A 57671-nucleotide genomic window follows, 5' to 3' on the forward strand; every position below is an offset into this window, starting at 1 on the left:
AAGATCTTTAACCATAGAAACTTCATAACTGCATCTACCTATTGATTGTTTTTATTTGGAAGCTAATGATATGCAAAAGAAATTTGGTGGACAAGGCGTGCTACATAAAGCTTCTGGTGAGATCAAAAAAGCAGAGCCACTATTACATGGCTCTGCTTACTTTATTGGCTTAAATCGTATGACTGTTAATAGTCAGTTGGATTAGTTAGCTGGACGCCAAACACCCCATTGGTCTTTTTCGTAAGTCGCTTGTGGGTTGTCACCGCCTTGAACCCACCATTGCGCTTTCCAGTTTTGGTCTGCGTAAGATACGATCTCACCACCAAGGTAAGTCTTAGTTGCGCTCCAATCACCTTCATCTGGGTCTGGCGTTGGTGGCGGAGTCACTTCATCATCGGCAATCACTTCGAAGCTGAACGTCTCTACTCGCTCGCTATTGATCGCGCTTGCAGCGAATGTCAGTGTCTCGTTTTGAGCGACAGGCGTTGTATCAATCAAGACTGAAGCCGTACCATTGTTCTCAATCGTAACTGACGTACCAGACGTTTGTGTGAAGTTTGCTGGTTCTTCAGTTGCAATCACCACTTTGTCGCCGGCGTTAACCACTTTGTCACTCTTAATCAACTCGTAGATATCGCCTTCTAATGGCTCTACGTTTCCGTCACCATCTTTAATCAGCGTGATCTCGCCTGAAGCACGGCTGTCTCTTGAGTTGAAGAAGTTACGTGATGGATCGTTCTGGAAGTACATGTAGTGTTCCATCTCGGCATGCCAATCACCAATGAAGACAGCGCCGTCTTTGAACTCTTCATGCCAACCATTGATTTCAGAAGCTAGCAGGCGCTCCCAATCGTTAACGTTTGACTCATCAATCTTGATGTCAAAGCTACGAGCTACGTCACCATATTTGTTGATGATATCGTATTTCACCGTATCACCAATAACTGGCGTACCGAAATCAGTTGGGACATACAGATCACCACGAACAAGATCAGGCTGTGGACCCGGCTCTGGTGGCGGTGTTTCGCCATTTACGATAGTGATGTCTGAACAGTTGTAAAAGCCCTCGCCTGCAGCATCATCACGCTGCCAGCGAACGAATAAGATTGCATCGCCAGAACGGTCAGACGGAATCGTCACGTTCATGCGGTACTTACCACCATTCACAGGCACATTGCCTTCGGTTTGAATAAGGTCTAAGTCGCTCCACGCCAATGCTTTGCTTAAGTCAGCGTTCGGCTTGGTTAGATAGAACTGCCAAAAAGATGGGTTATGTGGTGCCGTTGCATTGAACACAAACTCGAATGTACCCGCATTCACTTCTGTACGTGTCCAGCCAGTATGAGGTGCGCCCATACCTTGCTTTTGTGGGTCATTTGCGTAACACAGTGTTCCGTCTGGAATCGCGGCACGCACAGCATCCATGTTATTGAAGTCTGTGATATTTTTCGCGTACTCGTTACGTTGAACAAAAGGATAAGTCCCTGAAATATCTTTCGCATTCGCACAAGCCGCATTCGGTGGGCTACCCGACCAAATACCGCCTTGCTCGTAACAGATATTCTGACGAGCGCTTGGGAACTCTGACCAACCGTGAGCTTGAGCAGTTGTAGACACCCCTGAGAACAGGGCCATGCTTACTGCTAGCTTTAACATGTTTTTATTTGCAGTCACTTTTAAACTCTCTACATATATTATTTTACGTTTTGCTTACGCGATAATTCAAAGCACCACTGCTTAAATCACGTCGCTCTATTTTCGCTGTGAAAACTAAGAAAATAATAGTTATTCAAGAGATCAATTAAAGACAAAGTTTTTTTGATATGAATTAAAGTCACAATTTTACATATTAAACACATTTCAATTGGATTTTATAAAAACACAATTACTTATTTAAAAACAACAACTTAGACAAACATAAACGATACCAAAACTTATTTTTAAGCGTAACAAAAGTTAACCAGATCAATTGTATATATTTAAATCAGCACTAAAAACAGTGTGATATTGTGCCCATTAATTTTTCTCACTCATTTTCATTAGGCAATCAAATATATGGATATTTCAAATTAAAACACCATTATAAATAAGCGGTGTAAATATTAAATATCGGGAACATTAAGAAAACAGATACATAAAAGCGTAATCAGGTACAGATAAATAGCATCAATCAACCCGTCATTGCCGATCGTTCAATCCGCCATTGGCTCACAGCAAATACTAGCTACTACTCTCAGACTGGCTTTTTGCATTTTTAAAGGAGGACAAAAGATAGTCGATAAACACTTTTTTCCTCTTTGGCATCAACTGTCGTTCGGCGTAAACCAAACTAACGGTCACTTCCGGCATGTCATACTCGGGAAGCAGTTGAATGAGCTTTCCTGACACGAAATGATTGCGACATATAAACTCCGGCAGAACTGCGATACCCAGATCATCTAAGCATGCGGTTAAACAAGCCGTTATGGTATTCACTCTTAGCCGAGATGGCAGCTCAATGGGTATTGGCTCGCCATCTTTTGGTTGCAAGCTTAGCTTAGGAACACGTGCCGCTTTATTTGATACCTGTATCATTTGATGCGGAAGTGTCAGGTCCTGGGGCGACTCAATAGAACCGAACTGCTCGAGATAGTTCGGACTTGCGACCAGAACCCGTTGTGATGTTGTCAGGTAACGAGACACTAAGCTGGAGTCAACAAGCTCACCAATTTGAGCGTAGAGATCGATCCCCTCACCGACTATGTCTACCTCTCGGTTGGTCAATTCAAGATTCATAGACACATTAGGGTAGTCACGAAGAAAGGCATGAATATAAGGAGCCAATACTTGATGCCCCAATTCAACCGGCAATACCACACGTAATGGGCCTCGGATCAAATCCTGATTCGCCGTCACTTCAAGCTCCGCCTGACTCATGATCTCTAACATCTGCAAACTCGACTGGTAGAAGTGCTCACCTTCCGGTGTTAATACCAGACTGCGGGTCGAACGCGTGAGCAACCTCACACCTAGATGCTGCTCTAACTCGGCTAGCTTTCGACTTACGGTCGACTTTGTCATGTTGAGAGCTTCGGCTGCATGAGTGAAGCTACCGCACTCAACTACTTGTACGAAAACGGAGACAGCATTGAGATCCATCATCACCCTCTTTTTTTGATTGGTAAGATTTGTGCAACAGTGATTCTTATTTTTCCTATCTTATCAACCAATCGATATCATTTACAATTCGTTACATCTACAAGAACGAGATCGAAAAGTAATGACTGATTCAACGCCAACAACTCAAACAAAAAATAAGAAACGTAACAAAGCTCCACTGATTGCGACTGCAATCATGTTAGCGCTGGGTCTAAGCGGTGGTGGCTATTGGTATGGCTACGGGCAATATTTTGAATCTACAGATAATGCCTACCTGCAAGGCGATATCACTAACATTAGTCCGAAAGTATCTGGATACATTGTCACGTCTCACGTCCATGACAACCAAGTCGTCAATAAAGGTGACCTACTGGTTGAGATCGATGATCGTGATTACCAAACCGCTTTGGTCCAAGCAAATGCCCACCTCGACGTGGTCGAAACCAGTGTTTCAAATCTTGTTGCTCAAAAGGCTCTGCAAAACAGTCAAATCCTACAAGCAGAGAGCCGTGTGGATTCCGCTCAAGCAGAATACGAACGTGCGCTGCAACAAACTCAGCGTTCACGCAGCCTATTAACACGTAACTACGCATCACAAGATGAAGTCGACAGCATGTTAGCCCAACAGAAAGTCGCACTCGCGGCGCTTGAAGAAGCCAAGGCCAACCTTGTTGCTAGCCATGACCAACTCACTGTTATTGACAGCGAAATCGAACAAGCTCAGGCATCGGTTTCTGAGGCGATCGCCCAGCGTGACCAAGCTCAGCTTAATCTCGACTACACCAAAGTTTACGCTCCGGCATCAGGTGTGATTGGCAAACGCAGCGTTCGTGAAGGTCTATTAGTGCAAGCAGGTACGCCTTTGATGAGCTTAGTGCCGAATGGCGATATCTGGATTGAAGCTAATTTCAAAGAGACCCAGCTTAATGGTATTCATCAAGGTCAAAGTGTTAAGATCGAACTTGATGCCTTCCCGGGTCATCCATTAGAAGGCAAAGTCGACAGCTTTTCACCGGCGACTGGCGCTAAGTTTGCCCTGCTTCCACCAGAGAACGCGACAGGTAACTTCACTAAGATTGTTCAACGTGTGCCAGTTAAGATCACCATTCCTAATCAAAAAGAGCTAAAGGGTCGACTATTACCGGGCTTGTCTGTGGTTGCGACGATCGATACGCGAGGCTAAACCATGAGCCAAGTAGCAACAACTCATACTCCTGACGAGGCGATGAATTCAGAGGTGCCAACACGCCACTGGATCGCTTTGATTGGCGGTCTGATCGGTGCCTTTATGGCTATCTTAGATATTCAGATCACCAACTCGTCATTGAAAGACATTCAAGGCGCACTCTCTGCCACTTTAGATGAGAGCTCTTGGATCTCCACCTCTTATCTGGTCGCAGAGATGATTGCGATTCCACTGAGTGGTTGGTTATCCAAGGCATTAGGTAAGCGTCGTTATTTAACGTGGACGACAGCAATATTCACGCTCTCCTCTTTGCTCTGCTCATTCTCGTGGAATATGACCTCAATGATCGTATTTCGCGCGATGCAAGGCTTCAGTGGTGGTGCTCTGATTCCGTTGGCGTTTTCACTGGTTATCCAACTTTTACCGCTCAACAAGCGTGCTGTGGGTATGGCGCTTTTTGGTGTGACCGCTACGTTTGCGCCCTCTATCGGCCCAACCTTTGGTGGTTGGCTGACAGAAAACCTATCGTGGCACTATATTTTCTACATCAACATTCCACCCGCTTTGTTAGTCATCACCATGATCCGATATGGCCTTGATGATGAAAAACTCGACCTCGGTTCGTTAAAGAAAGCAGACTGGTTTGGTATCGCCACTATGGCACTGGGGCTTGGTTGTTTGGAAGTGGTGCTTGAGGAAGGTAATCGTGAAGAGTGGTTCAGCTCCAGCTTTATCGTCACACTTGCCATAATATCAGCGGTTAGTTTGGTCTATTTCATCATTAATGAGTTGCAGCACAAGAAGCCACTGGTCAATTTGCGGCTACTTAAAGATCCGCAGTTTGCCATGTCTTGTATCGCGTATTTGATTCTGGGTATGGCACTGCTTGGCTCGATTTATGTGCTGCCGATGTATCTTACTCAGATACAGCAATACAATGCGATGGAGATTGGTGAAGTCTTGATGTGGATGGGTTTCCCGCAACTACTGATATTTCCATTGGTACCCAAGCTTACACAGATCATTAAGCCCAAATATCTGGTTACCTTCGGATTTGTGATGTTTGGTATCAGTTGTTATGTGAACACCCATATGACAGTTGATTTTGGTGGCCAACAGTTGATTCTGTCTATGGTTCTGCGCGCGATTGGTAGCCCGTTTATCATGGTGCCACTGTCGTTAGTCGCGATGAAAAACATCAGCAAAATGGACACTCCTGATGCGTCGACTCTAACCAATGTCATGCGCAACTTAGGTGGTGCCTTTAGCATTGCCATTATTGCGACACTGCTGGACAACAAAACCCGTGAGCATTTGGCACACATTAAAGAGTCTCTGCCGTCTGTAAGTCAGCTTGGTTGGCAGACACTGCAACAGCAACAAGCGTTCTTTATTCAATCAGGCAGTGACGCTGCGACTGCGATGCAACAAGCACAGGCCAGTTTGCTTGGAACAATGCAGCGTGACGCCGCGATCATGGCATACAACGATGTCTTTTTGATGATGACGGCTTTCCTTGCATTAGCAGCCGTTCTTATCCTAAGTATGCGAGATTGATCCCTCGGCCCGTTCAATGGAATAGCGGGCCGAATAAAATCGCGATCCACTTCTCATAATCTTGATGATTACCAATGTCTTAAAACCATACAACTGGTTATAGCTCAGCTTGACATTATGCATCTGCACACCTAGATTCTAGATAAGAATAAAACGCTAGGATAGCTATAACAATGACAATGACGTTGCCGCCTGACCTCAGCATTTTGATTGTCGATGATTCGAAAAGTGCCACCATACTCATAAAGCAGCAGTTAGTTAGCCTTGGAATCTCGCGCGACAAAATCTACATCGCCACGGACTACCGCCAAGCCATTAAAGCGGTGGAAAGACACACACTCAACGTACTCTTGATTGACTACCATCTAGAGCAGACATTCACAGGGTTCGAATTACTCGGCATTCTTTATCGTAAAAGACTTATCGATCATACCGTTGCGACGGTTTTGTTATCCGGTGATATGCGCCAAGAAACGGTTTTGACAGCACTCTCAGGAGAAGCGCACCACTTTATCTCTAAGCCAATCAAAACCCCAATGTTAGGTCAGAAGATTGATCTCGCCGTTAAAGAATCTCAACAGATCACCCAGCAAACATTGTGTTATCCGATCAATTCTCCAGCTATGTTGCAACGCGCACTGTCTGTACCCAACACAGAAAAGAGCGTTCAATATGAGGCCAGCCTGATTGAACATCTAATCGGCTTCGAACAGTGGGAGTTTCTTGCTTACGTATTACGTGAATCGAAAACTAACATGCACCCGACCAAGCTCGTTGCGGAAGCCTTGGTTTTGGACAGCATGGGCAAAACCAAAGACGCAATCAACAAGCTCCATAATTACCTTGTTGCTCGCCCATTGTCACTTAACGTAATTGACTGCTTAAGCTGCATCTACGAAAAACACCACATGTTGCTGCCTGCTCTTAAACTCGCCATTCGAGCATTTGAGCTAACACCCAGTATTAGTCACCGTGCGATCCGCGCGATTGACTTAGCAGAGAATGCAGACAACGCTCAAATTCTAATTAAGATGGGGCAAATGTATGCGATCAACATTTCGCCCGCTGACATTGATGTGATTCACTCTATTTCAAACTACTTCCACTCTTTACAAGTCGCCTATGAGAAAGAGACGTCGTTAGCCAATAAAAAGATCTTACTAGAGCAAGCTAATAACTTTACCAACCAAGTCAATTTAAAGCTGACACAACATCAACAGCAGCAAGTACTCGCAGCATTAGCTATTTTCCAGTGCCAAGTGCTACACCACGAAGGTAACCACCAACTCGCTCATCAGAAAATGATGCGTGCTTCTGCACTCTTGTGTCACGTGTTAAATGAAACACCTACCGTTCTTCTCAATCATTTGCTTCCTTTGCTCAATGTCTACGGTGAGTACTCTCTGTATCAAGATTTAGCCGATTTCTTAAAGGCGCGAGGTGAAGCCAATGATCAGTTTACGCTCGGCAGTGATAACAATCCGGTGAACTGCATCAATATGGACAGTTTGGGTTCAGTCCAACAACTTAAAGACTACATTCACACTTATCCCTATTCGGTTGCAGCGAAACTTGACTATCTATTTGCCGTCAACAAAACTCAGACGGAAGAACAACTTACTCGCGAATTCATGGCACAACTTAAACAGCTTGAATTACCGTATAAATGGAATCAATGGATTAGTGAATCAGCAAGGTCTGGCTTTTCGACTAAGCCACCTAGCCCACTTTCACTATGTAACTGACAGGAGTCTCTATGCTAGATTTTGATGCTTTAAATGCCTACTTGGACAACGACAAAGATGTGATTTTTGCCGTTCTATCCACCTATCAAGAAGACCACGCAAATTCACTAGAAGAGATTCAAGAACAGGTGGCACAACAAGACTGGGGCAAACTGCACTTTACGGTTCATACCTTAAAGGGAATTCTGGTTAGCTTTGGGGAAGAGACAGCCAGTTCTGCACTAGAAAATGTCGAGCAAAACGCCCTCAAAGATATTGCGCCATCAGACGATGATCTCGCAGTAATATACAGTGAAGTTAAGATCATCAATCAACAGATAGAGGATGTGCTAGCGACCTACTGATCACAAAGGCCTCTGGTTATCTTTCATTGGCTACCCTCGTTTTCGACCATCAATAGAATTCGGCTCTCGTTATCTGGCGAGAGCTGAATTGCTTTCCCTTATCCAAGGTAGATGTTTTAGGCAGCTTGAAACGCTTATCTGCAGCAGCTTATTTTATGAATGAGCTTCACAAGCAAAAATGAGAGGGGGAAATACTCGAATTTAGCGTAGTCACGTTAAGAATGTATTTTCATGACAATATTATATTTGATACTTTTATCAATCCCATGGCTTTTATAGGGTTATAACTCTCTCTTAAAAGTTACAGTCCCATCCTAAATTAATACCCTCATCAAATAGTTACCTGTTCCACACTTCATTTAAAATTCACTAAATAAAGTTTCCAATTTTCTGAGTTTATCCTACTGTTTGAATATGCGTGTAGTTGGATGGAACCTGTATGTCTACAAAAACAATATGGAATAACTTGTCAGTTAAACACAAACTCTTCGGCTTAGTACTACTCCCTATCTCCCTGTTACTGTTTCTTGCAGGGCGGCAAGCATACTTCTTAACAGAGCAACTGCATGACTTTGAGAGGACGAACAAGCTAGCTGTATATTTACAAGATATATCAATACTTTATAGAAGCACACTCGCCCCAGATCCAACCAGCTTTGTGGCTCAAAGTGCGCAGGTAAAAGAGGAGCTTCAAACGCTCTCTCCTATCATATTTCGTGACCAATCTGGCGAAGTAAACCAGCTGCTTTCTGACTTCAGTGAAGCCACATTATCGACGATGGAAGCAACCGACAGCTTCGATAAGCTAGACGCAATTGAATGGCAAAGTGACCTCTACAAGCAACTTTTATTGTCCATTGAACGCGTTCCTTTTGAAGTAACCAAACGAGAAATCCAACAACACCTCAATGCACTTCAACAACTGGAGTGGCTTTCATTTTGGTCGAATGAAGAATTTAAACTCAGTACTTCGTTAATTGATATTTTCCAGAATCAGCAAGAATACGATCCAGAGTTGGCTGATCAGATCAAAACGCTCGGCGAGAGACAGCTACTTTTCTTAGAGCGTTTTATTTCTTTGAACGCCAACGAGAACCAAGTAGCACAGATGGTTGAAGTGTTTCGAAATGAAGTCTTCATTCAGAGCCAAGAGATAAGAAGCGCGTTATTTAGTGCTGAGTCTATCAACCAACTGTCACCAGAAGAGATCAATACTGGTTTGATGGCCATGAGCGCAAGGCTCAATTTGTTGCAAGATTTGGGAAACATCATCAAACAAGAGTTTCAGAGCGAAGTAGAGATGGCGATCAGCAACGCCGAGATGCAGAGAACGCTATTTATTAGCCTTGTCGCTCTGTTGGCCGCTGTGGTTATGGGCTTAACCATCAGCCTTGCTCGCCAAGTAACAAACAACCTAGGCTTAATCCTTAGCTTCCTGAAGAGCGAAGATGAACGTAAGCGCCCTTCTCTATCTAAGCTCGTTCAGGGCAAAGATGAACTTAGCCTATTTGCTCAACAAGTCGAAAGGCTGACGATCGAACGAGAGCATGCCAAAGAGCGACTAACCATAGCGAAAGAGGATGCAGAAAAAGCCAAAGACAACGCGATTCAAGCAAGTAAGGCGAAAAGTAGCTTCTTGGCTAACATGTCTCATGAGATTCGTACCCCACTCAACGGCGTCATTGGTATCTCCGAGATTTTATCAGACACGCAACTAACACCAACGCAGCGCGACTATGTAGACACCATCGATACATCGTCTCACCTACTGTTAAGCTTGATTAACGATATTCTCGACTTCTCGAAAATTGAATCTGGGATGCTATTGATTAGCCCTCACTCTGCTTCAATTCGCGAGTCTATTTACGATATCGCTTCGATTGTCTCACCCAAAGCGAAAGAGCAGAAAATTGCCCTCAACGTTAATATCAGTCCAAACACCCCTAGCCGTGTCATGATTGATGACCACCGACTAAGACAAGTCTTAATGAACTTTATGTCGAACGCCGTGAAGTTCACCACTGAGGGTGCAGTTACTCTATCGATCGAAACCTTGGAATCGTCGAACGTCAGCCAACTCAAGCGCACAGAATCGCAAGAGAAATCACACAACAGCGTTACGGTGCGTTTCTCGGTTCGAGACACGGGTATTGGTATCGATGAGCAGCAACAAAAACAGATTTTCGAACCATTTGCGCAAGAAGATGATTCAACAACTCGCCAATTCGGTGGTACAGGTCTTGGCCTAGCCATCAGTACACAACTTGTCGAATTGATGGGTGGTCAGATCCAGCTGGATTCGGTCAAAGGTGAAGGAAGCTGCTTCTACTTCGACCTTGAACTGCCGGTTGATGTCGTCAATGCTAAGCCAAGTACAGCCGATTCAAACATCATTCTAATCAGTGACAATTCCGACCTAACACATCGAATTGAACAAGATTTAGAGCATTTCTCTGTTGCTCTGAATCAAGTATCGAACAGCCCTAATGAGCTTCCGACACTATTGAAGTCAGTCGATAGCAATAAACCAACAACGGTGATCTTCGCAGAAGATGATCACCTTCAGGCCAGTGATTACTCGAAGCCACTTGAAGATGCGAGCGCACAAGGTATCAAAATTTGTCTGGTTCGCTCTTTCCTAAGCGACCCTGCCGATCTCGGCCCAAGTATCACGGCTCAAGTTTCACAGCCTCTGCTTGGATTACGCCTAATTAAGGCGCTGGAGCACTGTGACAGCCAAGGTCAAGCTGAGCGCTCAGAGACTGGGTCGCTGAAACAGTGTGAATCTCAAGTCATTTTGATTGTGGAAGATAACAAGATTAACCAGAAAATCGCAGGACTACACGTTGGTAAGAGTGGTTATATCTTTGAGTTTGCCAACAACGGTCAAGAAGCGGTTGATATGTACACGGCTAACCCACATTACGCTGCCATCTTAATGGACTGTATGATGCCGGTCATGGATGGTTTTGAGGCCACTGGCAACATACGTCGAATCGAAAAAGAGATTAAATCCGAGCGTCGTATCCCTATCATCGCACTGACCGCCAGTGTGATTGATGATGACATTCAGAGATGTTTCGACGTCGGTATGGATGACTACATTCCAAAACCATTTAAGTTTGAGATGCTGAAAGAGAAGGTCATCGCAGCCGTTGAAGCAAGTGCCCCACTCCCTGCAAAAGCGAACGTCCAAACAAAACCAGAGCCGCATGTTGCGACCGTGACGCCAATCAAGACCGCAGCAGAGGCAGCACCTGCGATTCAACCTGTAGAAGAACTCGAAACCATCGCAGCAAAATCAGAGAGAATTCTGTTGGTTGAAGACAATCGTGTAAACCAGAAAGTTGCTTCGGTGATGCTCAAAAAGGCGGGCTACGCCTACGAGATCGCAGACAACGGGCAAATCGCGGTTGATATGTATCGCAAAGACAACAGCTTTGATGTCATCTTGATGGACTGCATGATGCCCGTGAAAGATGGCTTCACCGCAACCCGAGAAATCCGTGAACATGAAGAAAGTTGCGGACTCAATAAAACCCCAATCATCGCACTGACTGCAAGTGTCATCGATGACGATATCCAAAAGTGTTACGACTCAGGTATGGATGGCTATGTAGCCAAACCAGTTCGAAAGGACAAATTGTTCCATCAGATCGAAAGTGCCACCAGCTAGGAGAGCCCAATGAACTGGCGAAACACACTCACAAATTTACAACGCCAAGCGGTTAAACCCGCTGCATTAGGGCTATTTGGCTGTTTACTGCTGATTAACCCTGCACATGCTGTTGGCGAATACGCAATCTTTTCGCTCGATTCAGAGTTTAAAGAGATCACCATAAACAAAGCGAGAAAGCTCTATAGAGGCAAGACAAAACGTCTCAACGGTAAACGTGTCGAGCTCTCTGACTGGCCAGCAAATACCAGTGAACGACAAGATTTTTATCAACTATTGCTAGGTAAAAACACCGCACAAATGAATGCACATTGGGCGAGCCTCTCATTCTCAGGTAAAGCGAGACATCCAAAAGAAATAAAGTCGCCAAACCCACAGAACCTGCTCGATTGGTTAAACGATAAGCCTAACCGTATCGGTTACGCGCCGTTAGATGCCATTCCTCAAGATGCCAATGTGCTTTATGTAATCAGCGCGGAGAAATAACGATGAAAAGAATTATAACGTCAGTATTAGGTTGTGCTCTCGCTTCTCCTACTTTTGCAGTCATTGAGCTCAGCGAAAACTTCTCTCTAAGTGGCTTTGGTTCCACCTCCTGGGCAAAGTCCGACAATGAAACGCTGTTGATGATCAACCGTGGGTTCACCGATGAGAGCTGTTACGACTGTGATACCACATTTGGCCTTCAACTCGATTACTACTATGACGCATTAAGAGCATCAGTCCAGGTGGTTAAGCGTCCGCAAGATGACTGGAGTGATCCGGCACTTGAATGGGCTTACATTGGTTACGAGTTTGATAACTTCGATGTCAGTATTGGCCGTTTACGCCTACCCCTTTTCCTAGCATCGGAATATTACTACGTAGGCCAAGCTTATATGACTGCGAGACCACCTACAGAGGTCTATAACAGCGTGCTAGGTATCACTGCGTTTAACGGTGCTAAGGTCTCTTGGAACTACGATTTAACCGATGAGGCGAGTATACAACTCACCCCTTTCTATGGTGTGAAGGATGAGAATGAGGTCGACTTTAATTCATCCACCAGCATCGAGTTTACTACCAACCGAATGTTTGGCTTGAACATGGTTCTCAGCGGTGAAGACTATCGCTGGAATGCAGCATTCCTTGATTCAAACTTCGACCAACAACTCACGATCACAGGTTTCGGTGCTCTACCTACCGATAAAGACCAACATATCCAAATGTGGTCATTAGGTGCAGAATATGAGTTTGGCCACGCCATCGTCGCAGCAGAAGCACAAACCAATGACTTCTCTTCGTCGCTCTATACAAGCTTTGGTTATCACCTAGGATTATTTACCCCTTACGCTGTCTATGGCGCGCAGTTTGACGACCACGAACATCTCGCAGGTAACAGCTATACATTGGGTGTCGATTATGATGTGCTCCCAAATGTATCACTCAATGGTGAAGTTCAATACTTTGAAGCTAGAGCGTCAACTGCGGCTTTCATCGATACCCCTACAGACAAAGACGCCGTGCTTTACACCGTTATGCTTAGCTTTGTCTTCTAAAGGTTTTGTTTAATACCCTTTCTAGCAAGACTCAATAGATACGCAAAGAGCTCAACCAGGTTGAGCTCTTTTTTATTAGCTAGGGTTAACGCTCTTCTCTTCTAACTGTTTAATGACGTATTCTGGCGCCACCTTGCCAAGCTCCGTTAAACACTCATCACTCTTTTCGTGACCGTATCGAACGTAGATATCACAAACAGCATATAACTGCTCAGGAGCACCTGAAATCATATACGCCTTTTCAAACGATTGAGTCGATTTATCAATGCTTAACGGCTCTTGTAATACACCATTTAGATACCAATAGTAGCTATTGTCCCCCGCCAAGTTGGCTGCTTTCTCTATTTCAAACGCTGCGGCTTTCTTATCCTCTAAACGGACTAGTGTTAGTGATTTTGAATAGTGCAGTGCTGCATCATTTGGCATTTTGTTCAAAGCACGGTCTAGTATCGTTACCGCTTCTTTGTCTTTACCTTGAGCACGATAGTTATCAGCAAAGCTTAACCAAACTTGTGGGTCGTCACTTCGAGTCTTAATAAGCTCGAGGTAGATGGTCTCCGCTTTATCTGCCTGATTATTCCAACGCAATACGTCTGCCAATAACAATTGGTACTCTTGCGTTGGTTGCTGTTCTAAGAAGGAAATCAAAGAAGCCACAGGCGCATCCAATTGCGCTTTTTGCTCAGCGTTCATGGCACTGTAATCACGAACCAAATTAGAGGCTGCACTGTGCTGTACCATTGTCGATTCATCATCTAAGAGTGGTGAAACTAGCGTCCAACGGTGTTCAAACGGATATGGCGCAGCGCCAATGATCGCGGCCTCTCTCACTTCTGAGTTCGGATCCTTTAACCCTCTTGCTACTGCAACTAGTGCGTTCTGGCTAGGATAAGCGCCCAACGCTCGCAGTGCACCAGTTCGATTAGGAATGCTTTGAGACTGGTCTTGAGCCATGTAAGAGAGCTGTTGAATTCGTTGTTGCGGGTCGCTCGATAATTCACCTGTCACATTGGTTGCTGCAGACGCAGGCATTGCAGCTCCGGTTGTGGTTTGACTCATTTCATTCGTCGCTGCAACACTCGAAGCAGAGATCATTAAGGCGATGACAGTCGCTAAACTCTTCTTAATCATAATATGTACCTCGCTTGAGTTAGAATTTGGTTTCAAATGTCGGTTGCTGCTGACGGCGAGCAATCAATGCCGCGTCGCTAAATTTACCGTGAGCAACTCGGTGTCCCATCGCACGTAGAATGTAAGCCATTGACTTATCGACGTGTGAAAAGAACTTATGCCATCCTGCACACAGGTAATTTAAACCTGACTCTCCATCGCGAGTTTTAATGAATCTGTTTTTTGGACACTCACCGTGACAAGCAAACTTGTAATCACACTGCTGACACTGGTTGGTGAGCGTCTTTGATTTTGCGAAGCCGAATGTTTGTTGCGACGGACTGTAGGCCATCTGATCCAACTTCTGGTGGTGGATGTTACCCACCTTGTATTCAGGGTATACGTAGTGGTCACAAGCGAACACATCACCATTCGGCTCCATCGCTAGTCCCTTGCCACAAATCTCGTTTAGGGTACATAACGGGTTCGGACGCCCCATCCAGGTTTCAATGCTCGCTTCAAAGTACTGAACAAACACCTTACCGATGTCGTTTCTTGCCCATTCATCGAATACCGCGATTAAGAAGTTACCCCACGCAAGATCAGAGACACACCACGACTCCATAACAGAATCTTTGTGGCCCGGAATTAACCGCTTATCACCTTGTGTCAGCTGCGCATCAAATTCCGATGTCTGCGGTGCCACAGTTCGGAAACTTTTCTGCTCCACAATTGGTATAAACTGCATCTGCGGTGACTTAACCACATCGCGTAGGAAACGGTAAACCTCTAGAGGGTTTTTACTCGTCATGTTGTTAACGCACGTAAGTGTCGCGAATTTCACGTTGTATTTGTGCAGCAACTCGACCGCAGCCATTACCTGCTTAAAGGTTCCGCGACCTGCTTTATTAGTTCGATAGGTGTTGTGTAGCAACTCAGGACCATCAATACTCAAACCGATGAGGAAATTGTTTTCTGCTAAGAATTGGCACCAATCATCGTTTAGCAGGGTTCCGTTGGTTTGTAGATCGTTAGAGATAACAACACCTTGTGGCTGGTACTTCTTTTGGAGTTCTACGATTTTTTGAAAGTACTCTAAGCCAAGCATTGTTGGCTCACCACCCTGCCATGAGAAGATGATCTCAGGTGTATTCTGACCCTCGATATATTGGCGGATATAGTTTTCTAGTGTTTCGTCGTCCATCTTTGGAGAACAACCTTTTTTGTACTCCAACAAATCCTGCTTACTTAGGTAATAACAGTACGTGCAATCGATGTTGCATGCCGCACCTATTGGTTTCGCCATAACGTGCAGTCGTTTCGAAGCCTTACCGTTATATTGAGGACCTTGAGTAATATGCATGATTCATCTACCTATTTTTAGTATCTGCTCTAATAATAAAACGGCTTGCTACTAGTAGCTCGTTATACCCTTTATAACCAATTGGAATAGCCGAAACGGGTAAAATTACGCCTCTCCCATTCGATAGAGGCTTCCTAATGAAAAGCTTAAATTACAAATACTTAACTACCGCGGGCAGCATCATCATCACTTTGATGGTTTCAGGCTGTGCAACGGCACCTTCTCACCCTGTCGCTCAGAAGATAAATCAAGACATGGTATTGGTTGAAGGTGGAAGTTTCACCATGGGTTCAGACGCTGGTGACGCTAAAAAGTCAGAAAAACCGGCTCGCGAAGTGACTGTAGATAGCTTCTATATTTCCAAATTCGAAGTCACTCAGGAGATCTTTGAATCTGTTATGGGTTCGTCGATGAGTTACTTCCCTAACCCACAAGTGCCTGTTAACAATCTAAGCTGGCAACAAGCCGTCTATTTTGTCGATCAGCTTAATGAATTAACCGGTGAAAATTACCGCCTACCAACGGAAGCAGAATGGGAATTTGCTGCGAAGGGCGGGAATAAAAGTCAGGGATATATCTATAGTGGTTCCAATAACTTAGACGATGTTGCTTGGTATTCAAAAAACTCGAAAAATAATGCTCACCCGGTAGGCTTAAAACAACCGAATGAACTAGGCTTATACGATATGACGGGCAATGTTGGTGAGTTTGTTATTGATGCATTTGATGACACCTACTACCGCTACGCACCTTCTGAGAACCCAAATAATGCGAAACACAGTGACGTTGGGTTATCTCATAAATCGGTTCGTGGAGGCAGCTTTGCTTACGACAGCGACGAATCGGAAAGTTACCGACGCGATTTTGCTAGCCAGTCGATCACCATGTCTGACATGGGCTTGCGTCTTGTTAAAGACAAATAAACGATCGCTTGCTAAACAGTCGCACTGCGCAGCAACACTCGTCATGATTTAACCGCTCGTCTTTGATTTAACCGACAGCTTTTGATTTAACCGATAACTCTAAACATAACCGACAGCTCTTAATAACCAATAGCTTTTAATATAACCGGCAGCTCTCAATAACCAATAGTTATAAAGCAGGCAGACAAGCTCGAAGATTCAAGCTCAGGCCTGCTTATCGTTGTCACTTCAACGTCAGTTTAAAACAATCTATCAAGGGTACTTTATGCAATATGTAAAATTGTCTGGGCTTGCGTTAACGCTGGCCTGTTCCCTTCCAACCTTCGCGTCAGAAAGTAAACCGAGCCTAGTGCTTCAAATCACGGTCGATGGGCTGCGTGCTGATCTTCTCGAAAGGTACAAACATAACTTCGGAGATGGTGGCTTCCGTTATCTGATGGAAGACGGTACCTACTACACCAATGCGCACTACCAACACGGTAATACTGAAACGATTGTTGGTCATGTGTCGTTAGCGACCGGCGCTCCACCGAGCGTTCATGGTATGGTCGGAAATGTTTGGTACGATCGCAGTCAAGAAAGATTGGTTTATAACGTAGAAGATGCCAACTACAACATGCTCACTTCGGGTGCTGGTGTAGACAAAGCGACGGAAATCGACCCGACTCAAAAAGCGGCCGGCGGTGATGGTCGCTCCCCAGAGCCAATTCTATCAACCACATTCAGCGACGAGCTCACGATCTCAAACAGTGGCAAATCCAAGGTGTTTGCGGTGTCCGTAAAAGACCGAGGTGCTATTTCTCTCGCTGGCCACAGCGGTAAAGCGTTCTGGTTCTCTAAAGCGCAGTCTGAGTTTGTGACCAGCAATTACTATTACGACGAGTACCCAGCATGGGTTGATCGTTGGAATGAAAAAGCGATACCTAGCCAGTACTCAAAACAGAAATGGGAGCTATCTCTACCTAGAGACGCTTACACCCTAGAAGAGCATAACCCTGACCATAAAGTGGAACTAGCGGGCTTTCAGCGTACTTTCCCACATCCTTATGGTCCAGCAAGTTACAAGTACTACAGCACCATGCTAACAGTCAGTCCTGCTGGTGATGAGATTACTGAAAACTTTGCGACAACATTGTTGATGCAAGAAAAACTGGGCCAAGGCACTGCCACAGATTATCTATCGGTGAGTTTTTCATCCAATGATTACGTGATTCACCTCTATGGGCCAGAGAGCTTAGAGGCGGAAGATAACTTGATACGTCTTGATAGAACGTTGGCGAAGCTGTTCCAAAACGTCGACAACCAAGTGGGCTTAGAAAACACCTTGATTGTGCTTTCAGCGGATCATGGCGTTCCTGAAGCATCACCTGCGGCCAACGCATTGGGCTTCAATCAAGCGCAGTATTTCAACAAAGAGACGCTGTTATCACAAGGTGTCGAGAAGCGACTAAAAGAGGAGTTTGGCTTAGGCAGAGATGCAATCCGACTCTATGCTCAGCCATACGTTTATCTCAATCATGATCTTATCAAAGAGAAAAAGGTCGACTTAGCTCAGGTTCAAGCTGCGATCGCCGATGAGGTTTCTAAAGTTGAAGGTGTCGCCTATGCAGTGTCTAGTACCGATATAGCGACGAATCGCGTTCCCGACACACACATCATGGATCTCATCAAAAATAACTACCACCCGGCTCGCTCTGGCGATGTTTACATCGTGTTTGCACCACGCAGTTATATCAATGATATGGAAGGGTTACAGATCGCCTCTACTCACGGTTCTCCGTGGCGTTATGACACACATGTTCCTGTGATCTTTGCGGGCTATGACGTTCAAGGCAAAAAGGTAACGCGCGGTATTACTCCGTATGATATCGCCCCTACTTTATCCAACAAGCTCGGTATCACACAGCCTAGTGGTTCGGTGGGTGAAGTGCTTGAAGAGGTTGCCAATTAAACGCACCTCCCTATAACTCTAAAAATAAGCCGTTTACTGATGCTTAAACAAGCAGACAGATAAACGGCTCTTTTGTTTTCTAAATTCGAATCAGGCAGCTTAGTGCTTTCCTGAGTAACGGAACGCCTCTTCGGTCAGTTTATTCAGCTGGTCATCATTCATTTTATTATGTACAACCGTAATACGTCCCAAATACACCAAAGGTACTTCGGATTCTCTTTGCTCTAGGTGAAACTTAATCGCTTCAGCTGTCGCAACGCCTAGGTCATCACTCATTCGCATTGGTGTCGCATCTAACTCGTCCGAGCGAATCTTTTCAATCTCTTTTGAAGTTCCACCCCAACCTGTCACGTAGACGTCTGATAGTTTATCGGCATCATTCAGTGCATCAATCGCGCCCATAGTCATGGCGGTATTGGCGTTGTGTACCATCGTCACTTCAGGGAAGTTACCAAGTATCAAACGAATCCCGTCTGCTCCGCCAATTTTCTGATATTGGCCAAAGTGCTCATAAACCGTTAACCAATTGCCCTTCTCTTCCACACAATTAATGAAGCCTTCTGAACGTTGTGTATCTGTAATACCGGGGATTCCACGGTTGGCTGAGAACTCAACATCATTGCCCAGTTCTTTAAGCACATGGTCGCACAATACTTCCGCGCCCATCGCACTTGAGAAATCAAACCAACTGTCGGGTTGATGTGCCCACTGCTCGTTCGGTGTATGGAACGCCCAAATAAAAGTTTTGAACGACTCTGAGGCTGATAACCTCTGAATATTGTCAGCTTGAATACCCAACTCAGACGGGCCAAAGATTACAAAGTCGTAAGGTGTTTCAGCAGTGAGTACCTGATCAATATATTGGGTCTGTAACGAGTGCTCAATCTGTTTCGAGGTAAATTGGTCAATCTCAAACGGCAGCTCTAAAGCCAGAAGACGCTCTTTTAACGCCACGTAGTTGCGTATCCAAAAGTCGGAAATATCGGCACTTGGGTAAATTAACGCAATTCGCACTGGTTTTTCTACGGTCATCGGTGCCAAAGATACCGGCTCACCGCTTACAGTTTCTTGAAACTTATCCAGTTTTTTAAGATCTGCCTCGCTCCTAACCCCATCTGCATTAGCGATCAAAGGAAGCAACGAACAGGCAGTAAGTAGGATCGAAAAGACATTTTTATAAATCTGACCCGGCATAAATGTTACCAAAAGTTTGAATGTTTATTGACAATATTATAAATATAGAGCCGATATATTTTAAAGCCTTTTATAAACACCATGAATAAAATGTTAAATTTTGCGAGTTTGATACTTGCCAGTCACTGCTTGTCGCCCTGTTTTGCGAATACCACAGAACAAGAATTCTTCGAATACGCGGAAGAGAAAGTGATGCGTGCAGTGTCGAGCCAACAACATTGGGATGGACCAACTCAAGGGCCTAAAGTGCGCCATGAGAAAAATGTCATCTTCGTTGCCTCAGATCTCCGCAATGGTGGTGTTTATGGTGTGGGTCGAGGAATATCAGAAGCCATATCTAACATCAACTGGCACCTCAGATTCATCGATGGTTTAGGATCAGAGGTTCGACAAGGCGCTGCAATTAGAAAGGCAATAAGCTTTAAACCAGACGCCATTGTCTTGGGCGGCATTGATGCGGTTCGCCACAAGCAGATCTTAAAACAAGCGGAAGACCTAGGCATCGTTGTCATTGGATGGCATGCCACCGAGTTTGTCGGAGGAAACCCTGAAATTGGCTTGTACACCAATATCACGACCGACCCACTGGATGTCGCCGAAGTTGCCGCATTACTGGCCATCGTCAACTCCAATGGTCAAGCTAAAACCGTGGTGTTTACCGACCCTAATTACGAAATCGCGATGATCAAGGCCAACGCGATGGTGGAAACCATTAAACGATGCAATACATGCGATGTCCTTGAGCTGCACTATTTACCCCTAGACGAAATCGCAGAGCAAATGCCTGCAACACTGCAAACACTAGAGAAAAAACACGGCGAGAAAATTACCCATCTTTTAGCGATTAATGATCTCTACATCGATTACGCCATCCCCTCTCTGGAGTCTAGTGTCGAACAGCACAGATTAATCCCCAATAACATATCAGCCGGTGATGGCAGTAAGGCCGCATACAAACGGATTAATAGCGGTCAATTTCAACTCGCCACCGTACCTGAGCCTCTGTACCTGCAAGGTTGGCAAATTGTCGATGAGCTCAACCGAGCCTTTAATGGTATGCCTCCGAGTGGATACTCGGCCCCAGTGCACTTAGTAACACCTGACAATGTTGCAGAACTCATTAGCCAAGCAGACAACGGGATCTACGACCCTGAAAATGGCTATCGTGACGCCTATCTGAAAATTTGGAAGCCTTAATGAAATTACATCAGATAAACATCACTCAGCGACTCATTCTAACCAACCTTGTCTCGCTACTCATTGTGAGTCTAGCGGTTATTGTTGTTATTCGTTCGCTCTATTATGTTGAGTCGACACTCAAAACTGAAACCTCTACCCATGTATCAGAACTGATCGTCAATTCAGAGATTAGCCGTCGTGTTTTCACTCTGACATCGAGAGTAAAGCTGTTAGAGCAGACATTCTTATTCAGTGAAACCACACTTTCCGAAGAGGCATTCAATGTCGATCTGCAGCTACAAAGGCTAAGAGACCTGTCTACCAATGACGGTTTCTCAAATAAGATCGACGCCTTCATCGATAACTTCCATCGTTTTCTTGGGAGCTCACTTGCGCTTAACCGGATTTTAAAGCAGACCAACCAGATCGATGTGACCCTAGCCGATCAACTTGATCAGCTTGAATTCGCCATCGCGGATAGCAAGCTTAGACATTTGGAAAGACCAGAAATCATCAGCTATAACAATGAACTCGATCTGTTCAACATGCTAAGGGAGTCCTTTTTAACCTCAGGTAAAATGATTGGCGATATTCATAGTCGTATTACGCCAGAAACAGAGAAAGTACTGATCATCGAGGTTGAGAAAGAACTCGATATCTTCCTGTTGCACTTAGAAAACGTAGATATTCAAACACCTGAGGTTATTGCTCAGAAGCAAAAGATTGCCCGCACAGTGAAGCGATACAATGCAGCACTAAAGCGTATTCGTGCCAACCTAGAGCAACGTTGGATAGTGATGGCCTCCTTGTTAGAGGCGCAAAGCGATCTACTGGAAATGGTGGAAAAAACCGAATCTCGCGTTCAGAGCCAAGCGCTAGCACTCACCGACCAATTGGAAAAAGAGATTGGATACTCTCGATTTAACGCCATCATCATCAGCCTATCCGCTGTTTTGTTATCCATGCTTCTCGTAAGTCGTGTGGTAAGACACCACATCCAACAACCTCTAAATGCCCTGAAGTATGGCTTTGACCGCCTAGAATCCAGCAGTCTCAAAAAGCCGATCAACTTGGGCAGAACTGATGAGTGGTCTCACTTGGAAAAGGCCTATAATGATATGGCCTTGAGGCTTTCCAAAGCCTATTTGGATCTCACCGAAGAGAAGAAGAACTTCGACTTTCTTGCTCATCACGATCCATTAACAGGCTTAGCTAACCGTTTATTGGCGACTAAATTCTTAGACCAAGAGATCAGGCAGTCTAACGAAACCAAGTCCCCTTTCTTGCTGTTTTACCTCGATATCGATGAGTTTAAAACCATCAACGACTCATTGGGTCACGCGCCCGGCGACGATCTGTTAGTGAGTGTCGCTGACATCTTAACCAACGTTGTCGCGGGTCGAGGTTTCGTGGCACGGATGGGCGGAGATGAGTTCTTGGTCGTCTACTCAAATGTCGAGCTAGAGCAGAGCTGCGCGATCGCCGAACGACTAAACCAAGCGCTCAGAAAGCCCTACTACATCGAAAACAACTCTATCATTGTGTCAGCAAGTATTGGTATTTGTGAGTACCCGACTCACGGCTCTGACCGTGAAACCTTAATTCGTAATGCTGATACCGCAATGTACCACGCTAAACGAAATGGAAGAGATCAATACCGAGTTTATGCAGACAAGATGACCCACGAGGTTAACGACCTCATTGAAACCAACATGGGCCTGCACAAAGCGATTGCTAACGATGAACTAGAGGTCTTTTTCCAACCCAAATTGGACCTCAATACTCAAGAGATTATCGGAGCAGAAGCACTGGTTCGCTGGCGACACCCTAAATTGGGCTTATTGCCACCTGTTGACTTTATGGAAGTCGCTGAAAAAAGTGACCTGATTATCGATATTGATAAATGGGTATTCAAAAAAGTCGCTAACTTGATCACCGACTGGCAGCGTGCAGGCATTGACCTACAAGGCGTGATGTTCTCTGTTAACTTCTCAGCGAGAATGTTCTACAAAACCGACCTTGCTGAACAACTGCAAGAGATCCTTGATCAAACCGATTGTAAGCCTCATCAGCTACTTCTTGAGATAACCGAAAGAGATATGATGCGCGACTTTGAAACCTGTTCTCGAACCATTGAGATGCTGCACTCCAAAGGCTACAAAATCGCGATTGATGATTTTGGTACCGGTTACTCTTCACTTTCGGTACTGAAGAACTTATCTGCTGATTGCGTGAAACTTGATCGCAGCTTCGTGAAAGATATTAACTCGTCAAAGGTCGATTATGAAATCAGCTGTGCCATTCTAAAACTTGCACAAATTCTCGACTTCTCGGTGATAGCTGAAGGCTTGGAAACGCCGTGTCACGTGAAGACCCTGCGTCAAATAGGCTGTCGATATGCACAAGGCTATTTCTTTGCTCGTCCACTACCGGTTGATGATTGGCTAGATTACTTCTTGGCGCACCGTGAACAGTCACCCAAACAGCTTTCCATATACTGATGTATCTTTAGTCTGGTTTGGGTAGATTGGATTTGCTTTAGATTGAGAGCTATCGTCGAAACGGATAGCTCTCGGCTAGGTAGATACTTACTTCTTAGGTAGACATTTAATCTTAGACAGATAGCTCTTTAGCGGCTGCCTTCATTTTAGATCGCAACCACTTATGGCTTGGCTCATTGGTACGACTTGGGTGCCAAATCATACACATATCCAGATCTTCTAGCTCAAATGGTAGTGGCAAAGTTTTAAGCTTGTATTTATTTCCAAAACAGCGCACCGATGACATAGGCAACATACCAATATAGTCTGAACTCTCAATCACAGGCATCATTTCCACGACCCCAGCAGCACGATAAACGATACGACGCTTTTCGAGCTCTTGAGAGTCCTCTGCACTTAATAAGCTTTTACGAGCATGCCAGCGAGAAACAACCACATGATCATGGGTTAAGAACTCTTCAATATCCATACTGTCGCCAATAGTTGGGTGACCTTCACGGCATACCACGACCAATTCCTCGGTAGAGATCACCTCATGCTTAAGCATGGTTCGCCCTCTTGGGGTCATATCGATAATGAGATCATGTCGTTGTAAGCGTAGATCCGACTCATAATCTTCGGTGAACAAAGGGTGAACCTCTAACGCAATATTGGGTGCAGTCTGGCTGATTAGGTTCATCAACTTAGGCATCAGTTCATAACTAGCCGCTGACACGCAAGCAATGGAAAAGATGCGATTGGATGTCTTAGGGTCAAAATCTCTTGAAGCCGAAAGTGTAGAGGTGAAGTTTTTCAGCGCAGCTGACATGGCTGGATAGATATCAGAAGCGAAAGCCGTCGGTTCCACACCCGATGTAGTGCGATGGAATAGCGGTTCGTCATAGATATCTCTGAGTTTGGCTAACGCCTTGCTCACTGCAGGTTGGCTGATGTCCATGCGAGCTGCCGCTTTAGACAGATTCTGCTCTTCATAAATAGCGACAAAAATGGGAATTAGGTTCAGTTCGGTACTTTTCATAGAGTTCCAAATTAGCTAAGCAAACTCTTGTTCAGCAAGAGTCTGCAAATATCATCGAATAATCCTAGTTGATTCAGATGCATAACACCGCGATACAGCACACGCTATCGCGATTTTCGGTCTAAATCTGGTAGTGCTTTCGGGAAATAACGGCGCCACCAAGGTTGTTGGTTGTCACTGTCCCGAGTTTTTTTTACCACCTGCCATACATGCTCAAGTAATTTAGGGTCTTGGCTTCCTTGTTGAAACTCAGTGTTCGCTTGGTGCCAATTCTCGTTTGAGGAACATTTATCTAGCTCTAACAGTGAAGCGTTCCCCCTAAGTTGGCGATAAACAAAACCTCGAATTTTCGACCAATCCCCTTCCTTCACAACACGACGAAATGCCAGCCATGTTGGTGTAGGGCGACTTTGATAATAACGCTTTAATGCCAAAGCGCTCACTACCATCGCGGCCAGCAAGGCAATCACCACGATCAAAGTGGTCGAGTAGGCTTTTATAAATGACTTAAATGTATGTTTTGCACTGAAAGTGACCGAATCGAGCACCACAGTTTCTAAACGCTGTTCTTTGGTATTCCACCACTGAAACGTCAGTTCTGGTAGTGTGAAATCACCACCCTGCTGTATCACATACACAGACTCTTCAACTCGCTCAGAACGGTAATCTCCTCGCTCTTGTGTGTCATTCAATTTATGCGGCTGAGGATAAGCTTGATATTGAGCTGTGGACTCATTTTCTAGCAAGTTTGGCAGCAGTACCGACAAGCTATCTTGTGCCTTGATGCTGATCGTTCGAGTGATCGCATCTCCCACCTTCAAATTGTCATTGGATTGCTGCCACTGTTCATCGACATCAACACTGGTTGCGCTGAACCATTGTGTATCTTCGGTCAATAAGCCCGATGGCAGCTGCGTTTTGAACTTGATCGGTTGTGTATAGAGCGTACCGCTGACTTTTTCACCATCTTCCGCAGACACTTGCACACGTACTGGAAGCCGAGGGATAACAAATTCACCACTCTTTTGTGGGTATAAGGTGATTTCCCAACGTTGACGTGACCAAGTCTCACCATTTTTACGTGCTGTATAGTTGGTCGCCAAGGTGTTTCTTTGCTTAGCGATCACATCTGTCATTTCAACATTGCCAATGCGAGTACCGCCAGTAAACCAACGTGGCGTTGCTACCTCAACGGTCAATACCACCTGTTCATTAACACTGAATACCGGCGTCTTGCTCTTTTCGCTATTGGCTTGGTTAGGTTGCTCACCCACCCAAGCAAGCAACTCGACTTTTCCTTGCCTTTGCATCGCATTAATATCATTAGCCATGACAACACCAGGACTCATGCTCAGAACGAACAGAGTTGCCATCATCACGTAGTTTGATTTCTGTGTCAGATGACGTTTGATACTATGAAGCAGAGATTTAATCATTGCTGCTCTCCTACTCAACATCTATTTGCGGCTCTCTTAACTGGATCTGAAACTTCGCTTTTAGGAAATACTTCGGATCCGCTTCCACTCTCTTCAACCATTTATCTGCTAGCTCTTGGCTACCTAGTATTTCATTGGCATTTAATGTCTCTTTTAACATCAACTCAGCCGCCGTTTCCTCTTCAGCCCCATCACCCGTTCTCGGTTTATCTTCGTCCAGCTCAAACGACTCTTCTGGGCCATCTGTTGTTCCAGATTGGCTTTCACTCATGCGATTCACTTCTTCTACAATGCCATTAAACACGGCAAGGTTGTGTTCGACTTGAGCCGCTAACTCAGCGTCTAGGTCTGGCTTCTCTAACAAGGCTTTGAGCAAATCTCTCGCCGCAAGGTATTCTCTTTGACGAGCAAGAGCCGTGGCTGAATAGTACACACCCAGATCCGTTTTGGTTTGTAAGAATGCGCTATGAGCGAGCTTGAATTCGCGCGCGTAATAGTAAGCCACACCTTTGCGCAGTGGATCTTGAAAGTGTTTCGCTGCCTCAAGGTACTCTTGTTGATTGAGTAGCCTTTGACCTTGTTGATCGGGCGTTAGCCACAAGTCCCACCACCATTGGGAAGCCTTATCCCAAACGGTAACTTCCTGCACTTCCACCGGTTTCTCAGCGGTTAGCTTAACGGGCTCTGCCAAGGTTGGCTGCGAGTACAATGACCCAGTGACCAAGACACAGACCACACACCACTGCACTAGCCAACCTTTGCGGAACCACAGCAGCATGATTAAAGCGATTGGAAACAGTAATCCATAGCCCATATCCTTCCATGGCATGACAGACTCACCATTAAGCTGCATGTTTCTTTCAACAGCGCGATTTAAGGCTAGAATATCGGCATCATCCACCGTGACTTCAATAACACGTCCATTGGTCGCACTCGCCAGATCGTTCAGTGCGGCAAGATCGACGGGATTATCACTAACGATGTTGCGATTACCTGCTGCAAGAATTAAAAGTTGATAAGGTTTATCCTCAAAAAACGTTTCATACGCTTTTATTGTTGCTGGGTTAACACCATCTGTTACGAGCAAGACTGTCGAGCCCGGCTCCCCCCCTAATTGTTGGTCGATAAGCGGTAGCGCTGTCTCAGCTATTTTACCTTCAACCGGCATGATCTCGGGGGTAATCGCTGCCAAGAAAGGTTCGAACACTTTGCTGTCTTGCGTAACAGGCATTGCAACGTGAGCGCTACCGGAGTAGACAACTAACCCTGTATTACCACCATTTCTCGCAGCCAGTAAATCGCGAATCTTTTGCTTGGAGCGCTCCAATCGACTCGGTGGAAGATCTTTGAGCAACATGGTTTCACTGTTGTCCAGCACCACCAACATAGAGGCTTTATCTTCACCAAAAGGCGAAGCCTCCCTTTGCCATGTTGGACCTGCACAAATCAATATCGCAATCGCGACAATCACCATCAGTAGTTTCAAGGGTAACTGTTTACGCCAGCCACGCTCCCCAATGGTTAGTGCCTTGCGTAGGTGCTCAGGTAATACGTCTTTCCAACTCGGTTTTGTCTCTTCGCGCCAACGCAACCAGAGTAAGAAGAACATCGGGATGAACGCGAGTAGCCACAGCGGGCGAATAAAATGAAACTGAGTAAAGACCTGCTCCAAGACCAGAGAATCAAACATTATGTTCTCCTTGTTTCGAAGGTTGAGTCGAAGCCTTTGGCTGCTTCACTCTTCTTAATAGGTTTCTGCGACGTATGGTTGCCGCACTAAAGGCCGTGAGATACATAACAACAACGATCGCCATTAGATAGTGGTGAATGGTTTGCTTAGGACGGTAGGTTGTACTCTCATAAAGCTGAGGCTCGAGTTCACCAATTTCCACGTAGGCTCCTTGCAACTCGTCTCGATTCAGTGCCTCAAACGCGCTTCCTCCTGACTCTTCGGCTATGCGACGAATGGTTTCCATATCCAGTGCCAGCTCGCCAACAGTTTGAGGATCGCCCATCGCAATCACATGGATACGTACACCTTTAGCCTTCGCCACTTTGGCAGCATCAATCGGCTCTACAAAACTTCCAGTGTCGTTGCCGTCTGTCAGCACGATCACTACTTTTTCTCGTTCTTGCTCAGGCGCTTGATCGCTCAAAGCATCACGTTGATTGTGGCTCTGCTCGAAAACCTTAATTGCAAGGCCAATCGCATCGCCTAAATGGGTGCTTTGCCCCGCCATAGCAACATCCGTCTGGTTCAATAGTTCTAGCCACACACTTTGGTCTGCGGTAAATGGCGTTTGAACGAACGCAGCATCACCAAATAGGATCAATCCTAGGCGGTCGCCTTCTCGCGTTTTCGCAAAATCAGATAGCACCTCTTTGGTTGCATCAAGACGCGAGATTCTCTCTCCGGCTTTCGAGGTAAAATCCTCTTCAGCCATAGAGCCAGACAAGTCGACAACCACCATAACGTCACGACCGAACTGCTCGCGAGTTTGCGGCTCTCCAAGAATGGTCGGTTTCGCCAACGCGCACACAACTAAGATCCAAGTAACAATGAGAGTCACGCGCTGCCACCAGCTTGGTGTAAGTTGGCTTGCGCCTTCTGAAGGTGTCTCACCAATCGCATCAACAAGATCGCGAAAGAACGGCACCTTAATCGCCATCTGCTTGGTTCGGTAAGCGGGAACCGCAAAATAGACCAGAAATGGCAGAGGCAGAATCATCAACCACAGAGGATGTTCAAATTCAAAGCTTGGCGAAATTAAATCAAGCACGAGACGTCTCCTGCGATTGAATCGAGACTCGGTTTTGGTGTTGCTTCATCCAATGAGTCGCTTTAGTGATGATCTCTTTGCGCTGTTCAAACGTCATATAAGTACTGGGATTGGTTAGGCTCTCTACCCAAATTTTTGATGCTGCATCCTTGAAGATTGCCGGCGCTTTCTCGGGCAAGTAGTCATCAAGCAGAGTTAAAGCGCTCTCACCATAAATGCTCGCATTACGTGAATCTAGGTAACGAAGCACGGTTTTCAGCACCTCAAAAACGCGTTTCCCAGACGTTTTATCAGCAGGATCAAGCTGAAGTAGAGCGTCTAGCGCTTCTTGGCGGTAACGGTTATTCCAACGATAGACGGCATAACGATATGCCGCATAGACCAAACCGATCACTAGAGCGATACCTAAGATTTTCCAACCCAACGTTTGAGGTAACCAGCTAACGCTTTCCGGCACCACGACATCTTGAATATCACGTAATATGTAGGTGCTTGGCGGGGTATGTTCAACAGACATTAGCGCCCTCCAACCAGTTTTTGAAATTGAGAGACGTGTTGCCCTGATGTATCGACTTCAATGTAAGGCAGATGTTTGATTGCCATCAGCTTGGCAAGAGACTGCTTTTGTAAGGCTGCTTTTTGCGACAAACTTTCGCTCGCAGCGGTCACCTTGCTTTGGCTGTCCAAGTTCAGCTGGAATCGGCCATCGCCCACTACCCACTTAGCCGCCGCTAGGTTCTGTGGCAACGCTTGCTCTAAAGGATCGCTGACCATAATGGCCAAGACATCGTTGTGTTGCTGAAGTTGCTGTAAACGGTCGAGGTGTTTCTCTTCGCAATCTCGCCAATCACTGATAAAAATCAGCGTTGATTGCTTAAGCCCCATACGATTAATTCGTTCAATCCAACGGCTAAATGTCACTTCGCTACTATCATGAACTGCAACATCAAGGCTTTGGTTAGCTTTAACTAGATTCTTAAGCTGCGAAAGAAGGTCATTTTGAGAACGCTGCGCCTTGCTGTGAAATAGAGCTTGGTGAGAAGCGATCAGATAACCAACACGATCGCCATCTTTCAGTACACGCCATCCACATATTGCCGCCAATTCCGCAGCAACCACCGATTTCATGACCGATTGAGAGGCGAAGAACATAGAGCTTCGTTGGTCGACACAGATCATCACATTGCGGTCTTTCTCTTCCGTGTAACTGCGAACATGAGGCTTGCCTGTTCGCATCGTCACTTTCCAATCGAGATTTCGAATGTCGTCGCCCAGTTGATAGTGCCTTAGCTCTTCAAAATTCAGCCCGCGTCCACGAAACAGGGAGTTATGACGGCCAGACAGCACACTGCCTGCCTTCAAATGAGGGAGTAAAGTGAACGACTCTGCTTGAGCTTGCAGTCGAACCAGCTTGGCATAATCGCAATACAGCCGAGGATCTAACCCTTGTGACTGTGGCGCTTGAGTTGGCTTAGCCATAACGCCTCCCGATTAACCAATCTCTACCGCATCAAGCAGCTCTTCCACCACACGTTGGTGGTCAACGCCATCCGCCAACGCATCATAAGAGAGAGAAAAACGGTGCCCTAACACAGTAGGAACCATAGCGCGAACATCATCGATTGTGACGTGGTCACGTCCTTGAAGCCATGCATAGGCTCTGGCGCATTTATCAAGCGCAATAGAAGCACGCGGACTTGCACCAATTTCTAGCCATTTAGGTAAATTCGATTCACTGTAACGCTCTGGTTTTCGCGTCGCCATAACCAGTGCCACAATGTAATCTTCAACCAATTCAGACACGGTAATGTCAGGCAGTTGGCGTCGTGCTTCAATGACCAGCGCTGGCTCAATATGTTCAGGGGTAATCAACTCGGAGCTGGTTTCGCTGCCAAGCTCTTCACTGCGTACCAAACGAATAATGTCACGCTCAGCGGCATCTTCTGGGTAATCAACCGTGACCTTCATGATGAAACGGTCCATTTGCGCTTCTGGCAATGGATAGGTGCCCTCTTGCTCGACAGGGTTCTGAGTTGCAAGCACCATAAAGAGTTCAGGTAAGACGTGTGTTTGACCGCCCACCGTAATGGTGCCTTCTGCCATCGCTTCGAGTAGCGCCGCCTGTACTTTTGCTGGCGCACGGTTGACCTCATCGGCTAAGACAATGCTGTTGAAGATTGGACCGGCTTGAAAGTGCAGCTGAGGTTTGCCATCCACTTCTTGATAGACTTCAGTACCCGTCACATCAGATGGGAGAAGATCGGGAGTGAACTGAATACGACCAAAGCTGGCGTTGAGTAGATTCGAGAGAGACTTAACAGAGCGGGTTTTCGCCGTGCCCGGTAGACCTTCTAACAGGACATGGCCATTGGTTAATAAACCAATCACCAAGGCTCTGACTACGTGACTTTGCCCAATAACACTTTTCTCAGTTTGTTCTATGAGTCGATTTATCGCTTGCTGTGCGTGGTTCATAGGTCATCCTTATCAATTCGATATGCTGTGTACATCCTACTCACAAGCGCTATAACTAATGGTTATAAAGACCATAATTCGCTAAGAAATCGCGACTGGGTTTTGACGTAATAAATCACTTGTTGCCAGTCGCTTACTCTGTTTTCGTGCTCTCTCTTGGCTGCCTTACCTCACCATCTGTTTCAATTGGTTTACCGCATCTGGCGGCGCGATTTTTTCTAGCTGCTGAATACAGGTGTTAAACGCTGGCTTAACGCCCGATTGCATGGAGTTTCGAGCCAGAACTTCGCATTGTGCATAGAGGTGTTGTGGGTTACGACTTGCAGCATATGCGCGCTGCAATGCTTGACCACTGGCAAGTACATCGACTTGCTCTAATGATAGACCATACACATACCAGTACTGTGGATTGGTGTCCGCCATTTCCGCAGCTTGCTTGAGGTACGCTCTCGCCTGTACATAATCCTTTCCTCTTAGTGCTGCTAGTCCCGCGCTATAAGGCAATACGCTTGATTTTGGCTGCGCTTCAATACCTTGCTTTAGCGTCGCCATCGCTTTGGTTTCGTCCCCCATTGCACGGTACAGATCCGCCAAGTTGGCGTAGCTATTCTCAAAGTATGGTTCAATCTTTATCGCGCCTTGATAGTAGCTAATCGCTCTATTGTGCTGCCCAAGATCTCGATACACGTTACCCAAGTTAGTTCGTCCAAACCCTCTGTCCGCATTGAACTCTTGTATTTCGATATATTCAGCCAAGGCTGGTTTAATCAGGTCTTTCTGCAGCGGGTTCATTTCTCTCCAATAACGAACCAAGGCACCTGCCGCTTCAGTACGTACCGAGAGTACTGAATCCTTTAGCAGCGGTTCTAATATTTGCCAACGGTCACTGAATTCATAACCTGACGAACCCGCAACCGCACCCAGACGTATCATCTCGTTGTCATGCTTCACCGCCCTCGCTAATGAGATAAGCGTGTTTTGACCCGTGTTACCGGCCATACGCTCAAGGCTCGAAGCTCGAATAATGTTACTTAAGCTAGAGTCTTGCGCTGAATACGCCAGAGCATCTACAGCGCCTCGGTGCCCGATCGCATCAGCATAAAACGCCACGGCAAAGTGTTGTTGATTTCGGTATTTAGAGTCTGGGAACCACTTAGCGATTTGGCCATCTGCCCATTGATCTGTTTTGTCTTCGTGACAGCTTGTACACACGTTCGGTGTATCAATGTGCTGACTGATGTCAGGGCGCGGTACATGCCAACTGTGGTCGCGTCGTGGGTCAACCTGCATATACGTCGTCTCTGGCATATGACAGGTTGTACATTGCGATGCTTTTGTGCCAGCTTGGTGGAAAGTGTGTTTTTCGGGTGTGTATTCAGAGGCAATATGACACTGGCTACAGACTGCTTCTTCGGCTATTTTCAGTTCGGCGGTATGAGGATCATGACAATTGGTACAAGTCACTCCTTTCTCAGCCATTGCGGATTGTAAGAACGAGCCGTAAACATAATCTTCATCATAAATCTGACCGTCGTGATAATAGAGCTCTGGAGAGATCAAACTTAGTCGATACTTGTCAAAGAAAGAGCCCTTTACGTGATCGCCCGTTTCATTCAGTTGCGTTCGGCGGCTATGACACTGCGCGCAAGTCTGCACTTGATTGGTATGGATAATGTCTTTCGGTTGAAGTGTGGTATTCCCCTCTTGATAAACCCACTCTTTAACCGCTTGCGATAGGTCTCGATCAAACCCGTAATGACTAGCGGCATCAAAAGGAGCGCCTATTGATTGCTCGTCCCCAATCTCTGATTTATTCGCCATGTCGATATGGTCACTAGCAGGCCCATGACAAGCCTCACATCCGACATTGATTTCTGACCAAGTAGTTTGGTAACGATTCTGCTCTGCGTCGTAGTTTTTCTGCAGGTTGGTTGAATGGCAATCGGCACACATGAAGTTCCAGTTCTGACCGCTGTTGGTCCAGTAAAACTCATCGGTGTTTGTGGTATCGGGATAGAGGTGGAACCAGCGTTGGCCGCCCTCTTCTTTGGTGCGAGAATCCCAAGCGAATGGAATCAGCTGAACTCGTCCATCGTCAAACTCCACCATGTACTGTTGAAGTGGCTCGAAAGCAAAGGTGTAGCTGATTTTATAATCATGAAACTGACCATCAGGCCCTTCTATATGGACCCAATACTCTGCGCCTTTACGAAAAAAGCGATTCTGTTTTCCTTTGTGATCCACACTGACGTCATCAAAATCACCCAAGACCGACTCTTGATCAGCGTGCTTCATCGCCATATCGTGGTGTGAACCTTGCCAAGCTTCAACTTGATCGGCATGGCAATCAATACAAGCTTCAGAACCAACATAGTTCGCAGGTTGTGCGGATACATAACTACTCAAACTCAGCAATAACCCAATGGTGACAGCCCGACAAGCGCGTTTTACGCCACTGACCATTGATACCAACATCGCAGACATAACATTCCTTGTTTAATCTCGCCTATGTTTAATAAGGTAGTCGAAAAAATAACGTTAATACAATTATTTAGTTAGTTCCGCATGAAATATTGTGACTTATCTTGAACGAAAAAAAAGAGCCCCGAAGAGCTCTTTTCTATACGCTGCACTCGCCTACTTATTATGGCTTTCCTGAAGTTTTTCCATTACCTGATCCAGACTGAAGCTAGCGGCTTTTTGTCGTGGTGGATACTCAGCAAAGGTTTCCAAGAACTGACCAACGTATGCCTGAGCTGGAACGAACATGTATGCGTGATCCAACAACCAATCATAATAGGTGTTCGAGGTGATGTCAGCGTTTTCATATGGGTCCATGCGGAGGTTGAACAACTTAGGTAGACGTAACGTCACAAAAGGTTCAGCCCAAATTTGCATGGTACCGGTAGCACGCTGCTCCATGAATACCGCTTTCCAGTTGTTGTAACGAAGTGCGGCTAGATCACCATCATCTGTGAAGTAGAAGACCTCTGCACGACGACCTTTTTCTTCTTCACCCGTTAGATACGGCAGGAAGTTGTAACCATCAAGGTGAAGTTTGAATGTCTTGTCGCCAGCAGTATGACCTTTAAGAAGTTTCTCTTTGATCTGGTCATCACCAGCAGCCGCTAGGAAAGTAGGCATCCAGTCCATGTGGTGCATGATTTCGTTGGAAATGGTTCCCGGCTCAATCTTACCCGGCCAACGGACCATAGCTGGTACACGGTATGCACCCTCCCAGTTTGTGTTTTTCTCACCACGGAATGGCGTTGTACCCGCATCTGGCCATGAGTTCATGTGAGGGCCATTATCGGTCGAGTAGAACACAATGGTATTGTCTTTAATGCCTAGGTCATCCACTTGTTTGAGCAGTTGACCGACGTGTCTATCGTGCTCAACCATGCCATCAGCGTAATTACTGATGCCGGTTACACCTTTACTATCTGGCTGCACGTGCGTTCTGAAGTGCATACGTGTCGCATTCCACCAAACGAAGAAAGGTTTGTCGGCTTTAACAGCACGATCCATAAAGTCGAGTGCCGCGTCTAACGTTTCTTCATCCACCGTTTCCATACGCTTACGCGTTAGAGGACCGGTATCTTCAATTTTGCCGTCAGCGAAGGATTTAATGACACCACGAGGGCCAAACTTCTTACGAAACTCTGGATCTTTTGGATAATCTTCATTTTCTGGCTCTTCTTCAGCATTTAGGTGGTAAAGGTTGCCAAAAAATTCGTCAAACCCGTGCGCTGTTGGAAGAAATTCGTCTTTGTCGCCAAGGTGGTTCTTACCAAACTGCCCCGTCATATAACCCATGGGCTTGAGCAGTTCTGCAATAGTCGCGTCTTCAGCCTGCAAACCGATGTCTGCCCCGGGCAAACCTACTTTACTCAAACCTGTTCGGAGAACACTTTGCCCCGTGATGAAAGTAGAACGCCCAGCGGTACAAGACTGCTCTGCGTAATAATCAGTAAACATCATGCCTTCTTTGGCGATACTGTCGATGTTAGGCGTTTGATAACCCATTAGACCAAAAGTGTAAGCACTAACATTGGATTGCCCTATGTCGTCCCCCCAAATAACTAAGATGTTGGGCTTTTCAGCCGCAATCGTCGATGTTGCAGCTAGCATCGCGGAACCCAATATTGCTAGCCGACGTTTGACACCATATCTCGCTGTCATAGAAACCTCTTCTTTGGTTGTTTGCGTCCTGCCCTAAAACATATAGTTCAATATTTCAGCAATAGCGAGATTCGATAAACTATTAATTAAATTGTCATTTCCTTCTAATTTGACCATAAAAATAGATGGCTTTTTACGTGCTCGCCTTTGACTCGGATCACATTAAACATCTATCCCCTACAATCAGACCACCAGAAAAAATCATATAAAACAATGATTTAATACCACCACATAACAAAAGGTTATAACCACTATAAAAGGACAGAACCGATTTTTGAGATTAATGTTCGCCCATCGATGTGTTGACTTAACGCATTATTTTTAAAAGTAAATCGGAGTCCTTATGGGTACTAAAATTAATAAACTAGCATTAGGTGTTGGCTTATTAGCAGCTTCTTCAGCGGTAACCGCAGCAGAAAAGCCGAACATTCTTGCGATCTGGGGTGATGACATTGGTGTATTCAACATCGGTGCATACAACAACGGCATGATGGGTTATGAAACACCAAACATTGACCGTATTGCGAATGAAGGTGCATTGTTTACTGACCACTACGGTCAACAATCATGTACTGCGGGTCGTGCTGCATTCTTGACTGGCCAAGAACCTTTCCGTACAGGTCTACTGACTATCGGTATGCCGGGTTCTGACCACGGTATTCCAGACTGGGCTCCAACGATTGCTGATCTACTGAAAGAACAGGGCTACATGACGGCTCAGTTTGGTAAGAACCACATGGGTGACCAAGATAAGCACCTTCCTACTAACCACGGTTTTGATGAATTTTTCGGTAACCTTTACCACCTGAATGCGGAAGAAGAGCCAGAAACGTACTACTACCCGAAAGACCCTGAGTTCCGTAAGAACTTCGGCCCTCGCGGTGTAATCAAGTCAACGGCTGACGGTAAGATTGAAGATACTGGCCCTATGACGCGTAAGCGTATGGAGCACGCAGATGAAGAGTTCCTTGAAGAGTCTCTGGCCTTCATGGAGAAAGCAGTGAAAGCTGACAAGCCTTTCTTTATCTGGCACAACACCACACGTATGCACGTTTGGACTCGCCTACAAGAGAAATACCAAGGTAAATCAGGCATCAGTATCTACGCTGACGGTATGCTAGAGCACGACGATCACGTAGGTGTGCTTCTAGACAAGCTGGACGAGCTGAAAATCGCCGACAACACGATCGTTATCTACTCAACGGATAACGGTGCAGAAACTGTATCTTGGCCAGATGGTGGTGCTACTTACTTCCACGGTGAGAAAGGCACAACTTACGAAGGCGGTATGCGTGTACCTCAACTTGTTCGCTGGCCTGGCGTAATCAAACCGGGTACTAAGATCAACGACATCATGGCGCACCAAGACTGGATCCCTACTCTTCTAGCTGCCGCTGGCGATGATAAAGTTGTTGAGAAACTGGCGTCTGACGACGGTGCTCGTTACAACGGTAAAAACTGGCGTGTTCACTTAGATGGCTACAACTTCCTACCATACTTTGAAGGTAAAGAAGAACAAGGCCCACGTGACAGCCTGCTTTACTTCTCTGCAAACGGTGAGTTAAACGCAGTTCGTTGGAATGACTTCAAGATTTCATTTGCGGTAATGGACGGTAACATCACAGACGCTGTGCGTTTCCAACCAAACTGGCCTCAAATCGTACACCTACGTGCTGACCCATTCGAAAAAGCACCGCATGAATCTGGCATGTACCTACGTTGGATGGCAGACAACATGTGGCTATTCGTTCCGGTAGGCGGACAAGTTCAAGAGTTTATGGCGACTCTACCTGACTACCCAATGCAGAAGAGCCAAGTATTGAACCCAGGTAACTTCAACCAAGCAGCATACTCACTTCAAGGCCGACTGCAGCAACTTGAAGCTGCAGCGAAACAAGTAAAGTAATCGCTACTCGGAGTTAAAACAGTAAGCCAAAGCAAGCCGTGAGAATCTCATTCTCGCGGCTTTTTTCATTTTTGTGGCTCTGCTGATGCAAGTCTCAAATTCCCCCCCTCTCTGCGTCGTGGCATCATATAAGCGTTCTCAGCCAAACCTCCACAATCCTTACCTTTAACGGGCTAATCTTGCAAGCCCTGTAATATGAAACTAACTTTATAAATAGTTAACATGACTTTTACGTAGGAATAAGCCAATAAGATCATTTCGATGTGAACTTAAACGGCATCCAAAACTTTTCGACTCATCAAAATAAATGTCGTGTTGTTCAGTCATCATTAGATGGAACTAATGTTATGAAAAGCGCCTACCTTGTTGGACTGAGTGTTGTCGTCGTTACCGTGTCAGTGACCGCTTTAGTTTACGACGCTGTTTTTCGATCTGAACATAATGTGCCTGTTTCCCATCTCAATAATGACCGCCACCATGCCGGCGATAACCACACTCATACAGAGCCACATCCACACGCTACTGCTACTGCTACTGCTACTGCTACTGCTACTGTTAGTCAAGCATCTGATAATGCCGAAAGTGACGCTTCATTTTCACAACAGAGAATCACGCCAATACCAAACGATATAGAGATAGACCAAGCTCTCGCCAAAGTGGGATGGATGCTTTTCAACGACCCTAATTTATCTTCTAACCGCAGTATCAGTTGTGCAACCTGCCATCACCTGCAAACCAATGGCGCGGAGCTGATACCTGTTTCCATCGGTGTTAACGGCGCAGGTATGCGTAACTCATTGACGGTATTTAATGCCGCATATAACTACCGCTTTTTTTGGGATGGTCGCGCAAACACTTTAGAGTCCCAAATCGATGGGCCTGTCCATAATACCGCCGAAATGGACTCCAACTGGCCGCTGATCACCGACTATGTAACAACAGCCTCACTGTATAGGCCTCTGTTTTCTCAACTTGGATTAGAGATCAACGAAGCGTCGATTAAATCCAGTTTGGTTGAGTTCATGAAAGCCCTCACCACCCCTAACTCTCCGTTTGATCGCTACCTGCAAGGTGATGAAAACGCAATTGGCGAAAGCGCAAAACAAGGATGGCGAACCTTTCAAGAAGAAGGCTGCATTGGCTGCCATCAAGGCACCAATATCGGTGGTGGAATGGTCATGCGTTTTGGTTACTTTGGCGTCTCCAAAACTGGTCAAGAGAGAAGTGATGACCAAGGGCGCTTTATGTTTACCGGCAAGGCGATAGATAAACACCTATTCCGGGTGGCTAGCCTACGGAATGTGGCGATCACGGCTCCCTACTTTCATGATGGTCAAACTGCATCACTCGAAGAGGCGATTAAGATCATGGGTGAAAGCCAGCTTGGAAAAACATTTGAAGATGAAACTATCGCTCAGATAAAAAGCTTTCTTGAGTCTCTCACGGGGCAGCGCCCTCAGATCTTAGAGGAGTTTGAAAATGAATAAGTTTAAACTCCTCGCCCTGTTCTTTGCTTCAATGTTCCTAGGAATGATTGGCTATATTTCCTTGGCCTATACCGAATATGTGAAAGTCATCAATTACGGTGAACTGACACGTGAACTCGGTCATAAAGTACTAGAACAGCGTGATGTTATTGCCGGTAGTACTATCAATGGCATCTCTAACCCTTACGAGATATCGGCCTGTCTAGTCGATATAGAAAAAGATCTTCAACAGCTCCATCAATCTTATGCCCATTCCGAGATTCATTCTCTGCTTTTCAATGAACTCGAAACGAAAGCGCTGCTAGAGAGCTTTTATTATCGCTCAATGGAAACTGTCGACCAGTTAGATCATATTGTTGGTCATACCGTGGCACGCCAATTTATGCTGCAGTCACTCACCGACTTGTTGATGAGTTCCTCACCCAAGGGGTCACATAACACTACCTATCATGCGCTGCTCTCTAATACCTCGGCGCTAGAAGCCTATCTCGCAGGAGATAACTCATCGGTTACTCCTCAAGGCGCTACCACTTCGATTGAGCCTTTGCTCTCCGCCGAAACCATCCGCCTTGCGAAAACCTTCAACGAAGTAAACCAACAGCACCAAAAGCTGCTCTCACATGCGCTTTCCCCTGAACACATCACCTATCTCGACCATATCGAGCACGGCTTTATGGATCTGCAAGACTACTTAAGCAAGTTGATTGCCAATCTTACAACCGCGCTGGTCATGCTGCTCTTCGCACTCTTTATTAGCATTGCTGTATGGCGTTATTACGAACTAAAAGCCAATACCGAAGCCTATCAAATAGCTGCAGATAAAGCGGAAAAAGCCAACAATGCTAAGTCTTTATTCCTCGCTACCATGAGCCATGAGTTACGCACACCAATGAACGGTGTTCTTGGGATCGCTCAAATCATTAAAGACGACTCCAAAGAGCTCGACACTCGAAAGCAAGCTCAAGTTATCATCGACTCTGGGCAGCACCTTGTGACCATTTTGAATGACATTCTCGACTTCTCAAAAGTCGAACAAGGTAAAATGGAGCTTGAGAGTAGCCCATTCACGATTCCAGACCTTGTAATTCACCTTGATAAAACCCTGACTTCATTGGCTGAAGACAAAGGGATTAAACTGCTGATTAAAAACAACGTACCTGAAAATATTCAATTAATCGGTGACCAAGCAAGAACGCGCCAAATACTGTTCAATCTTGCAGGTAATGCGGTTAAGTTTACCGAAACCGGTAAAGTTGAGCTTGAATTCAACATTAATGATACCTCGCCACCTTCTATTGAAATGTTGGTCTCTGACACAGGTATCGGGATAGCAGAAGACAAAATAGACACCATTTTTTCTGCCTTTGAGCAAGCCGAGCTCTCCACTACGCGTAAGTTTGGTGGCACTGGGCTTGGGTTATCGATTGTGAAACAGCTGGTCGAACTAATGGGTGGCAATATCTCCGTATTTAGCCAACTCAATGTAGGCACCCAGTTCGCCATCACCATTCCATTTGAACTCGAAGAAGTAGAGCATCAACAGCAGCAGACAACCACCGAAGCGCATGGCTTAGTACTGAACAACTTCACCGTATTGCTGGTGGAAGACAATAAGATCAACGCGATGGTGATTAAAAAGTTCTGTGAATCACTCGATCTCTCAGTCGACAACGCTTACGACGGATTACAAGCACTCGACAAACTAAAACAGCAGTCGTATGACTTGGTGATCATGGACAACCATATGCCGAAGATGAGTGGTATTGAAGCCATTCGAAACATTAGACAAGAACTCAAGTTAGAGACGGTCATCTTTGCCTGTACTGCGGACGTATTTAAAGAGGCCCATGACGAGTTTATCGAGTGCGGAGCCAACTTTGTTCTCACCAAGCCGTTACAGAAAAACAGCTTACAAAACGCGATCTATCAGTTTGAAGACCAGTTTCAAGAGAATCGCGAGCGCCATGCGTGCGACAATGAAGCCGCTATCCCATCTAATGTCACTCGTTTGATTCGTTATCCGAAAGATAAACTCCCAATGACAGAAGAAGAGCTGTCACGAAGCGAGTTGCTGTCTAACAATAGCCTCTCGTACCAAGATAAAATTGATTGCCTACAGTCGTTAGAACACGATCTTGAGGTTCAAATTGATGCATTGATTGAGGTATTTACCCATTCACAGCCTCAGGAGCTCGGTCCTATCATACAAGCCATCAAAGGGGTGTCATCGGAGTTCAATATGTCCGAAATTCTGGCACTCATTACACAAGCAGAGCAAGATTTAGACGCTGACCAAATGCCCCCAGTAGAGCTATTACAACAGACAATAAACCGCTTAATGGTCAACAGCCACCAAGCGAAGCGCCTCATTGATAAATACCAACATCAACTCAAAACAGGGTAAGGAGACGCCGATGAAATGGAGTGTCAATATTAGCGATTCGAGCTTGAGCGTTTACCTTGCTTTAATTGCAACCATTGTTTTTGCTGTTGATGTTCACTTACCCCTAGGTATTGCTATGGCGGTTCCCTATGTTACCGTCATCGCACTCTCTTTGATTCAACGAAAGCCGGATTTCACGCTGATTTGGGCGATGCTTTGTACCGTACTCACAGTCGTTGGTTATTTTTTCTCGCCTTTGGGTAATGATGCCTGGTTTGCCGTATTCAATCGTCTTATCACCCTATACGCGATTTGGATCGTTACCTTTGCTTCCATTCAAGTAATGAAACGAAGCCAAGCCGATCGCACACCCTCTCTTGAAGAGTCCACCGACCTTGATACCGCACTCAGTAATGCGAGTGATTACACAACCGACTCCATCGCTATCATTGACAGAGATGGGAATATCTGTTCGATCAACGCCTCATTCAGCCAACTGTTTGGGTATAGCTTACATGATGCTAAAGGGAAGAATATTAGCCGCCTACTGCAAGGCAAGAACACAGACATCACCGAAGTCAAGCGTGTATCAGAAGCAATCGAACACCAACATGCAATAGAAAGCCAGATTGAGCACTATCATAAAAGCGGCCATCCATATTGGGTAGAGCTGTCTGTGAAACCCATTTTCAACGATGAAAAATTTGAACACCTTGTATGTATACAAAGAGACATCACTAAACAGAAACAGCTCGAACAAGCGCTAGAAGCCAAAGTGACTCAAGCCAATCTAGCCACTCAAGCGAAAACTCAGTTAATGCACCTAATTTCAAGTGAGTTAACCAAACCTACACAAGATCTCGACAAACTGGCGCAGAAAGTCATGCTCAGCGAAGAGTTAGACGCCGCACAGAAATTGGGCAAGCAGGTCGCACAGTCTAGTCGTCTACTCCAAGCATCGCTTAATTACGTGATTAAACTCGCTCATCTAGATAACGAAGAAATTACACCACACCCACAGCGACACAATATCTCAAGCTATATACTCCATAAAAAAGAGGTCATCGAGGGGTTAGCTCACGGCAACGGTTTAACATTGGAACCTAAAATCTCCCTGCCCGATCACTGCCAAGCCATGCTGGATGAAAGCTTAATTGACACCATTATCGACTTTTTTGCACTCAGTGCTGTGTCTCAATTGCAAGGTGGAAAGCTGCGCTTTGAAAGTGGTCTGTCAGCCAGCAACCAAGTATCTGCAAACAATCAGGATCAACTTCTGCTCGTTTGCTTTACTTTTGAAGACAACGGAATCATCACCAAGCAGCTATCGTTAAATGGCACAACAGCGACCAATGCCGACACATTAGATCAAAGCATCCACACCGGTTATAAAGTGATTGAAAAAGTACTGCGAGCAGTTACAGGAGACATAAGCTACGCGCTATCAAAATGCGGTCACACTCAGATAGATCTCCAGCTGCCGATAACAATCGTCGAGTCCCACCCTCCTACACAAGATGCTACAAAAGCTCCGCAACAGACACAGACACAAACAGGCAATGAGGCCCAAATCCTGATAGCAGAAGACAACAAGGTTAACTATATCGTGTTGGCAAAACTGCTTAATAAGCTGGGCTATGAAAAGATCGACCACGCAGAAGACGGTGTGAAGGCTGTTGAAATGGCCAAAGAAAAGCAATATGACATCATTCTAATGGATCATCATATGCCTAATATGACGGGCTTAGATGCTACGGATAACTTGCTGAACCAACTTAAGATTGCCAGCAAGGTCATTGCTTGTACTGCCGATTTATCACCCCAAGTTCGAGCACAATTCATTGAGGTGGGTGCAACCGATGTTATCTACAAGCCAGTTAAGAAAGAAACACTACTTGAAGCTTTGTCTTTGTTAACAAGCTCTAACAGCAACGTAGAAAATAGCCTAAATAACAAAGGCGTAGCTTAAAAAATCAAGATATGAATAGAGCAAAATCACAAATTGACAATTCTATTATTTGGTCTATTTTTAAAGCTCATGCAGAGGCTATTCCTCAGCGCAAATTGTACTTCAGACTTAAGGACACAAGATGAAATACATAATTATTGCTCTCTTTGCTCTTGCACCTGCTATGACGTTCGCCTCCTCTTTGGCAACGCCCTATGTCCCGTGCTATGTCAACGGTGATTACGTGGGTAATATGGAGATTCCGATTTGTAAAAAGGATAACGGTTACTTCTATCTAGAATAACCGTAACAGTGAGTGGCTAGCCGTTCGGTCACTCATCACTCATTTATTTCAGTTACGTTAAAATTCCGCAAAATCTTCTAAAATTCAGAGACATCGCTTGAACTCAGCGCGCTTGCATGCGATTGTAAATTCTTCTTCCCAAACAACTTGCCCTATTATGAAAACGACACAAAAGATTGCCTTAATCTCTGCAATGTTAGCGGCTCCTTTCGCTTCTGCAGACGTTGAAATTAAAGTCCCATCTAGTGTGGACATCTTAGCCGTCAATGAAAGTAAACCAGACCTCGATGGTGGACTTTTCTCATCGCACAAAACGATGACACTTCCTGATGGTCAAAATCAGATCGTATTCCAATATCAAGTCGCTTTCGATCAAGGTAACGATCGCGAGTTCATCGACAGTGACACCATCATCGCAACCTTCGATGCAAGCAACACGACACTGACATTCAATATGCCTAAGTTTCGTAATGTCAGTGCGGCAAAAGAAGGCATGAAGGATCTTCAATGGAGCTTGGTTGACTCAGACCAACAGACGGTCGCTGTTAAAGAAGATACCTTAGTGAAGAAAGGTATGCAGATTGGTCGAAATTACCCAACAGAATCGGCTAACTACAATAAGGAAGGTGGCGTTGCGGCACTGGCTGCGACAACAAGTGCAGCTTCTATAGCCACTGTTAATGCGGCAGCGGCAAACACACCCGTTCAGCCGGTTACCCTGCCTGCAAATGTAAAAGCGTCAGACAACACAGCAGAAGAGATGCTTTACTTTTGGTACGAGAAAGCCGACGACGCGACTAAGCAGCGCTTCAAAGAGTTTGTGAATAAGTAGCCATAATAAGTGCGTGATGTTCAAAAGTGCACTTAGCTAGGGTTTACAACAGAAAAAGGTTCACAATAGAAAAAGCTTCAAAATAGAAAAGCTGGTTTGGTACCAGCTTTTCCTTTTCTATACATCTCTAATTTCGCCATCAATCCTTGTTGGCCACCCTAATCGTTCATACTCTAACGCGAGCATGTAAGCGCAACGCTGTGACACTGTCGCCTTTATCCACACACCGATACCACAGATCTTATATTCCAATACAGACATTCTCATTTTTGCCCCTTTTATAATAACTCTTGATTTTGTAAATCCATTTATGGAATACAAACGTTATAACAAGCCTATGTATGAGTCTGTTCCAAAAAGAACATAAAACAGTAATTGCTGATATAAATATTATTTACAATTCATGCAGCACTGAGTATTTACATCGGAAGGGTTCCGCAACATTAAGTTCATTGGTGAAATGCGCTGGTACAGCACATCAAAGTCAGAAATTATCACCCTGCCCCGATGGGTCGTAATGCCATTAACTTTTTCTAGATTCTTCAGAACTTCATTCAACCGCGGGCGCGATATACCTGTGATACTACTGAGTTGGCTCTGGGAAACATCAATTCTCATGACGTTTTCACTACTAGCATGTTGGCGCGCCGCAAGCTCTAACAGAACATAAATGGTCTTTTGCTCTTTCTCATGAATGGAAGTTAAAAATGCCTGCATCCACACTGAATGGATCTTTGTGGCGCAATGAAGTAGCCACTTAAAAACTTCAGGCTCTTGCTCTGCAAGTTGCTGAACCTTCGAGCGAGGAAAGTGAATCATGGTTACCGGGGCGACTTCCTCTGCTATCGCGAAAAGCTGGTAATCCTTGTAGATGGCAAGTGCACCAATCCAATCACCACACCCCACAACACCACCAACCATATTACTCATGTTCTCGGTCGAGAAACAAAGGCCAGCGGAGCCCTTCATGATGTAATAAACACCTGGGATATTTTGGTATCTTTTTGTGATTTCTAGAGCATCGATTCCATGCTTGAGTATGGCGATACGTCTTAGCTTTTCGAGTACTGAGTTTGAAAGCTCACACGGCCAATTGATCTGGTCAAAAAGATACGCATCTATCACGGTAGGCTCCTAAGAAGCAACGAAGTCATTCATCCAGCACCGAAGCGCTGAGTGCGAAAACTAGCAACCTCCACCGTTAGCAACAACCGTAAATCTACTGCAAAATATTGGCCCTCAGAATCGTGGCGGGATTAAACGAATCTCTTCTCCATGATAAAGTTATTCAGAGTTTGACCTCTCACTTCAATGGTTTGTTCTTTCACAACAATGAACCCAAAGTGCTCGTAGAAGGGGCGCGCGGTAATACTAACCTCGGAAAACACACGCTCTAACTGGCGTTGCTCTGCTAAATTCAATATATGAGTCATGAGTTGGCGGCCAACGCCCATCCCTTGATAGTCGTGATGGCAAAAGAAATGATCGATCAAACCGCTTTCTTGAAGGTCTGTATAACCCACAACTACACCATCTAACTCCGCAACAAAGGGCTTTAGTTTCTCCAATTTGGAGTGCCACACCTCCATTGAAAACTCAGACGGTGCCCAAGCCTCGACTTGAGCTTGGCTATAGTGGCGAACATTGATCTTTCTGATGGTATTAAAAAACAGCGACCATAATTGTGGCGCGTCTTCAGTTCGATAATCTCTTATCTTCATCTTGTTAATCCCTTACGTAACTTCTGAGTCAATTATAGCTTTTGGCTCAATTGTAGCTTTGGGGTCAATTACAGCTGCACGACATCCGAATGCCCCACTCTCGCCGACTCGTGATAAATATCCGCCAAATAGGTTGCTAGCTCCGACTCTTGAAGTTCGCTCGGAATCACCACATCGTAAACACGAGCACGCATTGAAGTATCGGACTCTTTAAACAATAACCACTCATCGTGTTTGCGTTGAATCGACATCTTCTGCCCATAAACATTAAAATAAAGAAACATACGGTCGCCTCTCGTTTGTCACACTGCGTTCAATCTAGTGATAGAAAATAGCAAGCCAGACTGTCGGTTCATCACTCGCCGTGCGCAACACTTTATGCTTTTGGTGCGCTTCGATATTGATGTAATCGCCGGGGTTTAAAATAACCTGTGATCCGTGTTCAAAGCCAAGCACACCTTGTCCGCTCAATACCAACACCCACTCATTTTCATCTTGGTCATACCAACTGCTCTCTGGGGAGCTTTGACCTTTAGACACGATGCGTTCAATTCGTACGTTTGAAGTCGTAATGATGTCTTCAAATATCTCGTTGGGGATATCTTTCGGGATGTTTGAAAATAGGTTCGACATAAGCTCTCCATGAATTGTCGATGCTGACCAACATAAATCAAAATATGTCGGCCACTTTGATGATGCCTTGTTTACCAGCAGAAGTCGTGAGTTAAGCGAGTTCACCTTTGCTCGGTATTAGTGACTTTTGATTACCGTTTCAAGTTCTACTCTTTGACGATCGCCGTAAATACCTTCATCCGTTCTTACGCCACAACTTACGATCATGGTTATTTGGTCGCTATCACGCAGACCAAGCAGTGCCTTCACTCGTTTTGAGTCAAAGCCTTCCATTGGACAGGTGTCGTAACCTTTTTCGCGCATCGCATACATAAAGGTCATTGCGGCCAGAGAGACGCTTTTGTGCAAGCAGACACGCACATCACTTTTACTCACTTCTCGTACCATAGGCTTGTTGCGGCCTAGCCACCAGCTATAGATCTTTCGCACTACACCACGAATACCTAGAGCATCATTGTTGTACACCATAGGGATCAATGTTTCGTAGTATTTAAGTGCGCGTTTCGCTGCGGCATCTTCACGACCTTCAAACGCCTCTCGTACTTTCTGCGCGTTGCGTTGTGCACGCTCTTTCCAGTTGTGGGTGGTCGCCACAAATACAACCAGTTCATTGGCTGTCTTCGCTGCATTCTGACCCATGCAGTACTCAGCGAGACGCTCACGTTTCTCTGAGCTTACGACACGATGAAACTCCCACATCTGCATGTTGCTGCTGTTTGGGCTGAGCGTAGTCAACTCTAATGCATGGGCGACATCATCATGATTAAACTCTGCATCCGCGTCATACTTTCTGACTGAACGTCGTGAATTGACGATGTTTTCAAACGATGAAGAAGATGAATTTAACGTTGAAGAAGAGGCTTCTGTAGACATGTCTTACTCACAAATAGGTTGGCTCATAAGGAGCGCTCAAAGGGCAAAGTCCAGATCATACTGAATACAAATAGACCTGCAACTCTAATTCCAAGCCCATTTCCTTTATTTTTCTTTTGCTTGTACTAATCCAAATCACGTCACCCTTACGTACTAATGAGAAAAATAATATTAAATACAGAATTCGGATAGCGCTTCTACTGAACTCTGCATAGTCTTTATTAACTGCAATTGTTGAACCCAAAGGCAGATTACAACGCGATTGTGCTGCTTGGCAGCTGAGAATTGGCCACTTAGCGATACGACTTCACACTTCCAAGGAAACAGTGATGAGCTTAATTCAAGATCGATGGACACCGAAAACCGTACTCACCTCTCTGATTTTAGCAACCGCCCTTTTCCCTCTCGCCCAAGCGACCGCTAATGATGAGCAGTTCGAGATTGGCAAACAGAAAGCCAAAGTTTGCATGACTTGCCACGGCGAGGATGGCATATCAACTCAAGACCCGTACCCAAATTTGCGCGGGCAGAAGATGGGCTATCTGATCTCGTCACTCAAAGATTATCAAACACGCGAGCGTACCAGCGGCCTAGCCGTACTAATGCAACAACAGGCCGACGCACTCTCCGATCAAGATATTGAAGATATTTCCTACTTCTACTCACAACTCGGCATTGAAAAATAACCTCAGCGGGAGCTTGTTATGGATAACGTGACAACGCAATACAGTGTGAAGGTTGTTAAGTACTTCATCCTTGCGTCTTTTATTTGGGCCATCTTAGGCATGGTGATTGGCGTCATTCTCGCAGCGCAGCTTTATTGGCCTGTTCTAAACTTCGACTCGCAGTATTTTCAGTTTGGTCGATTACGCCCGCTTCACACCTCTGGTGTCATTTATGGCTTTGTGGTCAACATTTTGATGGGGACATCGCTCTACATCGCACAGCGCACTGGACATTGTGCTCTATTTAATAAGAGTTTGGCTTGGATGGTATTTTGGGGTTGGCAACTCGTTCTACTACTCGCCTTAGTTACCCTGCCTGCTGGCTATACCACTTCCAAGGAGTATGCGGAACTCGAATGGCCGATTGACCTCTTGATTGTCTTGGTTTGGGTTCTTTATGCAGTGCTATTTTTCGGCACCATAGCCAAACGCAAGGTTGGTCATATCTTTGTGGCGAACTGGTTTTTTGCCGCGTTCATTATCGTGATTGCGATGATCTTCATTATCAATAATCTCGCCATGCCTGTCTCTGCCATGAAGTCCTATTCAGTATTCGCTGGGGCTCAAGATGCGATAGTTCAATGGTGGTGGGGACACAATGCCGTTGGGTTCTTGCTCACCGCCGGTATTATCGGCATGAACTACTACTTCATCCCTAAAGCTGCCGACAGACCAATCTACTCTTACCGTTTGTCGGTGATCCACTTCTGGGGTTTAGTTGGCTTTTACACATGGGCAGGTACCCACCATCTCATCTACTCTTCCGTACCTGTTTGGGTTCAAAACATCGGTATCGTGATGTCACTCATTTTGTGGCTTCCTTCTTGGGCGGGCGCCTTTAACAGCGCCATGACGCTGCTGCAAAACAAAGAAAAGCTCAAAAACGACTACATCCTTTTGTTCTTCTTCTCTGCCATTCTCTACTACTGCTTAGCCACGTTTGAAGGACCGCTACTCGCGATACGATGGTTCAATATGCTGGCTCACAATACCGAATGGGTGATTGGCCACGTTCACTCTGGGGCTTTGGGTTGGGTAGCCATGTCTGGTATCGCCGTCTTCTACTACTTCATACCCCGACTGTGGAATAAAACCGAGTTATGGTCTCCAAGGCTACTCAAGTGGCACTTTTGGCTCGCACATGCGGGGGTCGCCCTATACGCCATCGCTCTCTGGGTGGCGGGTATTGGTGAAGGCTACATGTGGCTGACTCAGAACGAAAATGGCGAGCTGGTTTATAGCTTCATTCAAGCTATGGACTTCAAAGCGCCTTGGTTATTCTTACGCTTTTTCGGTGGTGCACTGTTTGTTCTTGGGCTGCTGCTGATGGCGGTCAACCTTTACAAGACCGTTCGAATGCCGAACACGCTTGTAGCAAAGGAGGCATAGATTATGAGTAAAGACTTCACTCAATCGGTTTGGATTTTGATCCTTACAACCGTGGTGGTTGCCTCCTTTTCGCTACTGGTTTGGGTGGTTCCCAACATCGTGCGTACCGATGATATCGCCGAAGGCAGTTTGGCAAAACCACTGACCGCACTGCAACTGGCAGGTCGCGATATCTACATCAGCGAGGGATGTCACGTCTGTCATACACAGATGGTGCGCCCACTTGATCCAGAGGTAAAACGCAACGGTCGAGCCAATCAAGAAGCGGACGACATCTACGAGTTCCCAAATCTTTGGGGCTCAAAACGTACCGGTCCCGATCTCACTAACCTAGGGCGAAAATACTCGGATCAATGGCACGTCATCCATCTCATCGATCCAAGACAAGTGGTGCCGACCTCGATCATGCCCGCTTACCCTTGGTTATTCGAACAAACCCTTTCTGGCGATGACATAGGCGACAAGATGTTAACGCTCAGAGCATTAGGCGTGCCGTACACAGATAGCGAGATCAGTGAAGCGCGACTGCAAGTCCGAGGGAAAACCAAAGCTGAAGCCTTGATTCGCTATCTACAAAGCCTCGGTCAAGATACAGCACAGGAGGTATCGCCATGAGTACATTCTGGAACTTATGGGCCATTATCTGCACCCTTGTTTTCTTTGTTTTAATGGTTGCGGTTGTGGTCAAGTACTGGCGCAGCAATCATCAAGCTGATCATGACCATACCGTCGGAACCTTTGACAATATCGAAGAGAAGGATGCTCCGCCGCCCAAACTACTGTTTGTGAGCTATGCCATCGCCTTTTCCATATCTGCGGGTTACTTGGTTCTGTATCCGGGCATGGGCGAATGGCAAGGGCTCGTCGATTGGCAACAAAGCGACGACAAGCTTAGCTCTCCTACTACGTCGCTAGACCAACAAATGCGAGGCCAGACTCAAAAGGACTTAAACACCCTAGCGGCTATCCCTGAAATTGTCGCCAGCGGCAGAATCTTATTCCAGACGCACTGCGCAGCCTGTCACAGAGACAATGCCCAAGGTCAGAAGCATTTTCCAAACCTAATCGATCAAGAGTGGTTATATGGGGGTGATGATAACGCCATCATTCATTCTATTGCCAAGGGAAGAAATGGCGCGATGCCGGGTTGGAGTGAGATCCTTCGCCCAGACGAAATTTCTAAGATGTCGTACTACCTTGCGTCTCTGAATCAGCGTCACACCGATGTTCCGCAGGTTAAAGTCGATCTAGGGAAAACGCTCTTCATAACCAACTGTGCCTCTTGTCATGCTGATGGTACCGTAGCGAACCCAGCAACAGGGGTTCCGGATCTCTCAGACAGTATCTGGCTTCACGGAGGGAGTATTGAAGAGATTGAACACACGATAAATTACGGTCTCAACAACTTGATGCCCGCCTTTGAAGGACAACTTACTGATAACGAAATTCTTGCCCTAGGTGCATACATTCGCTATTCCGAGCAAGAAGAAGTAGACAGGTTAGCAGCCTTAAAAGCAGAATCGGTTGAGAGAGGTGAATATCTTGCTCACGCTGGGGACTGCGTCGCCTGCCACAGTGCTGAAGGGGGTGAACCCTTTGCCGGAGGTCTTCCATTCGTGACGCCGTTTGGCACGGTTTACTCCACTAACATCACCCCTCACGCCAGTGAAGGTATTGGTCGCTACGACTTCGACAATTTCCGTGATGCGTTAGTGAAAGGGAAAGGCAAAGCCGGATACCTCTACCCTGCAATGCCCTACACTTCTTACCAATACCTAACTGACCAAGACATGGTTGATCTATGGGAGTACATGCAGTCCATCCCAGCGGTGTCTCGTCGTAATGATGACAACAGCATGATGTTCCCATCCAACATTCGTCTTGGGTTGCTAGGTTGGAACATTGTCTTTATGGACACAGATCCTATCGATTACCAAGTGCCAGAAGCGCTTAAAGAGAGCGTCGACGATGTAGAGAAATGGCAGCAAGGTAAGTACTGGGTCGCTGGTCTTGGCCACTGCTCTGAATGCCACACCCCGAGAAACATCGCCCAAGCCTTGATTCCTGAGCGCATTTTCCAAGGTAACCTAATCGATGGTTGGAACGCGCCAGATATTACGGCGAATGAGCTTTTCATTGATGGGTGGGATGAGAAAACACTGACCGACTTCCTCCACACTGGGCATTCAGATAAAGGGACCGCTTTCGCGGGTATGGCAGATGTGGTTAAGAATAGTCTGAGCCTGATGACCCGCGAAGATATCGAGTCGATGTCTTACTACCTACTTCAAGGCGATACCAACAACTTTATCGCACCTGACGCCGTGCAACTTCAACCAAAAGGTTTTGATGAGGAAGCATATCAATCTGATATCTATGTCACCTATCGTCAAACATGTGGGGCTTGTCATGGGGAAGACGGTAAGGGCCGTGACCCTATCGCTCCGACACTGCTCAATAACGGGATTATCATGCACAGTGATCCATTTAACACCGTTGCAGTCACAGTGCGCGGTTTGCAGCCGACCTACCTCGATAAGGATAGAAACTTTATGCCTATGGCGAGTTTTGAAGAAGTGCTCTCGGACCAGAGCTTGGCAGAACTCATCACCTTCGTTCGTAAGAAATTAGGGGATCGACATGACCCTGTCACGCCTGAGTATGTAAGAGAAGTTCGAGAGACATTAGAAGCGGCAGGCTACGCCGGAGGGCTGCACACAACGCCTGATATGTATGATAGACGAGACAACAATATACACATCAAATAGCGCGATTTATTGCCTCAGAAGAACAATCATCCACCAAAGAGACCTGTTTCAGGTCTCTTTTTTACATTATTGAGTCATTATTCATTAGAGATCAATCACTAAAGCTAACGAATATTTAACACATATTGCGATCGGAATCTCAGAAACAATACTACACAGAGTGCATAATGTTTTTATTTTTAACAAATGTACTAAGGACAGTTTATGGATAAATCCACCCTCATTTACAACACCCTTGAAGGTCTATCGTCTGCCGAGCCACAGCAATTGGCTCAAATTCGTCAAGATTTATACAATCAGTTAGGTCTGACGTTTGAGCAACAAACTGCGCTGTATACCAGTGTTTTAGGCCCAGCAGGTGCGGGTAAACTGACAGATTTAGACAATGCGGTACTGTCAGCTTGTAAGATCGTAGGCGAATAAATCATTTAAAATTAATTACAATAAACGCCGACTCTTCCCCCAAAAGCTTTCCCCCTAACGGAATGAAAAAAACGCTGCTGAAATTAGCAGCGTTTTTCATGGTTCAATAAGTCACCGAAACGTTTAATGGTTATTTTGGTAAGTTCTCGATCGATTCAACCATCGTCATCAATTTACCAAGGATGCGCTCACCATCCGCTCTAATCCCATTGTGTTCGTACTCGTTGGTGATCCATGCTTTTGAGCTTGGGATCTTGGCTAACGTTTCACGGCTGTAGTCGAGCTCAACGTACATATCATCCGCGTAGACCGCGCAAGCCATCGGCACACTGTTTTCACTCAACTGTTTTGGTGCATACAAGCTACCCCAATCCGATTTTTCAGCCAGCAGATTTGCCGCTTCTTTCAATGGTTTTAATGTTTCTAGCTGATCAAACATCCACGGGTACACCATCTCTCCCGTAAACCAGAACTCATCACCAGCTTTATAGTTAAAGTGCGGATATTCCTGACGTACTCGATGAGCAGACCATTGTGATGCCGTACCTTGACAATAAATCGATTCATGCAAAATTGCGTAGATTGGATTGGTCAGATACGCCTGCTCTTGCTGCATCTGGTTAAGGAAGCTGTAGCTCAACTGCTTCTCACCTGCTACATCAACAAAAGCATTTTCCAATGTGAAGTACATTGGCAGATTAGCTTCACCACCACCTAGGTTAATACCGACCAGTTGGAACTGCTCAACAGTGAAGATTTGACCATTTGGTAGTCGCACTTCATTAGTTAAGAGATGATCGGCAATCTCACGACACAGGGTTTGCGCTTGAGGGAATTGAGCAAAGAAGGCTTTGTTCTTGTCCTCAACTCGCTTGTATGTCGCTCGGTATACATCGTCAGCTTCACGCTCAATCGATGGGATGCCGCCAGTAACATAACTACGCAATAAACTTTGAGGGAATAGAGACAGATACGTCAGGGTACAGAAGCCACCGAAGCTCTGTCCGATGGTCGCCCATTGCTTGACGCCTAGTTGCTCACGAATCGCTTCTGCGTCTCGTACGATATTGTCAGCACGGAAATGGCTTAGGTAATCGGCTTGTTGCTGTGGCTCAAGGTGCGCCAATGTTTGGTGACTGATCACCGAGCTGTTACCTGTGCCGCGCTGATCAAGCAGCAAAACACGATATTGTTGTAAGGCACGTTTCACCCAACCCGACTCACCACTCATTCTTGGTGATGGGAAACCAGGGCCGCCCTGAAAATACACTAACCAAGGTAGATCTTGTTGGTCTTTGGCTAGATCCACCAGCTCACGAGCAAACACCTGTATTTGCTGCCCTTGAGGGTTCTGATAATCGAGAGGAAGTTGAAAATTGTGTTGACGATATAGAGTCGTTCCATCAATAAATTGTGCCTGCACGCAAATATCCTTTATCTGTAACTGAGTACTTATCTGTAACTGATTGTTTATCATTATATTAGAGTTCGAGCTTAATCCAGCTCAAGGCTTCAAGATACTCGTAAGTCACCCTATAGGAAACTGTAAATCGTTACTTTTGGTAAAATCTTTTATCTACCGATACTTAGGCTGGTCTTTCAACCAATACTTAGGCTGCGCTTTCAAACACGACTTCAACCTGCCACCCCATTGGCGACTGTTGAGTTTGATAGAACCAACCATATTGAGCGATGAGTCGTTGAGTCAACTCCAAACCCAATCCAAAGCCCAAATCGTCGTGACCGACCTTAGGCTCGTTATTACGGTTGATAATAGAGAGCTTACTGCCCGATTGAGTAATGCTAACCTGACCATTGTCTGTATGCTGGAAGGCATTTCGAATCAAGTTAGACACCACGATACGATACAAGCCTTCTGGAAGTTCGAGCGTGTTTTCATCGACATTAATCGTCACATCAACGCACTTACCTTGAAGCAAGTAATCTAGCTCGTCGGTAATCTGTTTTACCCGTTCGCCCACGGCAATAGCGTGGCTTGGTAACGATTTCCCCTCTTGGCGATTCAACCACAACAGAGTTTCAGTTAAATCCGTCATGGTATAGCCAGCACGTTCTATGCGATCGAGAACCTCCAACTGTTTTTCGGCAGGAAGTTGTTTGATGATCATTTTACGCAGTAACTCAGAATTGGTGCGTGTCACCGCAATTGGCGTCCTTAACTCATGACTGGCATACCCAAGGAAGCGTTGCTCTCGTTCTAGGCTCTCTTGTACCGAACTAAGGCTCGACTGAACTAACTCTGCCAGATCGTTTAGCTCACTGTAGTGAAAGTTGGGCACAGGTTGAGTCAGTTGTTCTTTATCCAAAGATTTAGCCCAATCCTTTAACTGCTCAACGGGTGACGAGATTTTGCGTTGCACCAAAATTAACGCGACAAAGAAAAATACAATAGCACCCAACCCAGTAAAAATGATGTAGATAAACGGGGGTGGTTCACTTTCAAATTTCTCGTTCATTTCCATCTTCTTGAGCAACAAAGAGATATAACGAACTTTGTCATCCACCACAACTTTCATGGCAAAGTAGCCCGCCTCTGGCTCAGATATGATAGGTACGCCATCGATTCGTTTCAGCAGTTCATTGGGGATCAATTCATCAGGGTTAAGGTTTTGTTGAATCTCTATCGGTAAATCTTCCCACTTAGCCGCGATTGTCAGGTCATCAAACTGAACCGGCTCGTCATTTTCACCAAGTGGAAGCTCACTGGCTTGTCCGCGCATAAACTCTGTCATTGCGGTATCAAGCCCGGCGAAGAAGTAGTGAACACTGGTTACGGTCAACACACCAATGGTGGCACTGCCAACAAACAGCATCGCCACAAGAAAGTAAATACGGATACTTGGCCTGATCTTCATCTAAGCACCCTCGCCCAATTTAAACGCGAAGCCATGTCCCGGAACCGTTTGAATCAGCTTAATGTCGTTGCCACCATCAACCGCTTTTCTTAGGTTAAACATGTGGACCTTTAAACTGTTGCTATCAGGTTGTTCATCGCCCCACACCGCTTGCATCAGTTTTTCTCTCGAAACTGTATTTGGGCTCTCGCGCATCATACATTCGAGTAGCTTAATACCTGTCGGCGAGAGCTTGAGAGCTTTCCCTGCACGCGTGGCCCTCTTGTCTTGAATATCCAACTCTACATCTTCAATAGTAAGTTTACCCACTTGCCCACTGCGACGTCGCGACAACACCTGAGCTCGAACGATCAACTCTTCCATTGCGAACGGCTTAATTAGATAGTCATCCGCCCCTTTTGAGAAGCCGGTGAGTTTATCGTCGAGCGTGTCACGTGCGGTCAGCATTAAGATGGGCACATCGATGCCTTGAGCTCGGATCTTTTCGCACACTTCCAAACCATTAAGCTTTGGCAAGTTCAGATCTAAAATCACGACATCGTAGTGATGTGTTTCAATGAGGTGATAGCCAGACAAACCGTTGGCTGCGTGATCGCAACTGATATCCTCAAGCGCTAGGTAATCGATGATGGCTTTTGCCAAGTCGAGGTCATCTTCGACCAGTAACAGTTGCAGGTTGTCCGCCATTCTCGAATCCTTATCCGGTAAAGCCCCGCAAGATCATTGCGAGGCTAGGTTTATATGAATGCCTAAGCTAATTCTAGCTGTTGTTCTTGTTTAAAAATACGACGCTTTACCTTACTAATCAAAGCATTGACATCATTTTGAATCAACAGCAGCGACGGCGTTAGAACTAAGGTGATCACGGTTGCAAACAAAATGCCGTACCCAAGCGCCGCAGCGGCAGGTATTAAGAACTGAGCCTGCATCGACGTTTCACTCAGAAGCGGTGCTAAACCTGCAAAAGTGGTGATCGATGTTAGTAGTACCGCACGTAATCGACCCGTACACGCCTGTTGAATCGCTTCTTTAACACTCAACGACTTGTCTTTTACCAGTTCATTGAATCGTGACACTAGCAGCAAGCTGTCATTCACCACCACGCCACTCAGGGCCAAGATACCATTGAGCGATAAGATGCTGAGCGTCAGATCATTAAGCCAATGCCCTAAAATCGCCCCGACGATACCAAAAGGAATCGCGACCATGATGATCAACGGCTGCACATACGATTTCAAAGGAATCGCCAATAACGCAAAGATCATAATCAAAGCCAGTACAAAGGTAGACTGCATTGAATCCGTCGATTCCTGTTGCTGCTCTGCCTCACCAGTAAAATCGATTTTCACCGTTGGGTAGTCCGCTTGAAGCTCCTTAACCACGCTTTTTTGTAGCTGCGCGACCAATTCGTTCGAAGCAATTTTACCTTTGTCTACCACTGCAGTAATGTAAACCGCACGTTGGTTATCAATGCGTGTTATCTCAGACTGCTGATAGTCTGAATAAACGTTAGCGACAGTGGTTAAAGGAACCACGGTGCCATCCGGCGTTCGCACTTTCGAAGCTGAGATATCCGCTAAAGTTTGGCGATCTTCCTCTGGATAACGCACTCTGACCTTCACTTCATCCTTACCACGCTGAAAGCGCTGTACAATATCACCACCAAAAGATTGCAGAACTTGTTGAGCCAAAGTCGAGGTATCCATGCCTAACGCACGGCCTTGTTCCGTTAACTCGAAGCGATATTGAGGTTCCCCCAGATCTAGGTTGTCGTCGATTCCGCTCACACCAGCGATGGTTTGTAGTTCGGCCTTGAGTTTGTTCGCCGCTTCGTTAAGAAGATCTTCATCGTTGGCTTTTAGTTCAGCTTTGAAGGCGTCGACCATCTCCATCATAGAGAGAACCTTTAGCTTCTTCACCCCTTCCATCTGACCTGAGTTAGCCAGCCAAACCTCTGCGAATTCGTCTGAGCTGTATGACGCGTCATCGTCTAACTCAACGGTCACCTTGCCTGATTTGTCTTCCTCAGCAATGATTTGAACACTTGAGATAGCAGACTCTTCACCGCCGTGGGTCAGTCGAAGCTGTTTGTCCACTTCTAGCGCGT

General features: G+C 45.7%; 46 protein-coding genes and 2 pseudogenes (1 of these 48 cut by a window edge). 24 read left to right on the forward strand and 24 right to left on the reverse strand.

Going from position 1 to position 57671, the window contains the following annotated elements:
* The first annotated feature begins 70 nt into the window (after positions 1 to 70).
* On the forward strand, positions 71 to 205 hold the full coding sequence (locus KI655_RS12725) for a hypothetical protein (RefSeq protein WP_285405481.1): 135 nt from the start codon (positions 71 to 73) through the stop codon (positions 203 to 205).
* On the opposite strand, the gene KI655_RS12730 is transcribed toward KI655_RS12725, so the two are convergent.
* Both KI655_RS12730 and KI655_RS12735 read right to left on the reverse strand, forming a co-directional pair.
* Positions 202 to 1656: a lytic polysaccharide monooxygenase gene (locus tag KI655_RS12730; protein WP_285405697.1), complete on the reverse strand. Its 1455-nt coding sequence runs from the start codon at positions 1654 to 1656 to the stop codon at positions 202 to 204. The genes KI655_RS12725 and KI655_RS12730 overlap by 4 nt on opposite strands.
* A 564-nt stretch (positions 1657 to 2220) precedes the next feature.
* Positions 2221 to 3138 carry a LysR family transcriptional regulator gene (locus KI655_RS12735; RefSeq protein ID WP_285405483.1) on the reverse strand — a complete coding sequence of 306 codons (918 nt, stop codon included), beginning with the start codon at positions 3136 to 3138 and terminating at the stop codon, positions 2221 to 2223.
* A 121-nt stretch (positions 3139 to 3259) separates the two neighbouring features.
* Here KI655_RS12735 and KI655_RS12740 point away from each other — a divergent pair, with 121 nt between their 5' ends.
* The 8 genes and pseudogenes from KI655_RS12740 to KI655_RS12770 all read left to right on the forward strand — a co-directional run bounded on the left by KI655_RS12740 (position 3260) and on the right by KI655_RS12770 (position 13184).
* Positions 3260 to 4321, forward strand: a complete 1062-nt coding sequence (locus KI655_RS12740) for an HlyD family secretion protein (RefSeq protein WP_285405485.1) — start codon at positions 3260 to 3262, stop codon at positions 4319 to 4321.
* Between the two features lie 3 nt (positions 4322 to 4324).
* Complete coding sequence (locus KI655_RS12745; protein ID WP_373417255.1) at positions 4325 to 5881, forward strand: DHA2 family efflux MFS transporter permease subunit; 1557 nt, start codon at positions 4325 to 4327, stop codon at positions 5879 to 5881.
* Positions 5882 to 6060: 179 nt separating this feature from the next.
* Positions 6061 to 7626, forward strand: a complete 1566-nt coding sequence (locus KI655_RS12750) for a response regulator (RefSeq protein WP_285405701.1) — start codon at positions 6061 to 6063, stop codon at positions 7624 to 7626.
* Positions 7627 to 7637: 11 nt separating this feature from the next.
* Entirely contained in the window at positions 7638 to 7970 is a 333-nt protein-coding gene (locus KI655_RS12755) for an Hpt domain-containing protein (RefSeq protein WP_285405487.1), read from the forward strand.
* Between the two features lie 439 nt (positions 7971 to 8409).
* Positions 8410 to 10414 (forward strand): annotated as a pseudogene (locus KI655_RS24160) (ATP-binding protein); the annotation flags it as partial.
* Between the two features lie 74 nt (positions 10415 to 10488).
* Positions 10489 to 11646, forward strand: a pseudogene (locus tag KI655_RS24165) (response regulator); the annotation flags it as partial.
* A gap of 9 nt (positions 11647 to 11655) precedes the next feature.
* Positions 11656 to 12132, forward strand: coding sequence for a hypothetical protein (locus KI655_RS12765; RefSeq protein ID WP_285405491.1), 477 nt, complete (start codon positions 11656 to 11658; stop codon positions 12130 to 12132).
* A 2-nt stretch (positions 12133 to 12134) separates the two neighbouring features.
* The gene (locus KI655_RS12770; protein WP_285405493.1) at positions 12135 to 13184 is read left to right on the forward strand and encodes a porin; all 1050 of its coding nucleotides are present in this window, start codon (positions 12135 to 12137) and stop codon (positions 13182 to 13184) included.
* 75 nt (positions 13185 to 13259) lie between these two features.
* On the opposite strand, the gene KI655_RS12775 is transcribed toward KI655_RS12770, so the two are convergent.
* Entirely contained in the window at positions 13260 to 14216 is a 957-nt protein-coding gene (locus KI655_RS12775) for a hypothetical protein (protein ID WP_373417265.1), read from the reverse strand.
* 118 nt (positions 14217 to 14334) lie between these two features.
* The gene (locus tag KI655_RS12780; protein WP_285405496.1) at positions 14335 to 15657 is read right to left on the reverse strand and encodes an anaerobic sulfatase maturase; all 1323 of its coding nucleotides are present in this window, start codon (positions 15655 to 15657) and stop codon (positions 14335 to 14337) included.
* 137 nt (positions 15658 to 15794) lie between these two features.
* Between KI655_RS12780 and KI655_RS12785 the strand changes: the two genes are divergently transcribed.
* Entirely contained in the window at positions 15795 to 16580 is a 786-nt protein-coding gene (locus tag KI655_RS12785; RefSeq protein WP_285405498.1) for an SUMF1/EgtB/PvdO family nonheme iron enzyme, read from the forward strand.
* Between the two features lie 265 nt (positions 16581 to 16845).
* Entirely contained in the window at positions 16846 to 18531 is a 1686-nt protein-coding gene (locus tag KI655_RS12790; protein WP_285405500.1) for an alkaline phosphatase family protein, read from the forward strand.
* 99 nt (positions 18532 to 18630) lie between these two features.
* On the opposite strand, the gene KI655_RS12795 is transcribed toward KI655_RS12790, so the two are convergent.
* A complete protein-coding gene (locus tag KI655_RS12795; protein WP_285405502.1) occupies positions 18631 to 19725 on the reverse strand; it encodes a substrate-binding domain-containing protein in 1095 nt (364 codons plus the stop codon).
* An 81-nt stretch (positions 19726 to 19806) separates the two neighbouring features.
* Between KI655_RS12795 and KI655_RS12800 the strand changes: the two genes are divergently transcribed.
* Entirely contained in the window at positions 19807 to 20922 is a 1116-nt protein-coding gene (locus KI655_RS12800) for a substrate-binding domain-containing protein (protein WP_285405504.1), read from the forward strand.
* The gene (locus KI655_RS12805; protein WP_285405506.1) at positions 20922 to 23405 is read left to right on the forward strand and encodes an EAL domain-containing protein; all 2484 of its coding nucleotides are present in this window, start codon (positions 20922 to 20924) and stop codon (positions 23403 to 23405) included. Before KI655_RS12800 ends, KI655_RS12805 begins: the two co-directional genes overlap by 1 nt.
* Before the next feature lie 112 nt (positions 23406 to 23517).
* Here KI655_RS12805 and KI655_RS12810 read toward each other — a convergent pair whose 3' ends face one another.
* From KI655_RS12810 to KI655_RS12850, 9 genes are all read right to left on the reverse strand, one after another.
* Positions 23518 to 24423 (reverse strand): LysR family transcriptional regulator, encoded by a 906-nt coding sequence (locus KI655_RS12810; RefSeq protein ID WP_285405508.1) that lies wholly within the window; start codon positions 24421 to 24423, stop codon positions 23518 to 23520.
* Between the two features lie 104 nt (positions 24424 to 24527).
* Complete coding sequence (locus KI655_RS12815) at positions 24528 to 25859, reverse strand: BatD family protein (RefSeq protein WP_373417256.1); 1332 nt, start codon at positions 25857 to 25859, stop codon at positions 24528 to 24530.
* A gap of 10 nt (positions 25860 to 25869) precedes the next feature.
* Complete coding sequence (locus tag KI655_RS12820) at positions 25870 to 27549, reverse strand: VWA domain-containing protein (RefSeq protein ID WP_285405509.1); 1680 nt, start codon at positions 27547 to 27549, stop codon at positions 25870 to 25872.
* Positions 27542 to 28588 carry a VWA domain-containing protein gene (locus KI655_RS12825; RefSeq protein ID WP_306416303.1) on the reverse strand — a complete coding sequence of 349 codons (1047 nt, stop codon included), beginning with the start codon at positions 28586 to 28588 and terminating at the stop codon, positions 27542 to 27544. Before KI655_RS12825 ends, KI655_RS12820 begins: the two co-directional genes overlap by 8 nt.
* Positions 28589 to 28631: 43 nt before the next feature.
* Entirely contained in the window at positions 28632 to 29156 is a 525-nt protein-coding gene (locus tag KI655_RS12830) for a DUF4381 domain-containing protein (protein ID WP_285405512.1), read from the reverse strand.
* Positions 29156 to 30118, reverse strand: coding sequence for a DUF58 domain-containing protein (locus tag KI655_RS12835; protein ID WP_285405514.1), 963 nt, complete (start codon positions 30116 to 30118; stop codon positions 29156 to 29158). The genes KI655_RS12830 and KI655_RS12835 overlap by 1 nt, the downstream gene beginning before the upstream one ends.
* Before the next feature lie 12 nt (positions 30119 to 30130).
* Positions 30131 to 31114 carry a MoxR family ATPase gene (locus KI655_RS12840; RefSeq protein ID WP_285405515.1) on the reverse strand — a complete coding sequence of 328 codons (984 nt, stop codon included), beginning with the start codon at positions 31112 to 31114 and terminating at the stop codon, positions 30131 to 30133.
* A gap of 165 nt (positions 31115 to 31279) precedes the next feature.
* Positions 31280 to 33577 (reverse strand): multiheme c-type cytochrome, encoded by a 2298-nt coding sequence (locus tag KI655_RS12845; RefSeq protein ID WP_373417266.1) that lies wholly within the window; start codon positions 33575 to 33577, stop codon positions 31280 to 31282.
* Positions 33578 to 33751: 174 nt separating this feature from the next.
* A complete protein-coding gene (locus KI655_RS12850) occupies positions 33752 to 35296 on the reverse strand; it encodes an arylsulfatase (RefSeq protein ID WP_285405518.1) in 1545 nt (514 codons plus the stop codon).
* Positions 35297 to 35639: 343 nt separating this feature from the next.
* On the opposite strand from KI655_RS12850, the gene KI655_RS12855 reads away from it, so the two are divergent.
* From KI655_RS12855 to KI655_RS12880, 6 genes are all read left to right on the forward strand, one after another.
* Positions 35640 to 37202, forward strand: a complete 1563-nt coding sequence (locus KI655_RS12855) for an arylsulfatase (RefSeq protein ID WP_285405520.1) — start codon at positions 35640 to 35642, stop codon at positions 37200 to 37202.
* A 347-nt stretch (positions 37203 to 37549) separates the two neighbouring features.
* Complete coding sequence (locus tag KI655_RS12860; protein ID WP_285405521.1) at positions 37550 to 38689, forward strand: cytochrome-c peroxidase; 1140 nt, start codon at positions 37550 to 37552, stop codon at positions 38687 to 38689.
* On the forward strand, positions 38682 to 41093 hold the full coding sequence (locus KI655_RS12865) for an ATP-binding protein (RefSeq protein ID WP_285405522.1): 2412 nt from the start codon (positions 38682 to 38684) through the stop codon (positions 41091 to 41093). Before KI655_RS12860 ends, KI655_RS12865 begins: the two co-directional genes overlap by 8 nt.
* Before the next feature lie 10 nt (positions 41094 to 41103).
* Positions 41104 to 43041, forward strand: coding sequence for a response regulator (locus KI655_RS12870; protein WP_285405524.1), 1938 nt, complete (start codon positions 41104 to 41106; stop codon positions 43039 to 43041).
* 121 nt (positions 43042 to 43162) lie between these two features.
* Positions 43163 to 43324, forward strand: coding sequence for a hypothetical protein (locus tag KI655_RS12875; RefSeq protein WP_285405525.1), 162 nt, complete (start codon positions 43163 to 43165; stop codon positions 43322 to 43324).
* 157 nt (positions 43325 to 43481) lie between these two features.
* Positions 43482 to 44156 carry a DUF2057 family protein gene (locus KI655_RS12880; RefSeq protein WP_285405527.1) on the forward strand — a complete coding sequence of 225 codons (675 nt, stop codon included), beginning with the start codon at positions 43482 to 43484 and terminating at the stop codon, positions 44154 to 44156.
* A 117-nt stretch (positions 44157 to 44273) separates the two neighbouring features.
* Here the strand turns inward: KI655_RS12880 and KI655_RS12885 are convergent, their stop codons facing one another.
* From KI655_RS12885 to KI655_RS12910, 6 genes are all read right to left on the reverse strand, one after another.
* Entirely contained in the window at positions 44274 to 44423 is a 150-nt protein-coding gene (locus KI655_RS12885) for a hypothetical protein (RefSeq protein WP_285405529.1), read from the reverse strand.
* A 123-nt stretch (positions 44424 to 44546) separates the two neighbouring features.
* On the reverse strand, positions 44547 to 45281 hold the full coding sequence (locus KI655_RS12890; protein ID WP_285405531.1) for a Crp/Fnr family transcriptional regulator: 735 nt from the start codon (positions 45279 to 45281) through the stop codon (positions 44547 to 44549).
* A gap of 131 nt (positions 45282 to 45412) precedes the next feature.
* On the reverse strand, positions 45413 to 45877 hold the full coding sequence (locus KI655_RS12895) for a GNAT family N-acetyltransferase (RefSeq protein WP_285405533.1): 465 nt from the start codon (positions 45875 to 45877) through the stop codon (positions 45413 to 45415).
* A gap of 68 nt (positions 45878 to 45945) precedes the next feature.
* A complete protein-coding gene (locus KI655_RS12900) occupies positions 45946 to 46161 on the reverse strand; it encodes a hypothetical protein (protein ID WP_285405535.1) in 216 nt (71 codons plus the stop codon).
* 34 nt (positions 46162 to 46195) lie between these two features.
* Positions 46196 to 46510, reverse strand: coding sequence for a cupin domain-containing protein (locus KI655_RS12905; protein WP_285405537.1), 315 nt, complete (start codon positions 46508 to 46510; stop codon positions 46196 to 46198).
* Between the two features lie 117 nt (positions 46511 to 46627).
* A complete protein-coding gene (locus KI655_RS12910) occupies positions 46628 to 47383 on the reverse strand; it encodes a nitroreductase family protein (RefSeq protein WP_285405539.1) in 756 nt (251 codons plus the stop codon).
* A gap of 329 nt (positions 47384 to 47712) precedes the next feature.
* Here KI655_RS12910 and KI655_RS12915 point away from each other — a divergent pair, with 329 nt between their 5' ends.
* The 5 genes from KI655_RS12915 to KI655_RS12935 all read left to right on the forward strand — a co-directional run bounded on the left by KI655_RS12915 (position 47713) and on the right by KI655_RS12935 (position 52688).
* Complete coding sequence (locus KI655_RS12915; protein ID WP_285405541.1) at positions 47713 to 48069, forward strand: cytochrome c; 357 nt, start codon at positions 47713 to 47715, stop codon at positions 48067 to 48069.
* Between the two features lie 18 nt (positions 48070 to 48087).
* Positions 48088 to 49497 carry a cytochrome-c oxidase, cbb3-type subunit I gene (gene ccoN / locus KI655_RS12920; protein WP_285405543.1) on the forward strand — a complete coding sequence of 470 codons (1410 nt, stop codon included), beginning with the start codon at positions 48088 to 48090 and terminating at the stop codon, positions 49495 to 49497.
* A complete protein-coding gene (locus KI655_RS12925) occupies positions 49498 to 50112 on the forward strand; it encodes a cbb3-type cytochrome c oxidase subunit II (RefSeq protein ID WP_285405705.1) in 615 nt (204 codons plus the stop codon).
* Positions 50109 to 52265, forward strand: a complete 2157-nt coding sequence (locus KI655_RS12930) for a c-type cytochrome (protein ID WP_285405545.1) — start codon at positions 50109 to 50111, stop codon at positions 52263 to 52265. Before KI655_RS12925 ends, KI655_RS12930 begins: the two co-directional genes overlap by 4 nt.
* Before the next feature lie 204 nt (positions 52266 to 52469).
* The gene (locus KI655_RS12935) at positions 52470 to 52688 is read left to right on the forward strand and encodes a PAS factor family protein (RefSeq protein WP_285405547.1); all 219 of its coding nucleotides are present in this window, start codon (positions 52470 to 52472) and stop codon (positions 52686 to 52688) included.
* 130 nt (positions 52689 to 52818) lie between these two features.
* Here the strand turns inward: KI655_RS12935 and KI655_RS12940 are convergent, their stop codons facing one another.
* From KI655_RS12940 to KI655_RS12955, 4 genes are all read right to left on the reverse strand, one after another.
* Entirely contained in the window at positions 52819 to 54111 is a 1293-nt protein-coding gene (locus tag KI655_RS12940; protein WP_285405549.1) for an alpha/beta fold hydrolase, read from the reverse strand.
* A 187-nt stretch (positions 54112 to 54298) separates the two neighbouring features.
* A complete protein-coding gene (locus KI655_RS12945; RefSeq protein ID WP_285405551.1) occupies positions 54299 to 55564 on the reverse strand; it encodes a HAMP domain-containing sensor histidine kinase in 1266 nt (421 codons plus the stop codon).
* Positions 55565 to 56251: a response regulator transcription factor gene (locus KI655_RS12950; protein ID WP_285405553.1), complete on the reverse strand. Its 687-nt coding sequence runs from the start codon at positions 56249 to 56251 to the stop codon at positions 55565 to 55567.
* Positions 56252 to 56313: 62 nt separating this feature from the next.
* On the reverse strand, positions 56314 to 57671 hold the 3' portion of the coding sequence (locus tag KI655_RS12955; RefSeq protein WP_285405555.1) for an efflux RND transporter permease subunit. Its footprint extends 1834 nt past the window's final position; only the last 1358 of its 3192 coding nucleotides appear in the window; its start codon lies off the right edge, out of view; it ends in the stop codon at positions 56314 to 56316.

The sequence above is a fragment of the Vibrio sp. D404a genome, assembly GCF_030248535.1.
In the GTDB taxonomy this organism is placed as follows: Bacteria; Pseudomonadota; Gammaproteobacteria; order Enterobacterales; family Vibrionaceae; genus Vibrio.

Bases quoted from the DNA above. Each gene is read 5' to 3' on its own strand.
- KI655_RS12880 (WP_285405527.1), top strand. From the start codon at position 43,482: ATGAAAACGACACAAAAGATTGCCTTAATCTCTGCAATGTTAGCGGCT.
- KI655_RS12805 (WP_285405506.1), top strand. From the start codon at position 20,922: ATGAAATTACATCAGATAAACATCACTCAGCGACTCATTCTAACCAAC.
- KI655_RS12875 (WP_285405525.1), top strand. From the start codon at position 43,163: ATGAAATACATAATTATTGCTCTCTTTGCTCTTGCACCTGCTATGACG.
- KI655_RS12950 (WP_285405553.1), bottom strand. From the start codon at position 56,251: ATGGCGGACAACCTGCAACTGTTACTGGTCGAAGATGACCTCGACTTG.
- KI655_RS12750 (WP_285405701.1), top strand. From the start codon at position 6,061: ATGACGTTGCCGCCTGACCTCAGCATTTTGATTGTCGATGATTCGAAA.
- KI655_RS12845 (WP_373417266.1), bottom strand. From the start codon at position 33,577: ATGGTCAGTGGCGTAAAACGCGCTTGTCGGGCTGTCACCATTGGGTTA.
- KI655_RS12795 (WP_285405502.1), bottom strand. From the start codon at position 19,725: ATGCCGGGTCAGATTTATAAAAATGTCTTTTCGATCCTACTTACTGCC.
- ccoN (WP_285405543.1), top strand. From the start codon at position 48,088: ATGGATAACGTGACAACGCAATACAGTGTGAAGGTTGTTAAGTACTTC.
- KI655_RS12775 (WP_373417265.1), bottom strand. From the start codon at position 14,216: ATGCCTGCGTCTGCAGCAACCAATGTGACAGGTGAATTATCGAGCGAC.
- KI655_RS12835 (WP_285405514.1), bottom strand. From the start codon at position 30,118: ATGGCTAAGCCAACTCAAGCGCCACAGTCACAAGGGTTAGATCCTCGG.
- KI655_RS12840 (WP_285405515.1), bottom strand. From the start codon at position 31,114: ATGAACCACGCACAGCAAGCGATAAATCGACTCATAGAACAAACTGAG.
- KI655_RS12915 (WP_285405541.1), top strand. From the start codon at position 47,713: ATGAGCTTAATTCAAGATCGATGGACACCGAAAACCGTACTCACCTCT.
- KI655_RS12870 (WP_285405524.1), top strand. From the start codon at position 41,104: ATGAAATGGAGTGTCAATATTAGCGATTCGAGCTTGAGCGTTTACCTT.
- KI655_RS12885 (WP_285405529.1), bottom strand. From the start codon at position 44,423: ATGAGAATGTCTGTATTGGAATATAAGATCTGTGGTATCGGTGTGTGG.
- KI655_RS12810 (WP_285405508.1), bottom strand. From the start codon at position 24,423: ATGAAAAGTACCGAACTGAACCTAATTCCCATTTTTGTCGCTATTTAT.
- KI655_RS12820 (WP_285405509.1), bottom strand. From the start codon at position 27,549: ATGTTTGATTCTCTGGTCTTGGAGCAGGTCTTTACTCAGTTTCATTTT.
- KI655_RS12735 (WP_285405483.1), bottom strand. From the start codon at position 3,138: ATGGATCTCAATGCTGTCTCCGTTTTCGTACAAGTAGTTGAGTGCGGT.
- KI655_RS12785 (WP_285405498.1), top strand. From the start codon at position 15,795: ATGAAAAGCTTAAATTACAAATACTTAACTACCGCGGGCAGCATCATC.
- KI655_RS12770 (WP_285405493.1), top strand. From the start codon at position 12,135: ATGAAAAGAATTATAACGTCAGTATTAGGTTGTGCTCTCGCTTCTCCT.
- KI655_RS12815 (WP_373417256.1), bottom strand. From the start codon at position 25,859: ATGATTAAATCTCTGCTTCATAGTATCAAACGTCATCTGACACAGAAA.
- KI655_RS12865 (WP_285405522.1), top strand. From the start codon at position 38,682: ATGAATAAGTTTAAACTCCTCGCCCTGTTCTTTGCTTCAATGTTCCTA.
- KI655_RS12935 (WP_285405547.1), top strand. From the start codon at position 52,470: ATGGATAAATCCACCCTCATTTACAACACCCTTGAAGGTCTATCGTCT.
- KI655_RS12755 (WP_285405487.1), top strand. From the start codon at position 7,638: ATGCTAGATTTTGATGCTTTAAATGCCTACTTGGACAACGACAAAGAT.
- KI655_RS12930 (WP_285405545.1), top strand. From the start codon at position 50,109: ATGAGTACATTCTGGAACTTATGGGCCATTATCTGCACCCTTGTTTTC.
- KI655_RS12790 (WP_285405500.1), top strand. From the start codon at position 16,846: ATGCAATATGTAAAATTGTCTGGGCTTGCGTTAACGCTGGCCTGTTCC.
- KI655_RS12740 (WP_285405485.1), top strand. From the start codon at position 3,260: ATGACTGATTCAACGCCAACAACTCAAACAAAAAATAAGAAACGTAAC.
- KI655_RS12860 (WP_285405521.1), top strand. From the start codon at position 37,550: ATGAAAAGCGCCTACCTTGTTGGACTGAGTGTTGTCGTCGTTACCGTG.
- KI655_RS12800 (WP_285405504.1), top strand. From the start codon at position 19,807: ATGAATAAAATGTTAAATTTTGCGAGTTTGATACTTGCCAGTCACTGC.
- KI655_RS12910 (WP_285405539.1), bottom strand. From the start codon at position 47,383: ATGTCTACAGAAGCCTCTTCTTCAACGTTAAATTCATCTTCTTCATCG.
- KI655_RS12830 (WP_285405512.1), bottom strand. From the start codon at position 29,156: ATGTCTGTTGAACATACCCCGCCAAGCACCTACATATTACGTGATATT.
- KI655_RS12745 (WP_373417255.1), top strand. From the start codon at position 4,325: ATGAGCCAAGTAGCAACAACTCATACTCCTGACGAGGCGATGAATTCA.
- KI655_RS12850 (WP_285405518.1), bottom strand. From the start codon at position 35,296: ATGACAGCGAGATATGGTGTCAAACGTCGGCTAGCAATATTGGGTTCC.
- KI655_RS12730 (WP_285405697.1), bottom strand. From the start codon at position 1,656: ATGTTAAAGCTAGCAGTAAGCATGGCCCTGTTCTCAGGGGTGTCTACA.
- KI655_RS12900 (WP_285405535.1), bottom strand. From the start codon at position 46,161: ATGTTTCTTTATTTTAATGTTTATGGGCAGAAGATGTCGATTCAACGC.
- KI655_RS12725 (WP_285405481.1), top strand. From the start codon at position 71: ATGCAAAAGAAATTTGGTGGACAAGGCGTGCTACATAAAGCTTCTGGT.
- KI655_RS12895 (WP_285405533.1), bottom strand. From the start codon at position 45,877: ATGAAGATAAGAGATTATCGAACTGAAGACGCGCCACAATTATGGTCG.
- KI655_RS12825 (WP_306416303.1), bottom strand. From the start codon at position 28,588: ATGATTCTGCCTCTGCCATTTCTGGTCTATTTTGCGGTTCCCGCTTAC.
- KI655_RS12855 (WP_285405520.1), top strand. From the start codon at position 35,640: ATGGGTACTAAAATTAATAAACTAGCATTAGGTGTTGGCTTATTAGCA.
- KI655_RS12945 (WP_285405551.1), bottom strand. From the start codon at position 55,564: ATGAAGATCAGGCCAAGTATCCGTATTTACTTTCTTGTGGCGATGCTG.
- KI655_RS12765 (WP_285405491.1), top strand. From the start codon at position 11,656: ATGAACTGGCGAAACACACTCACAAATTTACAACGCCAAGCGGTTAAA.
- KI655_RS12905 (WP_285405537.1), bottom strand. From the start codon at position 46,510: ATGTCGAACCTATTTTCAAACATCCCGAAAGATATCCCCAACGAGATA.
- KI655_RS12780 (WP_285405496.1), bottom strand. From the start codon at position 15,657: ATGCATATTACTCAAGGTCCTCAATATAACGGTAAGGCTTCGAAACGA.